Here is a 56468-nt window from a genome sequence, read left to right as displayed (position 1 = left end):
CACCTGTCTGGACGAGCTGGAACGCCTCGGCCTGTTCGAGCCGATGTTCCCCGAGGCTGCGGCCTGCTTTGCCGATCCGGACGTCGGCCCCGAGCGCCGCCAGTTCCTGGTCGAGTCGCTGCTGAATACCGACAAGCGCATCAATGAGGGCCTGGGTGTGAACCCGGCGTTCCTCTACGCGGCCATCCTCTGGGCCCCGGTGCAGGTGGCCGCGGCCAAACGGATCGCGGCCGACGAACAGGAGATTCCGGCCTGGCAGCAGGCGATGGCCGAGGTGCTGGATCGTCAGGTAAAGACGGTGTCCATTCCCAAACGCTTCAGCCTGATCGTGCGCGAGATCTGGGAACTCCAGGCGCGGCTGGAGCGCCATCGTGGTGGCCGTGCGCTGCGCCTGCTGACGCATCCGCGCTTTCGCGCCGGTTATGACTTTCTCTGCCTGCGCGCCCGCGCCGGCGATGCCGACCCCGAGCTGTGTCGCTGGTGGACCGAGATCCAGGAGCTGGACGAGGACGCACAGAAGGCCATGGCGGGTGCCCAGGGCAAGGGTGTTCCCAAAGGGGATGGCAAGGCTGGAGCCAAGAGCAAGTCACGCCGTGGCGGCCGGCGCCGGCGTCGGGGACGCAAGGGCGGCGCCGGCGCGAGCGCCGATGCGGGCGCAAACCCGGAATCGGGGGGTGGCGGCGAATGAGCAGCGTGCCTGCCCGCGGCGTGCACGCGTTCATCGGGATCGGCGCCAACCTGGGTGACCCCGAGACGCAGGTGCGGGACTCCTTTGCCCGGCTGGCGCATGAGTTGCCGCAAACGCGTCTGATCGGGCGCTCGCGGCTGTTCCGTAACCCGCCGATGGGCCCGCAGGACCAGCCCGACTACGTGAACGCCGTGGCCCGTCTGCACACCCGGCTGGAGCCGCTGGACCTGCTGGCGGAGCTGCAGGCCATCGAGTGCGCCTGCGGGCGCGAGCGGGACGGTACCCGCTGGGGGCCGCGCCTGCTGGATCTGGACCTGCTGCTGTTCGGCGAGCAGTCGCTGGATCTGCCGGGGCTGAAGGTGCCGCACGCCGGGATTGCCGAGCGCGACTTTGTGATCCTGCCGCTGCTGGAGCTGGCGCCGTCGCTGCAGATCCCGGGAGTGGGGTCGCTGGAGCGGCTGGCGCAGCGCTTCGACGGTGCGAGCCTGATCCCGATCGCGGAACCGCAGGAGGCCGTGGCGACTGCGGAGGGACGCGGATGAGCCTTGCCGATTTCGATTTCATCGCGGTAGAGGGGCCGATTGGGGTCGGCAAGTCCAGCCTGGCCAAGCGCCTGGCCGAGCACCTGCAGGCGGAGGGCATCTTCGAGGCCCCGGACGAGAACCCTTTCCTGGATCGCTTCTATCAGGAGCCGGACAAGCACGCCCTGGCGACCCAGCTGCACTTTCTGGTGCAGCGCGTGCGCCAGCTGACGCCGCTGGCGCAGAAGGGCCTGTTCGAGCAGCGCCATGTGTCCGACTACCTGATGGACAAGGACCCGCTGTTCGCCGAGTTGAACCTGCATCCGGATGAGCTGGAGATCTACCGCGAGATGTTCCGCCATCTGCGCGGGGGGCTGCCGCGCCCGGACCTGGTGGTCTACCTGCAGGCGCCGGTGGAGGTGCTGCAGGAGCGCATCCGCCGCCGGGCGCGACCGTACGAACGTCACATCGAGGCCGGTTATCTGGAGCGCTTGAACGCGGCCTATGCGGAATTCTTCTATCATTTCGAAGGACCGGCGCTCGTGATTGTGAACGCCACCGAGATCGACTGGGTGAACAACCCGGCCGACTTTGACCAGCTGGTGCAGTTCCTGGAGCCGATCCAGGGCGGGCGGCACTACTTCAACCCGTTGCCGATCTCGCTTTGAGGCTGGCAAGCCGGACTGCCCGGGAGGCATGAGCATGCGTCCGATTACCGTGAATACCCTGGCCCAGCGCAAGCATGCGGGTGAACCCATCGCTTGCCTCACGGCCTATGATGCAGCCTTCGCCGGGTTGCTGGATCGCTGTGGGGTCGACGTGATCCTGGTCGGCGATTCCCTGGGCATGGTGGTCCAGGGGCATGCGACCACCCTGCCAGTGACGCTGGAGGACATGGTCTACCATGTAGCCAACGTGGCCCGCGGCAGTGAGAACGCGCTGATCATGGCCGACATCCCGTTTCTTGGCGATGTCGATCCCGCTACCGCGCTGGTCCAGTCCGGGGCGCTCCTGCGCGCCGGGGCTCACATGGTCAAGGTGGAATGCGGCGCGATGGAGGTCCCCGTGGTCGAGCGCCTGGTCGCCGCCGGGATTCCCGTCTGTGCCCATCTGGGCCTGACCCCGCAGGCGGTGCACCGTCTCGGCGGGCACCGCGTGCAGGGGCGCGACCCGAAGGCTGCGGCGGAGCTGGAATCCCTGGCCGCCCAGCTGGAGAACGCCGGGGCCCAGGCCCTGCTGCTGGAGGGTATCCCCGAAAGCCTGGCCGATGTCATCGTGCGCAGCGCAGGGGTCCCGGTGATCGGGATTGGGGCCAGCCCGCGTTGCGATGGTCAAGTGCTTGTCTTGACCGACGTGATCGGCCTGACGCCCGAGCCTCCGCGCTTCGCGCGCGATTTCCTTGCCGAGGGCGGTTCCCTGGAGGGCGCCGTCCGCGGATACTGTGATGCGGTGCGGGCGCGAGCCTTCCCCGAATCCGGCGTGCATACCTTCAGTTAACTGCGTTTCCCAAAGGATGGATCCTGGCCCATGAGAATCCTGCGTGATCGGCCGCAACTGGTGGCCATGCATCGAGAGTGGTCCCGCAAGGGGCGCGGTACCGTGGCGCTGGTGCCCACGATGGGCAACCTCCACGAGGGCCATATGACCGTGATCCGGCATGCCCGGGCGCGGGCCCAGCGGGTGGTGGTGTCGATCTTCGTCAATCCACTGCAATTCGACCGCGCCGAGGATCTGGAGCGCTATCCGCGCACCCTCGACGAGGACGCCCGGCTGGCGACGAATGCCGGTGTGGACGCCTTGTTCTGTCCCAGTGAAGAGGACATGTACCCTGCCGACGGCCTGCCCCCGGTGCAGGTCGTGGTGCCGGTGCTTTCCGAGATCCTGGAGGGTGCCTATCGCCAGGGGCACTTTGAGGGCGTGGCCACCGTGGTGACCAAGCTGTTCAACCTGGTGCGCCCGGATCTGGCCCTGTTCGGCGAGAAGGATTACCAGCAGTTCAAGTTGATCGAGCGCATGGTGCAGGGGCTCGACATCCCCACCCGGGTGGAGGCAGTCCCGACCGTGCGCGAGCCGGATGGCCTGGCCTTCAGTTCACGCAACAGCCAGCTGTCGGAAGAGGCGCGGGCCGTGGCACCCGAGCTCAAGCGGGTGCTGGACGAGGTGGCGACCGTCTGCCGCACGGCCACCAAAGTCGACGCCGACCGCATCGCCGAGGTGGAGGCCCGCGCCAGCGAGCGTCTGTGCGAGGCCGGCTTCGAGCCCGAATACCTCTCCATCCGCCGTGCGGAAGACCTGATGGCGCCGGCAACCGATGTGCCCCTGGCCGAGCAGGATCTGGTGGTCCTGGCCGCCGTCTGGCTGGAAGGCGTCCGCCTGATCGACAACGTCCGCACCCGCACCGACTGACGCTGCTTGTTTCGGCTACTCCGAAGCACATGAAGAAATTCAAGAGTCATCCACAGAAGACGGGCAGGTTGAAGGCTGAGGGTGGTGCTGCAGGGCGCTGACAATCGGTAACGTTCTTGCGAGCCCCCGAACGCCGGGTCCTTTCTTTATTTTGCCACTCGTTCTGTCTTCCAGCCTGCCTGTAAGTCGCCCTTGAATTTCTCCGTGTCTTCGCGCGCTTCACGGTGAAAAACCATCGACTCGAGAAGGCGCGTTTGCCGTATCCGCCGGGATCGCGGATAATTTTCCGCCCTTCCGAGGTTCAAGCCGGGAATTCGCCGTATGTTTGTCACCATGCTGAAAGGCAAGCTGCATCAGGGCCGGGTCACGCATTGCGAGCTGGAATACGAGGGCTCCTGTGCCATCGACACGCGCCTGCTGGACGCCGCCGGCATCCTGCCGTTCGAGCAGATCCAGATCTACAACGTCGACAACGGCGAGCGCTTCACCACCTACGCGATCGAGGGCGAGGCCGGCTCCGGGATCATTTCGGTCAACGGCGCGGCCGCACACAAGGCCGCCGTGGGCCATCGCGTGATCATCTGTGCCTATGGCCAGATGGAGGCCGCCGAGGCCCGCGAATTCACGCCCGACCTGGTCTATCTCGACGCCGGCAACCGCATCGTGCGCACCGGTAACGGCATCCCGGTCCAGGCCGCTTAAGAACACTCTCCTTCGCGCGCGCCTCCCGCAGTTGTCGGGCCGGGGCTGCGCCGCTATCCTCGACGCCCATGAATCTCCACGAATTCCAGGCCAAGGCGCGCTTTCGCGACGCCGGCATCCCCGTCCCCGAAGGTCAGGTGATCGACGCCGTCGAGCAGGTCTCCGGGGCCTGGCAGGCGCTGGGTGCCGAGCGCGCGCTGGTCAAGGCCCAGGTGCACTCCGGCGGTCGCGGCAAGGCCGGTGGCGTGGTCATGGCGGATTCCGCCGATGCTGCGCGCGAGGCGGCGGAAAAGCTGCTGGGTTCACGCCTGGTGACCGGCCAGAGCGGCCCCGAAGGACTGCCAGTGGACCAGCTTCTGCTGGAGCCGGCGGCGGACATCGCCCGCGAGTTCTATTTCGCGATGCTGGTGGATCGTTCGCGCGAGCGCCTGGCGCTGGTGGTCTCCGCCGAGGGCGGCATGGACATCGAGACCCTGGCGGCGGAGCGCCCGGAGGCCGTGGTGACCTTGCCGATCCATCCGGCCACCGGCGTGATGCCCTTCCACGGCCGCCGGGTCGCCGCCACCCTGGGCCTGTCCGGCGACGCGGCGAAGGCGATGGCGCAGCTGGTGACCAATGCCCATGCCCTGTTTCAGCAGCTCGACGCGCAGCTCCTCGAGATCAACCCGCTGGTGCTGACCCATGAGGATCAGCTGCTGGCGATCGACGCCAAACTGACCATCGACGACTCCGCGGCCTACCGCCAGAAGGCGCTGTTCGCGGAGCGTGACGTGCGCCAGCGCGACCCTGCCGAGGAGCAGGCACACGAGCACGACCTCAACTACATCCGCCTGGACGGCTCGATCGGCTGCATGGTCAACGGCGCCGGGCTGGCAATGGCGACCATGGACCTGATCCAGCACCACGGCGGCTCGCCGGCCAACTTCCTCGATGTCGGCGGCGGTACGACGGTGGAGCGGGTCACCGCAGCGTTCAAGCTGATCCTGTCGGACCCATCGGTGAAGGCGGTGCTGGTGAATATCTTTGGCGGCATCGTGCGCTGCGACCTGATCGCCGAGGGCATTATCGCCGCGATCCGCGAGATCCAGGTTCAGGTGCCGGTGGTGGTGCGCCTGGAGGGCACCAACGCCGAGCAGGGCCGCGCCGCGCTGGCCAACTCCGGCCTGGACGTGATCCCGGCCGCCGATCTGGACGCGGCGGCGCGCGCCGTGGTGGAGGCCGTGGCATGAGCATCCTCGTCGACCGCGACACCCGGGTGATCTGCCAGGGCTTCACCGGCAAGCAGGGCAGTTTTCACTCGGAGCAGGCCATCGCCTACGGCACGCGCCTGGTCGGGGGCGTGACCCCGGGCAAGGGCGGCCAGGCCCACCTGGATCGGCCGGTGTTCGATACCGTCGCCGATGCGGTGGCGCAGACCGGCGCCACGGTCAGCATGATCTACGTCCCGGCGCCGTTTGCGGCCGACGCGATCTGCGAGGCGGCGGATGCCGGGATCGAACTGGCCGTTTGCATCACCGAGGGCATCCCGGTCCAGGACATGGTGCGGGTCAAGCAGGTACTGGCCGGCAGCCCCACGCGCCTGATCGGCCCGAATTGCCCGGGCATCATCACCCCGGAGGCCTGCAAGGTCGGGATCATGCCCGGCTATATCCACAGCCGCGGGCGCATCGGCATCATCTCGCGCTCGGGCACCCTGACCTACGAGGCGGTCAAGCAGACCTCGGACCTCGGGCTTGGTCAGAGCACCTGCGTGGGCATCGGCGGTGACCCGATCCAGGGCCTCGACTTTGTCGACTGCCTGCGCCTGTTCCGCGATGACCCGGAGACCGACGGCGTGCTGATGGTGGGCGAGATCGGCGGTGATGCCGAGGAACGCGCCGCACGCTATATCGCGGACGAATTCGACAAGCCGGTAGCCGCCTATATTGCCGGCGCCACGGCGCCCCCGGGGCGACGCATGGGTCATGCCGGCGCGATCATCGCCGGTGGCCAGGGTACCGCGGAGCAGAAGATGACGGCCCTGCGCGAGGCCGGCGCGACCGTGGCGGAGAGCCCGGCCGAGCTGGGCGCCGCGATGCAGTCCGCGCTCGCCCGCGCCTGAGTCGCCGATGACCTCGGACCAGCCTCTGCGTCTGGCCCTGGCCCAGATCAATCCGGTCGTGGGCGGGCTGGACGACAATCGCCACCAAATCCTCGAGGCCATCGAGCAGGCCCGTGCCGGTGGCGCCCGCGCGGTGGTGTTCCCCGAACTCGCGGTCACCGGTTATCCCCCCGAGGATCTGCTGCTGCGCCCGGCCTTCCTGCTGGGTGTGGAGCGCGCGGTGGTGGCGATCACCAAGGCGGTCCGGGGCATCGACGTGATCCTGGGGGCCCCTGTGCGCAGCGACGCCGGCCTGATCAACGCGGCCCTGTGGCTGCGCGACGGGGCCTGTATCGCGCGCTACGCCAAGCAGGTTCTGCCTAACTATTCGGTATTCGACGAGCAGCGCTATTTCGTTGCTGGCGATGCTCCCTGCGTGGTCGAGCTGGATGGCTGGCAGATCGGGCTGACCGTCTGCGAGGACATCTGGCAGCCGGGTCCGGCCGCCGGGGCGCAGGCTGCCGGGGCCGAGCTCCTGCTGAATCTCAACGCCTCGCCCTACCACCGCGGCAAGGCCGAGGAACGCCTGCAGGTGGTCGGGGCGCGGGTGGCCGAGACCGGCTGCCCGGTGGTCTACGTGAACCAGGTGGGCGGGCAGGACGAACTGGTGTTCGACGGCCGCTCGTTCGTGCACGACCCGGTCAACGGGGCCCGCGCCGTGCTGCCCGCCTGGGCCACCGGCCAGGGCCAGGTAGAGGCAAGTCGCAGTGCGCAGGGGCCGGTCCTGCGGTCCCGCGACGAGCACATGCATCTGTCCGCCTGCGGCATGCTTCCGACCCTGACCGACCCTGGCCCGGAACCGGACGAGGCGGACGCCCGTGACCTCTATCAGGCGCTGATGATCGGCATCCGTGACTACGTGAGCAAGAACGGCTTCCCGGGGGTATTGCTGGGCCTGTCTGGCGGCATCGACTCCGGCCTGACCGCGGCCTTGGCGGCGGATGCGCTGGGCCCGGCGGCGGTGACCGCGGTGATGATGCCCTATCGTTACACCGCCTCGATGAGCATCGAGGATGCGGAGGAGCAGGCGCGGCTTCTGGGCCTCGAATACCACGAGATCGCCATCGAGCCGATGGTGGAGAGCTTCATGGCCGGGCTGGGGGATGCTTTGGCGGCCTACCCGGCCGGGGCGGGGGATGTGACCGAACAGAACCTGCAGGCGCGCGCTCGCGGCGTGCTGCTGATGGCGCTGTCCAACCGCAGCGGCAAGCTGCTGCTGGCCACCGGCAACAAGTCCGAGATGGCGGTGGGCTATTCCACGCTGTACGGCGACATGAATGGCGGTTTCGCGCCACTGAAGGACGTCTCCAAGCAGTGGGTGTACCGCCTGGCACGCTGGCGCAACACGTGCGGCGCGGCGATCCCGCCGCGGGTGATCGAGCGCCCGCCCAGCGCCGAGCTGGCGCCGGATCAGCAGGATGCCGACTCGCTGCCCCCATACGATGTGCTGGACGCGATCCTCGAGGCCTTCGTCGAGCAGGAGCAGTCGGTCGCCGAGATCGTCGCCCAGGGCTTCGACCGCCCCACGGTGGAGCGCATCGCGCGCATGGTGTTCATCGCCGAGTACAAGCGCCGCCAGGCCGCGCCAGGGGTGCGGGTCAGTCCGCGCGCCTTCGGCCGCGACCGGCGCTACCCGATTACCTCCGGTTATCGTCCGGACTGAGTGATCCCCGACGCCGTACCCGGCCCCCGTCATTGCGAGGAGGCGAAGCCGACGCGGCAACCTCCGTCCGGAACCCTCGACGTTCGCTTTGGCCGGCGTCGCGGTCGTCCAGCGAGATCGCCACGGCGCTGCGCGCCTCGCGATGACGGTGCTTCCCGGTCGCGTCATTGCGAGGCCCCGCAGGGGCCGTCGCATAAAAGCAGCGAAGCTGCGTTGAACGGCCGCAGGCCGGCCCGAAGGGCGAGCGTAGCGAGCAACCTCCGTCCGGAACCACCGGATCCCGGCGCTCTGCCAGCTTCAGGAGGTTGCCGCGGCCCCTGCGGGGCCTCGCAATGACGAGGGCCTCGGACCGCCCTCGGGCGGATCGGCCAGCGCAGCGCCGGGGGTTTGATACACTTCCGGGTGTGAGACAAGCGCCCGCGCAGCGGGCTCAACCAAAGGGATTCGCATGAAGAAGATCGAGGCGATCATCAAGCCGTTCAAGCTGGAAGATGTCCGCGAGGCCCTGACCGAGATGGGCATTGCCGGCATGACCGCGACCGAGGTTCAGGGTTTCGGGCGCCAGAAGGGCCACACGGAACTCTACCGGGGCGCGGAATATGTGGTCGACTTCCTGCCCAAGGTGAAGCTGGAACTGGTGGTGGACGACGACCGTGTCGATCCCTGCATCGACGCGATCGTGAAGGCCTCGCGCACCGGCAAGATCGGGGACGGCAAGATCTTCGTGTCCGACATGTCGCGCGTGGTCCGCATCCGCACCGGCGAAGAGGGCAGCGAGGCCCTCTAGCAGGGCGGAGTTACGGGCATCGTCATTGCGAGGCCCCGCAGGGGCCGTGGCACAAAAGCAGCGAAGCTGCGTTGAACGGCCGCAGGCCGGCCCGAAGGGCGAGCGTAGCGAGTAACCTCCGTCCGGAACCACTGGATCCCGGCGCTCTGCGAACATCAAGAGGTTGCCACGTCGGCTTCGCCTCCTCGCAATGATGGTGCCACCCCCAAGGTGGTGCGGGGGCGCCCGCCGGGGGATGGCTTTACGGTTGCGCCGCTTTCCCCGCTTAATTCGTCAGGAAGGGGATGCGGTCCATCACGCGCCACAGGCCGCGGCGTTCCTCGCCTTCCAGTTCCACCGGTTCGCCGGCGCGCACGGCGACGGCGGCATCCGGGTAGTTCAGTTCCAGCACCGTCATGGTGTTCTCGGCGTGGTCTTCCAGGCCGAGTTCGGTGTAGGCGCGGTGCAGCACGGCCAGGGCCTTCGGCATCACCTCGGCCCCGGGATAGGTGGCCACCACGTTGCGCGCGCGCTGGGCCGCGGCGACCCAGGCGGTACGTTCCATGTAAAACTCCGCCACGCGCAGCTCGTAGGCGGCCAGTGCATTGCGGATGTAGAGCATGCGCTGGTAGGCGTCCGGGGCGTAGCGGCTGTCCGGGAACTCGCGGATCAGGCGGTCGAAGTCCTGGAAGGCCTGGTCGAAGGGTTCCGGGTCCATCTCGGCCGGGTCGCGCGGGAACAGGTTGGCGAGAAAGCCCTGCTGGCGGTTGAAGTTGATCAGCCCGCGCAGGTAGTACGCATAATCGAGGTTCGGATGCCGCGGGTTCAGCTGCACGAAGCGGTCCACGGCCGCCAGGGCGGGCTCCGGCTCGCCGGCCTTGTAGTAGGCATAGGGAATCTCGATCTGCGCCTGCTGGGCGTAGCGCCCGAACGGGTAGCGCGCCTCGAGTTTTTCGTAGTATTCGACGGCCTGATCGTAATTGCCCTCGTTCAGGGCGTTCTTGGCCTCGCCGTAGAGCTGACTGGCAGACCAGCCGAGCGTGGGGTCTTCGCGCCCGGCGCAGCCGGCGACCACGAGCGCCACGAACAGAACGACGAGCAGGCGCGACAGGTGCGGGACAGAAATCACGGCGAGGCCTCACAGATGAACCAAAGTCCAAGGATTCTACAACATCAAGCCCCAGTGGCGACGAGCGGGAGGCCGCGCAATGAGTGAACCGCGTGAGGCCCATCTGCCGGAGGAGGCGGCCGGGCAGCGCCTGGATGCCGCGCTGGCGCAGCTGTTCCCCGAGTATTCGCGCAGCCAGTTGACCCAGTGGCTGAAGGAGGGCGCGCTGCGGGTGGACGGCGCCTCGCCGCGCCCGCGCACGCCGGTTCGAGGCGGCGAGCGGGTGGAACTGATCGCGCCGGACGCCCCGGTGCTGGCGGCGCAGCCCGAGGCCATAGCGCTGGATGTCCTGTACGAGGATGCGGCGGTGCTGGTGATCAACAAGCCGGCCGGGCTGGTGGCCCACCCGGCAGCCGGGCATCGCGACGGCACACTGGTCAATGCCCTGCTGCACCACGCCCCGGAGCTGGCGCAGTTGCCGCGCGCGGGCGTGGTCCACCGCCTCGACAAGGACACCACCGGACTGATGGTGGTCGCGCGCACTCCGGAGGCGCAGACCGCCCTGGTGCGCCAGTTACAGGCGCGCAGCGTGCACCGTGAGTACCGCGCATTGGTCCAGGGTCGGGTGATCAGCGGTGCCACCATCGAGGAGCCGATCGGGCGCCACCCGGTGGATCGCAAGCGCCAGGCGGTGACCGGCGGTGGCAAGCCCGCGGTCACGCATTACCGCGTGGCCGAACGCTTCCCCGCCCATACCCTGCTGAACGTGCGTCTGGAGACCGGCCGTACCCACCAGATCCGCGTACACATGGCGCATATCCGCCACCCGATCGTGGGCGACCTGACCTACGGCGGACGCCCGCGGCCGGTCAAGGGCATGGGTGAGGCGGCCAAGGCCACGGTGGCGGCCTTCAAGCGTCAGGCCCTGCATGCGGCGCGCCTGGAGTTCGAGCACCCGACCAGCGGCGAACCCTGCGCGTTCGAGGCCCCGCTACCGGAGGACTTCGAGGGCCTGCTTGCAGCCCTGCGCGCCGATGCCCGGGAGACCGGTGATGCCTGAGACCCTGCCCCTGCTGGCGCCGTCCCCCGGCGAACTGCCGGCCGGCGTGCGCGCGGTCCAGACCACGCGGGTGGGCGGCGTCAGTGCCGGGCCCTGGGCCGCGCTGAACCTGGCGCTGCACACCGGCGATGACCCGGAACATGTGGCGGAGAATCGGCGTCGGCTGGAACAGTCTTTGGGGCTGGCCGCGCCGATCGCCTGGCCGCGCCAGGTCCACGGCACCGGCGTGACCAACGCCGACACCCTGCACGCGGCGCTGGAGGCCGGCGACGCGGCCGAGGCCGATGCGGTGGTCAGCAATCAGGCCGGGGTTGTCTGTGCGGTGCAGACCGCCGACTGCCTGCCGGTGGTGTTGGCGACCGCCGATGGCGCGGCGGTGGGGGTCGCGCATGCCGGCTGGCGCGGGCTGGCCGACGGGGTGCTGGAGGCCAGCGTGGAGGCCCTGAAGACGCTGCGCCCGGGGATGCCGATCCAGGCCTGGATGGGGGCGGCCATTGGCCCCGCGGCCTTCGAGGTGGGCCCCGAGGTCCGCGAGGCCTTTGTCGCGCACGACCCGGAGGCCGTTGCCGCGTTCTGCCCCGGCGCCGAGGGCCGCCTGCTGGCGGATTTATACCAGCTGGCCCGGCAGCGCCTGCAGCGGGCCGGGGTGGCGCAGGTCGCCGGTGGCGGACGCTGCACCTTCAGCGAGGCGGATACCTTTTTCTCCTACCGCCGCGATGGCGAGACCGGCCGCATGGGTACGCTCGTCTGGGTCGATCCCGGCCACCTGCGATAACCCCGGCGCTCGGTCCGGCGCGAGGGTTACCCATGGAGATCGCCGCGTCGCTGCGCTCCTCGCGATGACGGTGCTTTTTCCTGCCCCCGTCATTGCGAGGCCCCGCAGGGGCCGTGGCGACCTCCGCGCGCCGCCCCGACGTTCGTTCGTGACGGTGTTGGCGTTTGTCTGATGCGGGCGGTTGCGTCCGTCTATCCTTGAAGGTCGGGGGATTGTCCCCATCATTGGTGTCAGTTCACCCAGATTTGACCGAGGGGTTTCCCAATGCGAATGGATCGCCTGACGACCAAGTTCCAGTCCGCCATCGCGGATGCACAATCGCTCGCGGTAGGCCGCGATCACCAGTTCATCGAACCGGCCCACCTCCTGCTGGCCCTGCTGGACCAGGAGGGCGGTACCATCCGCCACGTGCTCGACCGCGCCGGCGCCAACGTGCGCCAGCTGCGCTCCGCGCTGGGCGAGGCGCTGGACCGCCTGCCCAGGGTGGAGGGTGCCGCGGGCGAGGTGCATGTCTCCAATGACCTGGGGCGCATGCTGAATGTCTGCGACAAGCTTGCCCAAGAGCGCAAGGACCAGTACATCCCCAGCGAGCTGTTCCTGCTCGCGGCGATCGCCGAGAAGGCCGGTGTGGGCGAGATGCTGCGCAACGCCGGCGCCAACAAGGACTCCCTGGAGAAGGCCGTGGAAGATATGCGCGGCGGTGCCCAGGTGGACGACCCGAACGCCGAGGAGAACCGCCAGGCGCTGGACAAGTACACCATCGACCTCACCGAGCGCGCCGAGCAGGGCAAGCTCGATCCGGTGATCGGGCGTGACGAGGAGATTCGCCGTTCGATCCAGGTCCTGCAGCGGCGCACCAAGAACAACCCGGTGCTGATCGGCGAGCCCGGGGTCGGCAAGACCGCGATTGTCGAGGGCCTGGCCCAGCGCATCATCAACGGCGAGGTGCCCGAGGGCCTGAAGGACAAGCGCGTGCTTGCGCTGGATCTGGGCGCCTTGCTGGCCGGGGCCAAGTACCGCGGCGATTTCGAAGAGCGGCTGAAATCCGTGCTCAAGGAGCTGTCGCAGGAAGAGGGTCGCGTGATCCTGTTCATCGACGAGATCCATACGCTGGTGGGCGCCGGCAAGGCCGAGGGCGCAATGGACGCCGGCAATATGCTCAAGCCGGCGCTGGCACGTGGCGAGCTGCACTGCATCGGCGCGACCACGCTGGACGAATACCGCCAGAACATCGAGAAGGACGCCGCGCTGGAACGCCGTTTCCAGAAGGTGGTGGTCGACGAGCCCACGCTGGAAGACACCATCGCTATCCTGCGCGGTCTGAAGGAGCGCTACGAGGTCCACCACGGGATCGAGATCACCGACCCGGCGATCGTCGCCGCGGCGCAGCTGTCGCAGCGTTACATCACCGACCGCCAGTTGCCGGACAAGGCGATCGACCTGATCGACGAGGCCAGCTCGCGGATCCGCATGGAGATCGATTCCAAGCCCGAGGTCATGGATCGCCTGGAACGGCGCCTGATTCAGCTCAAGATCGAGCGCGAGGCGTTGAAGAAGGAATCCGACGACGCCTCGAAGAAGCGGCTGGATACCCTGGAGGGCGAGATCGATCGCCTGGGGCGCGAGCTCTCCGATCTGGAAGAGGTGTGGAAGTCCGAGAAGGCCTCGGTCTCCGGCGCCGCGCAATTGAAGGAAGAGCTCGAGCGCGCACGTACCGAGCTGGAGACCGCCCGCCGTGCCGGCGACCTGTCGCGCATGTCCGAGTTGCAGTACGGGCGCATCCCGGATCTGGAGAAGTCCCTGGCCATGGCTCACGAGATGGAGAGCCAGGAGACCCAGTTGCTGCGCACCAAGGTGACCGACGAGGAGGTCGCCGAGGTGGTTGCGCGCTGGACCGGCATCCCGGTCTCCAAGATGCTGGAGGGCGAGAAGGACAAGCTGCTGCGCATGGAAGAGGCCGTGGGTGATCGCGTGGTCGGCCAGACGGAAGCCGTGCGCGCGGTGGCCAACGCCATCCGCCGTTCGCGGGCGGGCCTGTCCGATCCGAACCGGCCGAATGGCTCGTTCCTGTTCCTCGGCCCGACCGGGGTCGGCAAGACGGAGCTGACCAAGGCGCTGGCGTCATTCCTGTTCGACACCGAAGAGTCCATGGTGCGCATCGACATGTCCGAGTTCATGGAGAAGCACTCGGTGGCGCGGTTGATCGGGGCGCCCCCGGGCTATGTCGGCTACGAGGAGGGCGGCTACCTGACCGAGGCCGTGCGCCGCAAGCCGTACTCCGTGATCCTGCTGGACGAGGTCGAGAAGGCGCATCCGGATGTCTTCAACGTGCTGCTGCAGGTGCTGGATGATGGTCGTCTGACGGACGGTCATGGGCGCACCGTGGATTTCCGCAACACGGTGATCGTGATGACTTCCAACCTCGGCTCGCAGCAGATCCAGGAGATGGCCGGCGAGGCGAACTACGACGCAATGAAGGCCGCGGTGATGGAGATCGTCGGGCAGCACTTCCGCCCCGAGTTCATCAACCGCGTGGATGATGTGGTGGTGTTCCACCCGCTGGAGCGCGAGCAGATCCGGGCGATTGCCGGCATCCAGCTGCAGTTCCTGCGCAAGCGTCTGGAGGAGCGCGATCTGGGGCTCACCATCACCGACGCCGCGCTGGATCACCTGGGCGCCGCCGGTTTCGACCCGGTGTACGGCGCGCGTCCACTCAAGCGGGCCATCCAGACGCAGATGGAAAACCCGCTGGCCCAGTCGTTGCTGTCCGGCGAATTCGGCCCCGGCGATACCATCGAGGTGGACCTGGCTGGCGACCAACTTGCCTTTACCCGGGCTGCCGCTGCTGCCTGACCGGGTTGTCGCTGTTCCGATCCAACAAGGCCCGCCCCGTGCGGGCCTTTTTTGGGTCCCAGAGCAGCCGCGGGCGAAGGGGCGGGCGGCCGTATCCGGCGGTGGGGACGGTGACGGGGTCAGTCGTCGTGGCTGGCGTGGGCGTCCACCGGTTCCTCGAAGGCGATGAACAGGATGCAGTCCTCGGCCGATGTGCAATGGGTGGTATGTGCCAGCCGGGCCGGTCCGTAGGCATAGGTGCCGGGCCGGAGCACGACCGGGTCCTGGTCGTCGTAGTCGACCTGCATCTCGCCGCTGACGAGCACCATGCGTTCGGCGCTGGTGTGCCAGTGGTGGGGCGCGGTGCTGTTGCCGGGGAGGAGGAAGAAGACGTCGGCATTGGGCTGCGCCGGGTCACCTTGCAGCACGGCGAGCCGGCAGCCATCCGGCATGAAGTCCGGGCACGGGCCCCATTCGAGATCGGGGGAATCGGGTTCGTGGATGAAGGCCGGGCCCTGGTCCGCCGTCGCGACCGTCCAGGCGGCGACCAGCGTGAGGGCGGCGGCGGCCGAGGCAAGGCGGGGTATGGCCGCGGTGGGCGGGATATCGCGTTTGAACATGGTGCACCTCCTGTGGGTCATGGCTTCACCCGACGCGCTCCGGGTGGGCGTGTCGTGGTGTGGCTGACCGGGCGGGTGTCCGTCCGGAGCGGCTTTTGCCTGTAAGTCTGGCTGGTTCACGTGGGGGTGGCTTCCAAGATCTTGCGGCAGGGGGGCGGATGTTGCGGTAGGTGGGCACCAGGCAGCGCCACGATTGCCGGCTCGCTACACTCGGGGTCTGGGAGCTATCGGATAGGGATGTTCGGAATGGGTGTGTTGCGGGTGTGTGCGGTCCTGGCGGTGGTGATGGGGCTGGTGGGGTGTTCGCTGCTGGATGCGCGCGAGCAGCTGGCGCGGATGGGCGGGGCCTGTGTGATCAGCGGTACGGTAGGATCGAACGAAGGGGCGGATGGGTCGGAACGGACCGGGCCCTATGTGGTGGCGGTGTTCCGCGAGCCGGTCGCCGGCGCCGTTGTGCCCGAACCAGCGGACCACGTGGTGAGCGCGCGCGGCGGGAGCTGGTTCTTTGCCCTGGAGCCTGGTCGTTACAGCGTGCTGGCCTTCCGCGACGAGGATGGTGATCGCACGCATCCGGCCGGCGCACCGGTCCAGCACGTCGCGGGCGGCGATTCGCTGGATTGTGGTCCTGGCGGACGGCTGACCGGGATCGATATCCGCGTGAACGGGAATGATCGACTGGCGCACGCCATTCGCCTGCCGGATACACGGGGTCCTGGGGACGGCGCGGCGCCGCTGAGCCTGGGCCGGGTGACGGCCTACGGCGAGATCGCCCATCTGGAGGATCCGCGTTTCGCGAACGAGGTGGCGCGGGGCAGCCAGTGGCGCCCCCTGGATTTCGTGCTGGCGGGGTATGCCGGGGTGTACTTTCTTGAGCCATACGATCCCGCACGGACGCCCGTGCTGTTCGTGCACGGGATGAACGGCTCGCCGCGGGACTTCGCCGGGTTGCTGGAGGGGCTTGACCGAGAGCGTTACCAGCCATGGTTCTACTATTACGCCTCCGGGCTGCCGCTGCAGTCGGCCGCGGCGCATCTGGCACAGGTGGTCGAGGAGCTGGAGGTGCGCCACGGCGTCGAGTCACTGCCGGTGGTGGCACACAGCATGGGCGGGCTGATCGCGCGCGGCTTCCTGAACGAGCGCGCCCGGCGCGAGGCGGCGGCGACCGTGCCGGCGATGATCACCCTGTCCACCCCCTGGGCCGGACACGAACGCGCCCAGCGGGGTGTCGATCGTTCGCCGGTGGTCATTCCGGTATGGCGCGACATGGCCCCGGGCAGCGATTACCTGGAAGGCCTGTTCGCAGATGCCAACACGGAGGTGACCGAGCTGCACCTGCTGTTTGGCTACCAGCGCGGGGAGGGAGGCGCGCGCGCCACTGCGGACGGGGTGGTCACCCTCGCCAGCATGCTGCACCCGCCCGCGCAGCGCGAGGCGGCCTCGGTCTTCGGGGTGGCGACCACGCACGCCGGCATCCTGTCCCATCCATTGGTGCTGGAGCGAGTGGACGGGCTCTTGTCCGGCGTACAGGGGGACTGACTGGCGTCTGTGTTGGTGCGTGCCGCCGCGACGGCGCAATGGGATCGGCGTAGTCTGAAGGCATGCCTGTCGCCTGGACGTCCTCGGCAGGCCAGTCAACGGGGAGCGCGATGCAGTTGTTCGAGTGCGAGGTCTGTGGGCAGGGGGTGTACTTCGACAACACCTTCTGTACCCGCTGCGGCCACCGGCTGGGATTCCTGCCGGACCGTCTGGAGGTCTCCGCCCTGGTGCCGGCGGGGGAGGCTGTGGGCGCCCGCGGGCGCCCGATCCCCGGTGGCCTGTGGCGGGTAGCGGACGAGCCGGACGGGCTGTTTTATCGCCAGTGCCGGCACTATGCGGTGGACGCGGTGTGCAACTGGATGGTGCCCTATGAGGAAGCCGAGCCTTTCTGTCGGGCCTGCCGCCTGAATCGCACCATCCCGGACCTCAGTGTGCCGGGCAATGCGCGGCTGTGGGAGCGTCTGGAGGCCGAGAAGCGACGCCTGGTATATGGCCTGTTGCGCCTGGGCCTGCCGGTGGTGCCGCGGAAAAGCGATCCTGGGGGGATTGCGTTTGATTTCCTGGCCGATCCGGCCCCGGAGTTCCGCGAGGGCGGTGGCGTGGTCACCGGTCATTCGCACGGGCTCATTACCATCAATATCGCCGAGGCCGATCCCGCGGTGCGCGAGCGCATGCGCGAGGCGATGGCCGAACCCTATCGCACCATTCTCGGCCACTTTCGCCATGAGTCCGCGCACTACTACTGGGATCGACTGATTCGCGGTAGCCACTGGCATACCGATTTTCGCGAGCGCTTCGGCGACGAGCGCGCGGACTACGACGAGGCCCTGCGGCGCCATTACACCGGCGGTCCTCCGGCGGATTGGCAGGCCTCGTTCGTGTCCGCCTATGCCAGCTCCCACCCCTGGGAAGACTGGGCCGAGACCTGGGCTCACTATATGCACATCGTGGATACGCTGGACACGGCCTCCGCCTACAACATGGACATTGAACCCGTCGCCGGACCGTCGGCGCGGCTGGGGGCACAGGGGAATCTGCCGGCTTTTGATGCCTATGCCACGGCGGACTTCGATCTGCTTCTGGAGCATTGGCTGCCGCTGGTCAGCGCCCTGAACAGCCTCAACCGCAGTATGGGCCACTCGCATGTCTACCCCTTCGTGCTGACCGCTACCGCGATCGCCAAGCTGGCGTTCGTGCATCAGGTCATTCAGGATTTCCGCATGGGCATCCGCGTACAACCGGCGGGCGCCACCGGCCCTTGATCTGCCGGCATGGATCGGCAAAGGTCCGGTCCTGAAATACATCCATCGCGCAAGCGAAAGGACGCGAGATGTACAACGTTGCCACCCGCGGCCCGTTCAAGGGGCTGAACCCGCGTGTTGCGCCGCTGGCGCTGATCCTCGTGGTGATCATCGCCCTGCTGGGGGTTTATCGAACCGAGCAGCTGGGCGCGGTGGTGGGGGATGCGCGGGCCTTCGTGACGCCGCTGCTGGAATGGTATTACGTGGTGATCATGGCCTTCTTCCTGGTCATGGTGATCTGGCTCGGGGTGGGGCGCTACAAGGATGTGCGCCTGGGACGTGACGACGAAGTGCCCGAGTTCACCACGCTGTCGTGGCTGTCGATGCTGTTCGCCGCCGGCATGGGCGTGGGGCTGCTGTTCTGGGCGGTGGCCGAGCCGCTGTCGCATTTCGGCGGCAACCCGTTTCTGGCCGAGAATGGCGACCAGGCGGCCGCCGCGGACATGTCGATGGTGCTGACGTATTTCCACTGGGGGCTGAATGCCTGGGGTGTGTTCGCGCTGCTGGCACTGATCCTGGCCTATTTCAGCTTCCGCAAGGGTCAGCCGCTGGCGCTGCGCTCGGCCCTGCACCCGCTGATCGGCAAGTACAGCCATACCTGGCCGGGCGATCTGGTGGATCTGCTCGCCATCGTGGCCACGGTCTTCGGGATCGCAACGACCCTGGGGCTGGGTATCCAGCAGCTGGAGGCCGGGTTGGCGCATACCGTGGGCCTCTCGCTGGAAGGGGATCGCGGTCTCCTGCTGCTGACGGCGCTGCTGACGGTGACTGCGATCGTGTCGGTGGTGGCCGGGATGCAGGCCGGGGTGCAGCGGGTCAGCCAGGCCAACCTGTGGCTTAGTGTCGCTCTGCTTGGGCTACTGCTGGTATGGGGGCCGACCCAGTACTTGCTGGCCTTGGTGGTGCAGTCCAGCGGCAGCTACATGCAGAACCTGCTGGGTTTGTCGTTGTACACCCATGCCCACCACCTGGACGGGTGGCACTCCGACTGGACGGTCTTCTACTGGGGCTGGTGGCTGGCCTGGGCGCCGTTCGTCGGGCTGTTCATCGCGCGCATATCGCGCGGGCGTACCCTGCGCGAATTCGTCACGGGGGTGCTGTTGGTGCCGACCCTGATCACCTTCTTCTGGCTCGCACTGCTGGGCGGTACGGCCCTGCACGCCGAGGTCGAGGGCATCGCAAACATTGCCGATCAGGTGGCGGAAGACCTGACCATGGCAACCTTCGCCACCATGGAGACCCTGGAACCCTGGTTGATCGCGAAGAGCGGGGCCGTCCTGATTACGGTACTGATCGCGACCTACCTGCTGACCTCGGCCAATGCCGGCATCGTGGTCATCAACACCCTTCTGGCCCATGGCTCCACTGAACATCGGGCGATCCACCTGATCCTGTGGGGCGCGATGATCGGGCTGGTGACCGGCGTGCTACTGCTGGCCGGCGGGCTGGAGGTCCTGCAGAACGCAGTCATCCTGGCCGCGCTGCCGTTCTCGCTGGTGATGCTGATGATGGTGGTGGGCCTGATGCGTGCCCTGGAAGACGAGCGCTATGCCCCACGCCCGGGCGAGCATACGGTCGCACCCAGCGAGCCGTGGACAATTCCGCCGGATCGCGTCCACGAGGACTTTGACATGGACGACGACGCCCCCGAGGCTCGTGACGAAGACGACGACCCTCGTCGCTCCTGACGGTCCCAGTTTTCCACCACGAAGCACACGAAGAGGGTCAAAAGCCTTTGAACCACAGAAGGCACAGAGAAAAGAAAGGAACGCGGTAACGCCTGGCTGGCGAAGGCGCCGTTCGATTCGCCTTGCCCTTCAACCCTGATTTTCTCCGTGCCCTCTGTGGTTCAAATCGCTCTTGAACTTACCTTCTTCGAGCCTTCGCGCGCTTCGTGTTGAACACACCAGGGAGGGAAAGGCCCGCGCATCTTGCGTTCACTTTCGGGGTGGCGGGGCTTGCCGTAGCCTGTGCGCAACGATTTCACGAACCGCGAGAGGAACCCCATGAGCGATACCCTGCAGTTGTCCGGCGAGTTGATTCAGAAGGTCCAGGATCTGTTGACCGAGGTGGACCCGAAGGCGCAGCAGCCCATTGTGGCCGTGCAGTACCTGAGTGCGATTACCGGGTTCATGGTCGCGCAGATGCCGGAGTCGGTGAACGAGCGCAAGGAGTACCTCAAGCAGCTCTCCGAATTTACCGAGTCGGTGTTCGTGGACGTCGAGAGCCGCAAGCAGACCGCCCCGCCGCCACAGGAGGCCAGTGGCGTGTGGCGCCCCGGCGAGAACTGAGCGCCACGGGCCATGCCGTCGGGCGTGGCCGCAACCGGGGGCGGCGCAACCTCGGCGATCTTGTGAAGGCGGCGGTCAGTTGTTCCCGTCGCCTTTGTTTTTGTCCTTGCGCATCTGGCGCAGCATGGCTTCCTGCTCGTTGAAGCTCGGCATGCGGCGCTTGCCGCCGGCGTCGCGGGCCGGGTCGTTGCGACCGGCCAGGCCCGACTGCCCGGGCTTTTCGGCTTCCTTGAGCTGCTGGTACTCGTCCAGTTCGCGGCGGGCGTCTTCGTCGCTGGTGTAGCGGCCACGGTAGTCCTGCGGTGGCTCTTGGCCCTTGCGCAGGAAGAGCTGCTTGCGTAGCTCCTTGTTGTAGTCGGTCACCCGACGGTCGATCCACCACAGGTCCACCAGCGCCCATGACACGCCAATAATCAGCGGTAGCAACCACCAGGCGGCGGGGCCAAATCCGGCGAGCGCCAGGGTGGCCGCACTGAGTGCCAGGAAGCCGGCGCCGCCCAGCGGCTCGCGCAGGTAGAAGCGATGCAGCCCCAGCGGGAACAGGATCCACGCAGCGTAGGCCGCAGGGCGGGTGCGCATCTCGCGAGCGAGGCGGGCGTTGACCGCCTGCAGGCCGCCACCTTCCAGGTCCAGCTCCTTCCAGGCCTTGCTCATGCGGTTCTCCGTTGCGTTCGCGTGTGAGGGCCACGGTAGTCCGACCGGAGCGTACGGGCGATTGTGCGGGTGTCGCGCGGGGCTTTTGCGGACGCGGGTTCAGTCCTCTTCGCGGGTGGCGTCGCGTTCCAGCAGCCGGCGCACAGTGTCGTGCACCGGGCGGCCCTGGTAGAGCACCGCGTGCACCTCTGCGCAGATCGGCATGTCCACTTCCAGTGCCTTCGCTCGCGCCACAGCGACCCGGGCGGTCTCTACGCCCTCCACCGACTGTCCCACCCGCGCGCGGGCGGTGTCGAGATCCAGGCCTTCGCCCAGCATCCGGCCCAGACGCCGGTTGCGCGACTGGTTGTCGGTGCAGGTGAGGATCATGTCCCCCAGTCCGGAGAGGCCGGTGAGGGTGGTCGGACGGGCGCCGACCGCCGCGCCGAAGCGCTGGATCTCGGCCAGCCCGCGGGTCATCAGTGCGGCGCGCGCATTGGCCCCGAACCCGGCGCCGTCGGCAATACCGGTGGCCACCGCGAGCACGTTCTTCAGCGCGCCGCCCAGTTCCACGCCGATCACGTCCGTATTGCGGTACAGGCGCAGCGAGCGCCCGTGCAGGGCCGCAACCAGGCAGTCCATGTGGCCCTCGTCGCTGGAGGCCACGGACAGCGCGGTCGGCTGCTCCTGCGCCACCTCGGCGGCGAAGGAGGGGCCGGAGATCAGAGCGGGCGGGCGCTCGGGCCCCAGTTCCTGTTCGGCAATCTCGTGCAGCCAGGCCCCGGTTGCCGTCTCCAGGCCCTTGGTGGCCCAGGCGACCACCTGGTCGCGCGCAAGGCGCGGGGCGATCCAGCGCAGGGTTTCGCGGAAGGCGCCGGAGGGGACTGCGATCAGGACCAGGTCGCGGCCCTCGATGGTCGCCGGGTCGGCGCTGACGCGCAGGTTGTCCGGGAGGCGCAGACCGGGAAGGTAGCGGGCGTTCTCGCGCTCGCGTTCCAGTTGCCGGGCCGTGGCGTCGTTGCGCACCCACAGGGCGACGTCGGCATGCAGGCGGGCCGCATGCACCGCCAGCGCCGTGCCCCAGCAGCCGCCTCCGAGGACCGCGATACGCATCGGTTGCGCCTCGCGTCAGGCCTGTTGCGTGGGCTCGGCCTGTTCCCCGCTGGCCTGTTGCTTCTGTTCCTGCAGGTGCTGGGCATACAGCGACTCGAAGTTGACCGGCTGTAGCAGGAGTTGCGGGAAGCCGCCCTTCAGTACCAGGTCGGCCACCGTTTCGCGGGCGAACGGGAACAGCACGTTGGGGCAGTAGGCACCCAGCAGGTGGTTGCGCTGATCCTCGGCAAAGTTGCGCAGGATAAACACGCCGGCCTGCTTGATCTCCACCAGATAGGCGGTCTTGCCGTCGGATTCGGTGGTCACGGTCAGGCCCAGTTCCACCTCGAAGGCGCCGGCGGCCTCGTCGATCGGACGTGCGTTGGTGTTCAGCTGGATGTTGGTCTCGCCCTTCCACTCGCGCATGAATACCTCGGGGGATTCCGGCGCCTCGAAGGACAGGTCCTTGATGAAGACCTTCTGGATGGAGAAGTCGGGCCGGTCACTCTGTTCGGCCTGGGCCGAGCCGTTGCCGCTCTTCGGGGAATTCTTCTCTTCAGCCATGATGTTGTCTCGCAGTCGTCTGGAATCGGGGCATTGTAAGGGGGGTGAGCGGTGTTTTTCGGGGTGGCCTGGGCGATCCCGTTTGCCGCCCGTTGCCGGCGGCGGCGCATGTTATCCGGAGGCGTTGTCGGTCGGGGCTTCGAGGCCGGCCTCGCTGGCCAGGCGCGCCAATTCGCCGTTACTGTCCATCGCCTGCAGTTCGTCGAAGCCGCCGATGTGCGTATCGCCGAGAAAGATCTGCGGGACCGAGCTGCGGCCGGCGGCGCGCTGTTCCATCTCCGCGCGCAGACCGGGTTCGCGGTCGACGGCATACTCCGCGAACGGGTAGCCACGCTGGTTGAGCAGGCGCCGCGCGAGCAGGCAGAATGGACAGCGCCCGCTGGAGTAGACCTCGAACTGCATTACTTCTTCTTGATGGGCATGTTGGCCGATTGCCAGGCCTGGATGCCGCCCTGCAGGTTGACTACGTCCTCGAACCCGGCCGCGGTCAGTTGCTGCGCGGCGCTGGCGGAGCGGTTGCCGCTGCGGCAGTACACCACCACCGGCTTGTCCTTGTATTTCTCGATGTCGCCCATGCGCTTTTTCAGGCTGCCGAGCGGGATATGCTTGGCGCCGCCGATGCGCCCGGAGGCGACTTCGTTGTCCTCGCGCACATCCAGCACCAGGGCGTCGTCCTGGTTGATCACGCGCACCGCCTCGACCGGGGAGAGCGAGCGATACTTGCGGTTCAGGCGTCGCAGTTCGACGAACAGGATCATCCCGATCACCGCCAGCAGGGCGCCGGTCAGGATGGGGTGGTTGGCGAGAAATTCGGGCAGGCGTTCAAGCATTCGGGAGACCGGATCGGAGGGGTGGGTGTCAGGAACTGCAGAAAACGTCCTGCATCATACCGATCAGGCGCAGGGTCCGGGAGTCCCCCACCCGGTAGTAGACCCGGTTGGCGTCCTTGCGCGTGGCAAGGATGCCCTTGTCGCGCAGGATGCCGAGATGCTGCGAGATGTTGCTCTGCGACGTCCCGACCTGATCGACGATTTCCTGTACGCTGATTTCGCGATCGCCGAGAATGCAGAGGATCTTCAGACGCAGCGGGTGGGACATGGCCTTGAGCGAGCGCGAGGCCCGCTCGATGTCTTCGTCCTGGGACATCAAACCGTCTTCGACGTACATTTCGTCTTCAACCGTTTCGTTGCTCACGGCATGCCTCTCTTGCTCGCGAGGGAAGGCCCTCGCAACTGGGTAAGAATATAAGAACCTAAACGTACCCCGATATGCGAATTTGCGCAATCTTGAGTCATCCAAGCGGTTCACGCGCCCTTTTGTGGTGCGGTGTGTTGCTCTGTCTTCTGTTGCCGGTCAGCGCCCTGGCGCTGGAGCCGGAGGCGGAGCTGCGCGAGACGCGCGAGGCCATCCAGGACCTGGAGCGCAGCCAGGAAGAGCGTTACGCGGCCCTGCAGCAGCTGGAAGGGCTGCTCGCGGAGGCTGCTCGCGGGACCGAGGCCTCGCGCCAGGAGCTGCGCGAGCTGGCGCGGGCGCGTTCGCGTCAGGAGGTGGTGGTCGCCGACCAGGAGGACCGTGTGGACGAGGCCCGGGAGCGGCTGGAGGCAGAACGCCGCGCCGCAGCCCGCCTGGTGCGCGATCAGTGGCAGGGCGAACGCCATCCCGGACGCAGCGACGGTCAGGCCGCGGAGCACCGCCATCAGGCCGCGTTTGCCGCGCGCATCCGCGAGGCGCGCGAGCAGGCCCTGGTCGTGTTGCGCGACCGCATCGAGGCGCTGGAGACGGCGCGCGAGAACCTCGCGCGGGAGCGGGCGGTGCTGGCAGAACGGGAAGAGCAGGCCCGCGCGGCGGTCGCGGATCTGGAACGCGAGGAGGCGCACCAGCGCCAGGCGATGGCGGAGCTGGAGGCGGTGATCGAGGACGAGTCGCTGGAACTGGAGCGCCTGGCGCGCAATGCCGAGACCCTGGAGGCGGTGATCGAGGAGGTCGAGGCACGCAGCGCGGCGCGTGCCGCGGCACCCCGCGAGGCCACCCCCGAACGGCCGGACGTCGGCTTCGTGGAATTGGAGGGCGAACTCCCGCGTCCGGCCGAAGGCCGAGTGATTCGCAGTTTCAACGAGTCCCGTGGTAGCCGCCTGCGTTCACGCTGGCGCGGCGCCGTGCTGGAGGTCGATAACGGCACTGCGGTACGCGCGGTGCACTTCGGCCGGGTGGTCTACGCCGACTGGATGCAGGGTTACGGCTTCCTGGTGATCGTTGATCATGGGGAGCGCTACCTGACGCTCTACTCCAATGTAGAGGAGATCCTGGTGGCGGAAGGCGAGACCGTGGGCGCCGGCGAGCAACTGGCCGTGGCGGGCGAGGGCAGCGAGGCGATCGCGCCCGGGCTTTACTTCGAGATCCGTCACAACGGCGGGCCATTGAACCCCGAAAGCTGGTGGCCCTCTCAGTAGAGGGAAAAAGATGGAATGCGCCCATGCCCCGGCAAAAGGCCGATCGGTGGCGTGCATTCAGGCAGCCGTCACATTGCGGGTGCTACCATCTTCACACGAATCACCTCAAGTGAACGAGGAAAGGTAATGAGCAAGTCTTGTCGCACCGGATACTCCCTGATCGTCGGACTGGTTGTCGGGGTCATGCTGAGTGTTTCGGTGGCCGTCTACGCCGACCGCGACAATGGCGCGCAATCCGCTTTGCCAGTAGAAGATCTGCAGCGCTTCACTGACGTATACATGCGCATCAAGCGCAATTACGTCACCGAGGTCGAAGACAAGGATCTCCTGGACAATGCGATCCAGGGGATGCTGTCCGGCCTTGACCAGCATTCGGCCTATCTGGACGAACAGGACTTCGAGGACATGCAGGTCGGGACCTCCGGCGAGTTTGGCGGTCTGGGCATCGAGGTTGGCATGGAAGACGGCTTCGTCAAGGTCATCGCGCCGATCGATGACACCCCGGCCAGCCGTGCCGGGGTCGAGGCCGGTGACCTGATCATTCGCCTGGATGGCGAATCGGTGAAGGGTATGTCCCTGTCCGACGCGGTCGCCAAGATGCGCGGCGAGAAAGGCTCGGACATCACCTTGACCATCCTGCGTGATGGCGAGGACCGCCCGAAAGAAATCACCATCACCCGCGACGTGATCCAGGTGCAGAGCGTGCGCTCCGAGATCCTGGAGGACGGCTTCGGCTACGTACGTATCAGCAATTTCCAGCAGCGCACGGCACGCGACCTGGTGCGGGCGATCGAAGACCTGCAGGAACAGGGCGAGCTGCAGGGGCTCGTGCTGGATCTGCGCAACAACCCCGGCGGCATCCTGACGGGCGCTGTGGGCGTCTCGGACGCCTTCCTCGAAGAAGGCCTGATCGTCTACACCGAAGGTCGGCTGGAGGATTCGCAGTTCCGCTACCAGGCCTCGCCGGGGGATGTTCTCAAGGGCGCGCCGATGGTCGTCCTCGTCAATCGCGGTTCTGCCTCCGCCTCCGAGATCGTGGCGGGTGCGCTGCAGGACCACCGGCGGGCCGTGGTGATGGGTCAGAACACCTTCGGCAAGGGCTCCGTGCAGACCATCCTGCCGCTGACCCAGAACACCGGGATCAAGCTGACCACCGCGCGTTACTTCACGCCTGATGGCCGTGCCATCAACGAGGACGGGATTGACCCGGACATCCGCCTGCAGCAGCTCGTGGTGCAGCGCTCCGACAGCGAAAATGGCGGCGCCCGCATGGGCCGTGACGGTCTGCCGGAATCTGTGGATGCGGATGAAGACAATGGCGAGACGTTGGCCGAGCGCGATTACGGTATGAACGAGGCGCTGAATCTCCTGAAGGGCCTGAACTTCTACAACCGCCGCTGAGCGCGGCGGACAGGGAGGATTGATGCCGAACGTACTGGTGCCCCTGGCCGCCGGGGCCGAGGAACTGGAGGCGGTCACGATCATCGACCTGCTGCGCCGGGCGCAATTCGAGGTCACCGTGGCCGGGCTGGAGCCCGGGCCGGTGACCTGTTCGCGGGGCACCGTCATCCAGCCGGATACCACGGTTGATCAGGTGCTGGATCAGTCCTTTGACCTGATCGTCCTGCCGGGTGGCCTGCCCGGCGCCAATCACCTGCGCGACGACGCCCGGGTGCAGGGTTTGCTGCGGGCGCAGGCCGAACGCGATGGCCACTTGGCCGCGATCTGCGCTGGGCCCAAGGCGCTGGCCGAGGCCGGGCTGCTGGAGGGCCGCACCGTGACGGCCTTCACCGGCGCGCTGGACGAGGCGGGAATCCCGTCCACCGGCGCCCCGGTGGAGATCGACGGGCGCCTGATCACCGGCCGTGGCCCGGGTGCCGCGATGGACTTCGCCCTGACCCTGATCGAACAGCTCGCCGGCCGCGAGGCCCGCGACGCCGTCGAGGGCCCGCTGCTAAGACCCTGATGGTCTTAGCCACGAAGCGTACGAAGACCCGAAGGAAGACACGAAGAGGGTAGGATGTGTTGAGCGCAGCGAAACGCATCGGGGCCCGGATCATTCCGTGAGGCCGATGCGATTCGCTGCGCTCATCCTCACCCTGCCCGCTGCAAAACGATCGTGGCCTTTCTGATACGCCTCAAAAGGCCCGATGGAGGTCGTCAACACCCGCTGTTTCGTGCGCGATAGCGCGTCGTCCCCGGACGGGGCGCCAACTCTGTGGTGGAAGCTTTTGACCTTCCTCGTGCGCTTCGTGGTGGATTCGCCCTTCGTTCTTGAGCTATCCCACGGTCGCGTAGCGGGTGGCGGTGCCCAGCCAGCGTTCGATCAGGGCGGCGGCGCGCGCCGGGTCCTTCTCGATGCGTGCGGCAAGGGTGGTGGCCTCGTCGAGCAGGTCCTGGTCGCGTGACCAGTCGGCGACGCGGAAGCTGCGATCGCCAGTCTGGCGCGTGCCCAGCAGTTCGCCCGGACCGCGCAGCTTGAGATCCACCTCCGCAATCTCGAAGCCGTCGTCGGTGCGGCGCATCGCCTCGAGGCGCTCGCGTGCGGTATCGCCCAGTGGCGGACGGTAGAGCAGCACGCAGGCCGAGGCGGCGCTGCCGCGCCCGACCCGGCCGCGCAGCTGGTGCAGCTGCGACAGCCCCATGCGTTCGGCATTCTCGATGATCATCAGGCTGGCGTTGGGGACGTCGACGCCGACCTCGATCACGGTGGTCGCCACCAGCAGGTCGATCGCGCCCGCGCGGAAGTGCTCCATCACCGCATCGCGCTCGGGTCCCTTCATGCGTCCGTGGGCCAGTCCGATGGTCAGCTCCGGCAACGCCTCGCGCAGGCGTTCGGCGGTGGCCTCGGCCGATTCCGCCTCCAGTTGTTCCGATTCCTCCACCAGCGGGCAGACCCAGTAGGCCTGGGTGCCGGAGCCGCAGGCGGCGCGGATGCGTTCGATGACCTCGTCACGGCGCTCGTGGCTGATCAGCGCGGTGCGTACCGGGGTGCGCCCGGGCGGGCGTTCGTCGATGACCGAACTGGCCAGTTCCGCGTACAGGGCCATGGCCAGGGTGCGCGGGATCGGGGTGGCGGTCATGATCAGCTGATGCGGCATCCGGCCGTTGCCCTTGTCGCGCAGGGCCATGCGCTGGTGCACGCCGAAGCGGTGCTGCTCGTCGATGATTGCGAGCCCCAGATGATGAAACCGCACCTCCTCCTGGAACAGGGCGTGGGTCCCGATCGCGACCTGGCGCTGCCCGCTGGCCAGTTCCGCGAGCAGTTGGCCGCGCTCGCTGGCCGTCTGGCGCCCGCCCAGCCAGGCGATCGCGACGCCCAGTGGTTCCATCCACTGGGCAAGATTGCGCCCGTGCTGGCGGGCGAGTAGTTCGGTCGGGGCCATGAACGCCACCTGATAGCCGGCCTCTACCGCCGCCAGCGCGGCTGCGACCGCGACCAGGGTCTTGCCGGAGCCGACATCGCCCTGGACCAGACGATTCATCGGCTGCGGGCGCGCGAGGTCGGCCAGGATCTCTTCGGTAACACGCTCCTGTGCGCCGGTGGGTTCGAAGGGGAGCTGCCCGCGCAGTTGTTGCCACAGCGCCCCCGGGGGCTGGATGACCGGGGCGCTGCGTGTGTCCGCGGGCATCCGGCTCTGCTGCATGCGCGCGAGTTGGTGGGCGCAGAGCTCTTCCAGGGCCAGCCGTGTGCGCGCCGGGCTGCGGTTCTCCGGGGTGTCCAGGGCGGCCAGTGCGTCGGCCTGCGCCGGTGGGTGATGGAGCTGCTCGAGGGCGCTATGCAGGCCAGGCAGGCCCTGCCGGGGCAGTTCCGGAAGCAGGTCGGGCAGGGCCTGCATCCCCGGGAGGGCGTGCGCGACCAGCTGGCGCAGCAGCTTTTGCGACACACCCTCGGTGGTCGGGTAGATCGGGGTCAGGTGCGACTCCATCGCCGGCGGGCTATCGCCCACGGTCTGGATCTCCGGGTGCACGCACTCCAGTGCGCCGGGCATGCCGCGGGGCTCGCCGAAGGCGCGGATGCACGTGCCGGGGCTCAGGCGGCGCTGCTGGTTGGCCCCGAAGTGAAAGAACCGCAGCAGGACCTGGGCCTGGCCGTCGGCCAGGGTGACCACCAGCATGCGCCGGCGGCGGTGGACCACCTCGGAGTGGGTGACGTGCCCCTCGAACAGTGCAGCCAGCCCCGGACGCAGCGCGGCAATCGGCGTCAGGCGCGTGCGATCCTCGAAGCGCAGGGGCAGATGGAACAGCAGGTCCCCGGCCTGCTCCAGACCCAGACGCTCCAGTCTTTCCGCCACCGCCGGGCCGACACCCTTCAGCGCGGTCAGCGGGACCTGCAGCTCCACCGGTTGGGTTCGCGCAGCGCGATCAGTCGCGCGGGCACCAGGCGATGGCGTCCATTTCCACCTGGGCGCCCTTGGGCAGGGCGGCCACGCCGATCGCGGCACGTGCCGGGTAGGGCTCGTTGAAGACTTCGCTCATGATCTTGTTCACAAGCGGGAAGTGAGCCAGGTCGATCAGGAAGATGTTCAGTTTGGCGATATCGGCGGTGCTGGCTCCCGCCGCCTCCAGGACAGCCTGGAGGTTGGCGAACACCTGGCGGATCTGGTCCTCGATGCCGCCGTCGACCAGTTCCATGGTGGCCGGGTCCAGCGGGATCTGGCCGGACAGGTATAGGGTGTCGCCGGTACGCACGGCCTGCGAGTAGGGGCCGATGGCGGCCGGGGCGTTTTCGGTCTGGATGATCTCGCGCGACATGTGGACTCCTTGTACTGCCGGGTTGAATGTTGATAGGGCCGCGATTGCTGCATGCGGACCCGCCATTCTACTGATCAATCCGCACGCGTGTGCGGTTGGGGGGCTCGGCAGCCGTGCACGCGGACGGCTACACTGCGGGCCACATCCGTAACGACAAAAGGAAGCAGGCAATGACGGGATACGCACTGGCAAACGTGCTGCATGTACTGGCCGTGGTGATCTGGGTGGGCGGTATGTTCTTCGCCTACATGTTCCTGCGCCCGGTGGCCGGGCAGCAGCTCGAGGGGCCGGCGCGGCTGAAGCTCTGGGAGGGTGTGTTCGCGCGCTTCTTCCCCTGGGTCTGGGCCTCGGTCCTGGTGATCCTGGTGACCGGCTTCTACCTGATCTTCGGGGTGTTCGGCGGCATGGGTGATGTGCATCCCAGCGTGCACACCATGCTGCTGCTGGGCCTGATCATGATGGCGATCTTCGCCCATGTGTTCTTCGCCCCTTATCGGCGCATGCGCAAGGCCATTGCGGCAAACGATACCGAGGAAGGCCTGCGCCGGCTGGGGCAGATCCGCATCCTGGTCGGGATCAACACCGTCATCGGTCTGGTGACGATCGTGGTCGCTTCCGGCGGTCGCCTGCCGCTGTAGGAGGCACGCTACCTTCCTAGCCCCGGGTGCCATACCAGCCGGGGCCGAGCCGGCGGTTCCAGCAGCACGGCTGCGTTCTGGCCGAAGGCCTCCAGCCAGCGCGCCAGCAGGTCGTCGGGCAGGTCCGCGATGGCCAGGCCCGGTTCGTCCGGCCACTGGCCGCGCGGGTCGCGATTGCGGGCAGGCCATGCGCGCAGGCCGTGCTCGGCCACGGTCTGCTCCAGCCGGCGCTGGCGTTGGATGTTTTCACCCTCGGTGCTCGGGCGGCTGCCCGGGTTGCAGGCGGTGAACAGGACCAGGCGCTGCATGTCCCGCTCGGCCATCCAGGTCGTGACATCCTCCGCGGGCTGGTCGATGTACAGAACTCGGCTGCTGCCCTCGATCTCCAGGCAGTAGGCGGCGCTTAGGTAGGCCTTCTCCAGTGTCGCCAGCTGCGCTACGGGAGCGGACGACTCCGCGTGCGCGGCAGACATCCGGTCGCGGTATTTGCTTGTATTGGTGGACATCTCGCGGCACCCTCCCCGCCTGGATCGTGCGGATGTGGTCGATCAAACAGGGGGAGCGGGATGCGCGTCAAGGATGCGACAGCGGTTTGTGGTGCCTCGTCGGGTGCGGGTGCGTCCATGGACCGGCCCGTCCCCGGCTGGGATTGAGACGCGATGGCCCCGCGTCCCTTCGTGCCCGGGCTGACCGGCGCCTTTGTTGTGGTGCTGCTGCTGGTCGCGGTGGTCGCCGTCGCCAGCTGGCTTCGGGTGCAGCAGCTGCAGTACGACGTCCAGGCCCTTACCGAGGAATACGTGCAGAAGGTGGACCGCGTGCATCGCATGCGCAGCCTCGTGCGCGAGCGCATGCTGCGCGCCTCGCTGGTGATCAGTGCCGAGGACCCGGCCCTGCAGGATCGCTACCAGCGGGAGTTTCGCGAGCTGGCCGAGCGCTTCCTGGACGCCCGCGAGGGTGCGGAATTACTGGCTCGGACCCCACGCGACGCCGCGCTGCTGGCCGAACTGCGTGCGCTGACCGCGACCGGTGCCCCGATCCTGTCCGAGCTCCTCGACATTGCCCTGGCGGGTGGGCGCAACGAGGCGCTGGCGATCCTGTATGCGGACGCGATGCCGGTGCAGGAGGACGTGCTGGAGCAGATGGAGGCCATCCTCGCGGCCTTCGAACGTGATAACGAGGAGGCGGTGGCGGCCATGGCGCAGCGCCATGAACAGGCGCAGCAGGTGATGCTGGTAGCCACCGTCCTGACCATGCTGATGATTGCGCTGATGTGGGTGCGGGTGCGCCGGAGGATCTGGCGTGATCACGCCGCCTTGCACAAGGAACTGGAGGGACGCCAGCAGATCGAGGCGCGCCTGCGCGAGACGCAGGCCGGGCTGGAGGCGGCGGTGGCCCGGCGAACCGCGGCCCTGCAGGAGACCACCGAGCGCCTGGAAGAGGCCCAGCGGATTGCCGGGGCCGGTTACTGGGACTGGGATATTCGTGGTCTGCGGATGAACTGGTCCACGCATGTATTCGATCTGTTCGGGCTCGACCCGCAAACCGATACCGCGGGATTCGAGGCCTACATGCGAGCCATCCATCCCGACGACCGTACGCGGGTGCGCCGCGCTACCAACGAGGCGCTGGATCACGAGGCCTATTACCGGGTGGATCACCGGGTGGTGCGCGCGGACGGCGGGCTGCGCCATGTGCGGGTCGAGGGCGAAATCGATCGGGATGCCCAAGGCCGCGCCGTGCAGGTCCTCGGGATGGTCCGTGACATCACCCGCGACAAGGCCTCCGAGGAGCGCCTGTGGCACCAGGCCCATCATGACTCCCTGACCGGCCTGCCCAATCGCAGTCTGCTGCAGGAACACATCCAGCAGGCCCTGCGCCGGGCCCAGCGCGCCGGCACCGGCCTGGCCCTGGTGGTCTGCGATCTCGACGGCTTCAAACCCATCAACGATCGCCTGGGACACGATGCCGGCGACGTGATGCTCGTGACCGTGGCGCGGCGTCTGCGCGAGGGCGTGCGCGAGAGCGACGTGGTGGCCCGCGTGGGCGGCGACGAATTCGTGCTGCTGCTGGAGAATGTGCGTGATCCGGATGCGGTGACGAGGGTCGGACTCAAGCTGATCGAACGCTTCGAGGAGCCGGTGGAGGTGAATCGCGAGTCGGTTCGCGTCGGGCTCAGCATGGGGGCGGTGCTCTACCCCGAGGACGGGGACGATGTGGAGGCGTTGCTGCAGCGCGCCGACCGCGCGATGTACGTGGCAAAGGAGGAAGGCGGCAGCCGGATCGTGCTGTACCGGGAATGCCCCGGAGAGGAGCGCCGGCAAACGGATCTGTCCCTGCGCCGGCGCGGCGCGCTGGGTTGCGGGCTGGAAGACCCGGCCGCTCGCGACTGAATCGGCCGGCCTCGTCTACGGCCGATGCAGTCGCGCGACGAATTGTTCGTGTGTCAGCGGCGCGCTGAACAGGAAGCCCTGGAACCGGGTGCAGCCCAGGGCCAGGAGCTGCTCCCGCTGCTCCGGGTGCTCCACGCCCTCGGCGATGACGTCGAGCTCCATGTTGCGGGCAATGTCCACGATGTTCTCGATCAGGGTCCGGTCACCGCCGGCCAGCAGTTCCTTGACGAAGGATTTGTCGATCTTCAGCTCGTCCACCGGCAGGTCGCGCAGGTAGGCGAGCGAGGAATAGCCGGTCCCGAAGTCGTCCAGGGCGATGCGCATGCCGAGCCGGCGCAGCGCGCCCAGCTTGGTGATGGCGTCCGGCAGGTCGCGCAGCAGGCCGGACTCGGTGACCTCCAGGGTCAGGGCGTGGCCGTCCACCCCGTGTCGGCGCAGCCGCGCCTGGAACTGGTCGACGAAGTCCGGGCGCGCCAGTTGCCAGGGCGAGAGATTCAAGGCCAGGCGAGGTGGCTGCAGGTTCCCGGCCTGCCACTGCGACAGCTGCATCAGGGCGTGTTCCAGGACCCAGTTGCCGACCCCGTGGATCAGGCCGGTCTCCTCGGCGACCGGGATGAAGAGATCTGGCGGGACCTGGCCCATCTCCGGATGCTGCCAGCGCAGCAGGGCCTCGGCTCCGATCAGGCGCTCGGCGGCATCGAACTGCGGCTGGTAGTGCAGGTCCAGCTCGTCACGTTCGGCCGCTTGTCGTAGCCCGTCCTCGATCTGCAGGCGGGCATGCGCCTCGTCCTGCAGTGCATGGCGGTAGAACTGCACGCCGCCGCGGCCGGCACGCTTGGCCTGGTACAGGGCGATATCGGCGTGGCGCAGGGCTTCTGCCGAGCTCTCGCCGGCGTCGGGATAGCATACGCAGCCGAGACTGGCGCCGACCCCGAAGGTGCGTTCGCCGATGATGATCGGGCGCTGCAGGGCCTCCAGGATGCGCTCGGCGATTGCCTGCAGTTCCGGCTCCAGGGTCTCGCGTACCCGGGCGCAGGGGGGCAGGACAACGGCGAACTCGTCGCCACCCAGGCGCACGATCAGCGCATCCCCGGGGGCATGGCTGCGCAGGCGGTCCGCCACCGCGCCCAGCACGGTGTCGCCTACCGCATGCCCCAGGGCGTCGTTGATGGTCTTGAAGTGGTCCAGGTCGATCAGGATCAGCCCGCCATGCAGGTGGCCGGCGGTGGCCTCCTCGATGTGGCGGGTCAGGTCGTCGTGCAGGCGGGTGCGGTTGGCCAGCCCGGTCAGGGAGTCGTGGTAGGCCAGGGCATGGATGTGTTCCTCGGTGTGCAGGCGTTCCAGTTCCGCCCCCGCGCGGTCGGCCATGATCCCGAGGATCTCCATCGCCTTGTCGACATCCTCCACCGGATGTCGGTTGACCATGGCGATGTGCCCCAGCAGCGTGCCCTGGCTGTCCAGCAACGGGGCCCCCAGATAACTCTCGGCGTCCATCTCCACCAGCATCTCGTCGGCCGGAAAGCGCTGTTGTACGTCGCAGGGGTAGATACAGGTACCGATCTCCAGCACACGTTCGCAGGGGGTCTCGGCGAGGTCGTAGCGCAAGTTCTCCACGATCTGCCCCGCGGTGCACAGGGCGACGGTCTCCACCACGCCGGGTTTTTCCGGATCCTCGATGCCGATCAGGGCATAGTCGGCAGCGAACAGGTTGCTCAGCTTGAGAACCAGCTGCTGGAAGAACTCCTCGCGCGAGCGCGCCTGCAGCCCCTCGGCGATCAGGCGCAGGGCGTCCTCGCTGCGGTGCGCGGCGGTGATGTCCTCCTGCATCACGATCACGTCCTGTACCTCGCCGCGGGCATCCTGCAGTGGGTAGATGCAGCCCCGCAGCCAGCGCTCGGGGGTGATGAGCGGGGTGGTCTGGGTCGCCGGGTCGGGGTCGGCGGGTTCGGCCGACTGGTCGGGGCGGGCTGGTGGGGTGTAGGGCAGCGGGCCGATCTCGCGGTAGTGTCCGCGCAGGGCATCCTTGAGCGGTTCGTGGATGTGCCGGTCGATGGCATCCGGGCGGTCCAGAACGTTGCCGCCCGGCAGGGAGGCTTGTGCGCCGTGCATGGTTTCCCAGGCGGCGTTGCACTGGCGGATCTCGCCCTGCGGTGTGAGTACCTGGATGCCGACCGGGGATTGCTCCACCAGCGCCCGAAAACGGCTTTCCGAGTCACGCAGGCGTTCGCTGGTCTCGCGGTTCAGTACCAGGCTCATCATGACGACCATCACCACATAGCCGAACGGCGCGAGCTGGGGCATTTCCAGTGCGCCGCCCCGGGCCAGGACGCCCTGCAAGGTGAACAGGACGAAGACCCCGATCCCGCCCAGCAGGAGCAGGGTGGTGGTCTGGCGATAGCGCCGGTAGTGCCGGATCAGTGTGGTGAGGGCGAAGCCCAGGACCAGAAAGACCGCGAGCACGCCAAAGCCGAACCAGGGGCTGATGGTACCCACTGCCAGGGCCACGGTTTCGCCCCAGGGGAGTTCCAGGGGGCGGAGTTCGTCGATCACCTGGTACTGCATGCTGTAGGGCTGCAGGGTGTTGACCACCCAGGTGATGACCAGCAGTACCAGAAGACCGGAGATCAGCCAGCGGGCGGGGGTGCGCGTATGGGCCGCGACGAAGGCGGCGAACAGCACGTAGAACGGCCCCAGCAGATAGACGTTCAGGGTGAGCGCGCGGGTATAGGCCTCGACGGTGCCGGCCTGGTAGGTCTGGGCCGATCCGACGGCAAGCACCGCCATCAGGGCGCACATCGCGGCGAACAACCGGTGCTCGGTGCTCCGGGCGCTTTGCCGGCTGTGCAGCAGGTGGCTGAGCGTGGCGTAGATCGCCAGCCCCGCTGCAAGGTAGAGCGATGGCGCAAGGATCCCGTTCATCGGTTCCCTGCGCTTGCGTCCCAGTGCCGTGCCATCCCTTGCCCCCCTGTGGTGAAGCGATGCGGGTCGGTGCCCGCGCTCGGTCCCTGCCGCTACAGTACAAAAGACCACGCGCGCGCGTCCCGGTTCGCGTGAGGGTCACCGCGGGGGTGGCTAACGGTCGGTCACAGATACGGCGTGAGCAGGCGCGCGGCCCCGTCGCGCAGTTGGGTCGCGAGCGTCCGGGCACGGACCTCCTCGAGCGTCAGGGGGTGCGACTGTGCGCGCAGCGCGTCGGTCCAGTTGGCCAGTTCCTGGCCTAGTCCGGCATCCAGGCATTCCAGGTTGAACTCGAAGTTAAGGCGCAGGCTGCGCGGGTCCCAGTTGGCGGAGCCAACCAGGGCCCACTCGCGGTCTACCAGCATCAGCTTGGCGTGGTTGAACGGTGGTGGTGTGAGCCACAGCCGGCAGCCGCGCTCCAGCAGTTCGGCCTGCTGCGGGCGGCTGGCCCACTCCACCAGGCGCAGGTTGCTCCGGGCAGGGATCAGGATGTCGACTTGCACCCCGCGCAGGGCCGCGGCCTTCAGCGCCCCGGTGAGCGCCACGTCGGGCAGGAAGTACGGGGTCACGATGGTGACCTGTTCGCGGGCTTCGGCCAGCGCCGACTGCAGGGTGAAGTTCAGGACCTCGAAGTCCTCGTCCGGGCCGTCCGGCAGGCCGCGGCAGGCGCGGGCGCCGGCGGGGTCTACGGACTGCGGAAGCCAGAGCGGCCCCTCCAGGCGTTCGCCGGTGGCGAATTGCCAGTCTTCCGCGAAGACCCGCTGCAACTGGGTGCAGGCCGGACCCCGCAGCTCGAAGTGGAGGTCGTGTATGGGGTGCGGACCCGGGTTGGTGTGGCTGTGGCCGCGGCGGATATTCATGCCGCCGGTGAAGGCGCGGGCGCCGTCGATCACCAGCATCTTGCGGTGATTGCGCAGGTTGAAGGCGGCCAGGCTGCTCGGCAGGTGTACCGGCATGAAGGCGGCGGCAGGCAGGCCCACCCGGCGCAGCTGGCGCAGGGTGTTGCGACGGCTGTAGCGGGCGCCGATGGCATCGATCAGGATGCGCACCTGCACGCCCCGGTCCTGGGCCTGCTGCATGTGGGCGACGAAGCGCTCGCCTACCTGGTCATAGTCGAAGATGTACGTGGCCAGGCTGATGCTGTGACGGGACGCGTCGATCGCGGCCAGCATCTGCGCGTAGGCGCGATCGCCGTCGAACAGCGGTTCGATCGCGTTGCCACCGACCAGGCGGAACGGGCTCAGGCGGTCCCCGGAATGCAGCAGGCGCTGCCAGCGTTCCGGTGGCTCGGCCAGGCTGGTCCCGTCGGTGCTGGGGTCGGCGATCAGATAGCCCTCGCGCAGGGCGTGGGCCCGCCGGCGAATACGATTGACGCCGAACAGCCAGTAGAGCAGCGAGCCGGCCAGGGGCAGCAACACGATCAGCCCGACCCAGGCGATGACGGTCCCGGTATCGCGGCGTTGCAGCAGCGCGTGCACGACGCTCATCACCGCCAGGGCGAAGACGGCGATGGCGACGATACTGGCGGTCCAGCCTGTATCCGGCACGGACGGACTCCTTGTCGATGATGCGTTTTCCGACTGCACCCGTGGAACGCCGGGCGCGTGCCCGCTACAGTACGCGGGCCCGACCCGGCGTAAAACCCCGGCCCATCCACGTCCGCGAGACCGTCGATGACCGATATCGAGACCCCCAGCCTGTTCGCCAACAGCGGCGAGCAGCTGCCGCTGAAGGACTTCACCGAGAAGGCGTACCTGGACTACTCCATGTACGTGATCCTGGACCGTGCGCTGCCGCATATCGGCGACGGCCTGAAGCCCGTACAGCGGCGGATCATCTACGCGATGAGCGAGCTGGGGCTCTCCGCCACCGCCAAGTACAAGAAGTCCGCGCGCACCGTGGGCGACGTGCTCGGCAAGTTCCACCCGCACGGGGACTCGGCGTGCTACGAGGCGATGGTGCTGATGGCGCAGCCGTTCTCCTATCGCTATCCGTTCGTCGACGGGCAGGGCAACTGGGGTTCGCCGGATGATCCCAAGTCCTTTGCGGCGATGCGCTACACCGAGTCGCGCCTGTCGCGTTATGCGCAGCTGCTGCTTTCCGAACTGGGTCAGGGCACGGTGGACTGGGTGCCCAACTTCGATGGTGCGCTGGACGAGCCGAAGATGCTCCCGGCGCGGCTGCCGAATGTGCTGCTCAATGGCGGTTCCGGGATCGCGGTGGGTATGGCGACGGACATCCCGCCGCACAACCTGCGCGAGGTGGCCGCTGCCTGCGTGCACCTGCTGGAGCACCCGAAGGCAACGGTCGAGGAGTTGTGCGCGATCCTCCCGGCGCCGGATTTCCCCACCGAGGCCGAGATCATCTCCCCGCCGGCCGAGTTGCGAAAGGTCTACGAGACCGGCCAGGGCTCGATCCGGGCCCGGGCGCGCTACGAGCGCGAGGGCGACGACATCGTGGTGACCGCGCTGCCGCACCAGGTCTCCGGCGCCAAGCTGCTGGAGCAGATCGCCGCCCAGATCCGCGCGAAGAAGCTGCCGATGGTCGAGGACCTGCGCGACGAGTCCGACCACGAGCATCCGACGCGCCTGGTGATTACCCCGCGCTCGAACCGGGTGGACGTCGAGGGCCTGATGGCGCATCTGTTCGCGACCACGGATCTCGAGAAGACCTACCGCGTGAACATGAACGTGATCGGCCTCGATGGACGGCCGCGGGTGCGCGACCTGGCAGGGCTGCTCGGCGAGTGGCTGCAGTTCCGGATCGAGACGGTGCGCCGGCGCCTGCAATGGCGGCTGGAGAAGGTGCAGGCGCGGCTGCACGTGCTGGAAGGCCTGCTGATCGCCTATCTCAATATCGACGAGGTGATCGCGATCATCCGCGAACACGACCGGCCAAAGCCGGAATTGATGAGCCGGTTTGGCCTGAGCGATATCCAGGCCGAGGCGATCCTGGAGCTGAAACTGCGCCATCTGGCGAAGCTCGAGGAGATGAAGATCCGCGGCGAGCAGGACGAGCTCAGCCAGGAGCGCGACCAGCTGGAGAAGACGCTGGGCTCCGAGCGCCGCCTGCGCACCCTGGTCCGCCGCGAGATCGAGAAGGACGCGAAGGAGTATGGCGACGAGCGGCGCTCGCCGCTGGTCGAACGCGCGGCCGCGCAGGCGCTGGATGAATCGGCACTGGTGCCGACCGAGCCACTGACCATCGTGCTCTCGGAGAAGGGCTGGGCGCGGGCGGCCAAGGGCCACGATGTCGATCCCCGCGGGCTCAGCTACAAGGCCGGAGATGCCTTCCAGGCGGCGGTCATCGGGCGCAGCAACCAGCCGGTGGCGTTCATCGACTCCACCGGTCGCACCTACACCATTGCGGCCCACACGCTGCCGTCGGCGCGCGGCCAGGGCGAGCCGCTTTCCGGCCGGGTGAACCCGCCGGAGGGGGCGCGTTTTGTGGGCCTGGCCACCGGGGCGGAGGAAGACCGCTGGCTGCTGGGCTCGGATCACGGCTACGGCTTCATTGCCAAGCTGGGTGACCTGCTCGGCCGGCAGAAGGCAGGCAAGAACGTGCTGAGCGTACCGGCTGGCGCGGCCGTGCTGCAGCCGGCGCCGGTGCGCAACCCGCACGAGGATCACATCGCGGTGGTCACGACCCGCGGCTATCTGCTGGTGTTTCCGGCCGCGGGGCTGCCGGAACTGGCGCGCGGCAAAGGCAACAAGCTGATCGGCATCCCGTCCGCGGCGCTCAAGGATGGCTCCGAGCGGGTGCTCGGGGTGGCTGTGCTGGCGCCGCAGGACACCCTGGTCGTGCATGCGGGCAAGCGCTTCAAGGCACTGGCCCCGGCGGAATGGGCCGAGTACGTTGGCGAGCGCGCGCGTCGCGGGCGTCAGCTCCCGCGCGGCTATCAGAACGCGGACAGCCTGGAGGTGCGCCCGGCCTGAACCCGCGCGTACCTGTGTGGTCTGTGAACGCGGCGGTGCTTGAATTTGGCCGCTGCGCCCCGACTATCGGTTCATCCCGTCGAGTTTATTAATTGGAGTACAGGAAAGCTTCATGAAACGTATCGTGCTGTTTCTGGCGACCAACTTCGCCATCCTGATCGTCCTTAGCATCACTCTGCGCATCCTTGGGGTCGAGAGCATCCTGGACGACCAGGGGGTCAATCTCGACCTGACCGCGTTGCTGATTTTCGCCGCCGTGTTTGGCTTTGGTGGTTCGTTCATCTCGCTGGCCATCTCCAAGTGGATGGCGAAGAAGACGATGAAGGTCCACGTGATCGACAAGCCACGCAACGCCACCGAGCAGTGGCTGCTGGAGACGGTCACCCGTCAGGCCCGCGAGGCCGGAATCGGGATGCCGGAGGTCGGTATCTACGACTCGCCGGACCCGAACGCCTTCGCCACCGGCATGAGCAAGAACAATGCCCTGGTCGCGGTCAGCACGGGGTTGATGCAGAACATGGGGCAGGGCGAGGTCGAGGCCGTGCTGGGGCACGAGGTGGGCCACGTGGCCAATGGCGACATGGTGACCCTGGCGCTGATCCAGGGGGTGGTCAATACCTTCGTGATCTTCCTGTCGCGCGTGATCGGTCACTTTGTCGATCGCGTGATCTTCAAGAACGAGTCCGGTCACGGGCCGGCATTCTGGATCACCGCCATCGTGGCCGAGATCGTCCTCGCGATCCTGGCCTCCATCATCGTGTTCTGGTTCTCGCGTCAGCGCGAGTTCCGCGCCGACGAGGCGGGGGCTCGCTTTGCCAGCCGCGAGAAGATGATCGGGGCGCTGGAGTCGCTGGCGCGCGCCTCCGGTCGCCCGGTGGACATGCCGGACCAGATGGCCGCCTTTGGTATTCGCGGCGGCATGGCCCAGGGGCTGAAGAAGCTGTTCATGAGCCACCCGCCGATCGAGCAGCGCATCGCGGCGCTGCGCGCCAACGGCTGACCGCAAGCCTTTATGTGTACCAGGAGAGGGCCGCCCTTCGGGGCGGCCTTTTCCGTTTGCAGTGCCGGGGCGGCGGCCGGTCGGATCAGTAGTAGCGACCGCGTCCGGGTTCGCTGCCGGGGGCGGCGATGACGTCGTCGCCGACGAAGGGGTTGCTGCGGCGTTCTTCGCCGAAGGTCGACTCGGGACCATGACCGGGGACGAATCTGGTGTCGTCGCCCAGCGGCCAGAGCTTCCCGGTGATGGAGTCCAGCAGCTCGCGCCCGTTGCCGCGTGGAAAGTCGCTGCGGCCGATCGCGCCGTGGAACAGGACGTCACCGACCAGGGCGAGCCGGCCCTCGCGATCGTGGAAGACCACGTGGCCCGGGGTGTGGCCGGGACAGTGCAGGACGTGGAGGGTGGCTTGCCCGAGCTCGACGGTGTCGCCATCTTCCAACCACTGATCGGGCACCAGTGGCTGGACCTCGGAGAAGCCGAAGATCTGCGCCTGCGCCGGGAGCTGGTCCAGCCAGAAGGCATCGTCGCGGTGCGGGCCGATGATCGGCGCGCCGGTACGTTTGGCCAGTTCGGCGGCCGCGCCCACGTGGTCCAGGTGGCCATGGGTCAGCAGGATCTTTTCCAGGTGGACGCCCTGATCCCGCGCGATCCGTTCCAGGGCCGCGGCATCCGCGCCGGGATCGACCCAGGCCGCCGCCCCGCTGACGTCGCACCAGATCAGAGTGGCGTTCTGGGCAAGCGGGGTGACAGGGTGGCTCAGATGGCGAAGCATAGCGGCGGGATCCGTGAACGAATTCGAATTTTGAAGGCTGGAGGCGCTGGATTGCGCGCACCCGGGAATAGAACCGTCGAGCGGGCGTCTTACGGGGTATGCAGGTCTTCAAGGGTACGTGATATGACGATGCGGTGAATCTGCGACCCCCTGCGCATTCACCGCTTGACAAGAATATCGCCATATTAGAAGATTTGCATACGCTAATCGCTGTCCCCCCTGTCAGCGGTTGGTGGACTCCTCCATCCTCCTTTGGTGGTTTTCTTGGCGCGGGCCTCGACCCGCGCTTTTTTTTGCCTGCAATTCGCGTCATGCCGGCCGCCGTGTCTACCATGGTGGCCTTCGACGACGCTGCGAATCGCCCTTTATGACCCGACGCCTGAACAGTCTGCGCACCGCGGTGTTGTCGTTCGTGCTGCTGCCCCTGCTGCTGTTGATGGCCGCGGTGGTGGCGCTGGGTCTGCACGAATTTCAGACCCAGATGGAAAACCGGATGCAGGAGGACATCGAGCTGGTGGCGCGCTCGATCCGCCTGCCTGTGGCCGGTGCGATGCTGCAGGACGACGCGGCCGGTGTGCAGCAGTCGCTGGACTCCCTGTTCCAGATCGAGGAGGTGTTCGGGGTCTATGTCTACGATGCCGACGGCCGGATGGTGGCGGCCAGTGGCCCGCCCAGTCCGACCCTGCAGCGCCGTGGCGAGGCGCAGGTCATCAGCGAAACCGGGAGCCTCGGGGCTTTCGGCGAACATCAGGGGCGCGAGACCTTTTCGTTCTTTCTTCCGTTGTCCGATCCGGCCGGTCGCATCGTGGGGCTGTTGCAGGTGACGCGCGACGTCACACCGTTCCGGGCCTTCGTCGCGCAGCTCCAGTGGCAGGGTGGGTTGCTGATGCTGGGGATTAGCGGGCTGTTTCTGCTGGTGGTGCTGTTCGGGTACCACCGGGCGGTGGGGCGGCATGTGTCTCGGTTGATGGCCGCGATGCGCGCGATTGGCGGGGGTCAGCGTGGATTGCGGGCGCCGGAACAGGGACCGGCGGAGCTGCGCGGCCTGGCAGTCTCGATGAACCGCATGATGGAGCGTCGCGAGGCCTCGGAGGCCGAACTGGAGGCGCAACGCCTTGAGCAGGGACGGCTGGAGGAGAAGCTGCGGCACTCGGAGAAGCTGGCGGCGATCGGCCAGCTGGCGGCCGGCGTGGCACACGAACTGGGGACGCCGCTCGGGATTATCGCCGGTCGCGTGCAGCGCGCCATCCGGCACCTGCCGGAGGCGGATCCGGCGCGCACCGAGATGGAGGCGCTGAAGGCCGAGCTGGAGCGGGTGGAGACCATCGTGCGCCAGCTGCTGGACTTTGCCCGGCGCAATCCGTTGCAGGAACGCTCGCTGGGTCTCGCGCAGCTGGTTGGAGATCTGGTCGGGCGTGTGCGCGAGCGGCATGCCTCCGGCGGGGTGGAATTCCGGCTCGAAGGCCCCGAGTTGACCATCGCCGCGGACCGCCTGCGCTTGGGCCAGGCCCTGGAGAATCTGCTGGAGAATGCCGCGCAGGTCGCCGCCCGCGAGGTCCGGGTCCGCTGGTATGCCTCGTCCGACCGGGTCGAGCTGGTGGTGGCGGACGACGGCCCCACGGCCGGGCGAGGGATAGACGATGAGCAGGCCGAACGCCTGTTCGAGCCCTTCTTTACCACCAAGCCCACCGGCGAGGGGACCGGGCTCGGGCTGGCGGTGGCGCAGGTGGCGCTGGAGGACCACGGGGGTACGGTGATGCTGGATCGCAGTGTCGCGGGGGAGACCCGTTTTGTCGTGCATCTGCCGGTGTCAGCTGGCGCCCAGGAGGATTCGCTTCGATGAGCAGCAAGGCACAAGTCCCCGCAACGCCCCCGGAGTCGGTCCTGGTCGTGGAGGACGATCGCGGGCATCGCGAACTGCTGACCGAGGAGCTGACCGAGGCCGGCTACGCGGTTACGGCGGTTGCCAGTGCCGAGGATGCCGCGCGGGTGCTTGCGCAGCAGGCCTTCAGTCTGGTGGTGAGCGACCTGCGCCTGCCCGGCGCGGATGGCTTCCAGGTGCTCCAGGAGGCCCGCGCCCGGGTGCCGGCACCCGGGTTCATCATGCTCACGGGCTTTGGGACCATCGACCAGGCGGTGGCCGCGCTGAAGGCGGGGGCGGATGACTTCCTGACCAAGCCGGTGGATCTGGATCACCTGCGTCTGGCCGCCGACCGGGTGACCGAGGCGCGGCGTTTGAAGGACGAGGTGCGTCGCTTTCGTGAGGTCCTTGCGCAGGCCGATGGCTTTCACGGCATGCAGGGCCGCAGTCCGGCCATGCTGCAGTTGTTCGACCTGATTCGGCGGATCGCGGCCGCCGACGGCAGTGTCCTGATCACCGGCGAGTCCGGGACCGGCAAGGAACTGGTGGCGCGCGCGCTCCATGCGGAAAGCGAGCGGGCCGGTGGTCCGTTCGTGGCGATTAACTGCGCGGGCATCCCCGAGGCCCTGCTGGAGTCGGAGTTGCTGGGGCACGTGGCCGGTGCGTTCAGCGGGGCCAAGGGGGCTCGGCGCGGCCTGTTTACCGAGGCCGACGGCGGCACCCTGTTCCTGGACGAGATTGCCGAGATGCCGGTGGCCATGCAGAGCAAGCTGTTGCGTCTTCTGCAGGATGGTCGCGTGCGTCCGGTGGGCGCCAACGAGGAGATCGCGACCGATGTGCGTATCGTGGCGGCCACGCATCAGGATCTGCAGGCACATATTGCCGACGGTCGTTTCCGTGAGGATCTCTACTATCGCCTGGAGACCTTTCGTATCGAGATCCCGCCGCTGCGCGAGCGTGGCGATGACATCGAACGCCTGGCCCTGCAGTTCCTGCGTCAGCAGGCCCTGGCCCGCGACCTGCCCGAGCGTCGCCTGAGCCCGGAGGCCCTGCGTGCGCTGGTGCGGTATCCGTTCCCGGGGAACGTCCGCGAACTCGCGAGTCTGATGGAGCGTGCCGCCACCCTGGCGGCCGGCGAGGTCATCGAGACCCGTGATCTGCCGGAGCGCGTATTCGAGGCGCCCGCCGAGGATCCCGGCGGAACGACGGGCGACCGGGCGGAGGGGGCGACGCCGGTCCCGGGGATGGGCGACGACGGCCAGTGGCCGACCCTGGAGGAGCGCGAGCGCGACTACATTCGCAGGGTGCTGGAGCATGTGGACGGCAACAAGCAACGCGCTGCGCGGATCCTCGGCATCGGCCGCAAGACGCTGTACCGCAAACTCGGGGAATCCGACCCATCGTGACATCCTGACCCGGGTCGACCTGACCCATGTATCATTCTGACCCGGTTTACCGTTGGCGCGTTCCCCGGCCCTTTTGGGGTGATGAGAGCATAAGTCGCTGTTTAAAAGTGTTTTGTTTGTCTTTTTCCAATCTTGGCACGATGCCTGCTCCTCCTCGGGCAGCAATCGAGGAATCGGAACCGCAGTGACGGACCATTCCTCCTCACACGGTTGCAACGAAATCGGGCGTGCTGATGATCGACCTTGAGTCGTAGCCGGCTTCGCCCCGAGATCCGAACGATCCAAAGGAAAAGGAGCAACATGATGAATATGCGCAAGACGATGCTCGCGATGGCCCTGACCTCCCTGTTTGCCGTGGGTGGAGCCGCCTCCGCCCAGTACGGCGGTGCCGAAGGTGGCGCCGGTGGGGGTGACATGGGCGGTGCCCAGGGCGGCCAGCCGCCGGCTCAGGAAGGCGGTGCCGGTGGCGGTGCTCAGGGCGGCCAGCCACCTCAGGGTGGTGCCCAGGGTGGCGCCCCGATGCAGGAAGCCCCCGAGGTGGATCTGAGCGAAGAAGACATCGACACTTTCGTAACCGCCTTCGTTGCGGTGCAGGAAGTGCGCGAAGACTTCGCCGACCGCCTGCAGAGTGCCGAGGACGAAACCGAGGCCCAGTCCATGCAGCAGGAAGCACAGGACGAAATGGTCAACGCGGTTGAAGACTCGGGCATGAGCGTCGAGGAATACAACGAAGTGGCCATGGCCCTGCAGAACGACCCCGAGTTGATGCAGGAAGTCCAGGAGCGCGCTGAAGCCCAGCTGTAACGGGCAGCGCAACCCCCCGGGCATTGCGCCCGGGGGGTTGCAGGGGCCGGCCTTCGGGGCGGCCCCTTGTTTGTGTCCGGGGCATGCACGCGAATGTTCTGCACATTGATCCGTGATTCCCCCGAGGGCGGACGCCTTCGCGTCTCGGGAATTGTCCCTGTAGCTTGAATTGGGCGGAGGGAAGCGTTATTCTTGCGCGCTTTCTGAATCGCCCCGACCTCGGAGCATCGAACATCATGAGTACCATTAGCGCCAAGCCGGCCGAAGTCGAACGCGACTGGTTTCTCGTCGACGCCGACGGCAAGACCCTCGGTCGACTCGCCACGGAAATCGCACATCGCCTGCGCGGGAAGCACAAGCCCGTGTACACGCCGCATGTCGATACCGGCGACTACATCGTCGTGATCAACGCGGAGAAGATCCGCGTCTCCGGCAACAAGGCCATGGACAAGAAGTACTTCCACCATTCCGGTTACCCGGGTGGCATCAAGGAAGCCAACTTCACCCAGATGATCGAGCGTCATCCGGAGAAGGTGCTGGAGCTTGCCGTCAAGGGCATGCTGCCGCGCAACCCGCTTGGCCGGGCCATGTTCAAGAAGCTCAAGGTCTACGCCGGTACCGAACACCGGCACACGGCCCAGCAGCCGCAGCCGCTCGAAGTCTGAGCCGCCAGAATCAGCAAGGGAATCGATCCGAATGGCTATCAATCAGTATTACGGCACCGGCCGCCGCAAGACCGCCTCGGCGCGCGTCTTCCTGCGTCCCGGCACGGGCAACATCACGGTTAACGAGAAGCCGCTGGACGACTTCTTCGGCCGCAAGACCTCGCGCATGGTGGTACGCCAGCCGCTGGAGGCGACCGAGTCGACCGGCAACTTCGACGTGATCGCGACCGTTGAAGGCGGTGGCGGCAACGGCCAGGCCGGCGCGATCCGTCTGGGCATTGCCCGCGCCCTGGTGCAGTACAACGAAGACATGCGCCCGTCGCTGCGTCGTGGTGGTCACCTGACCCGCGATGCCCGCGAGGTGGAGCGCAAGAAGATCGGCCTGCGCAAGGCCCGTCGTGCAACCCAGTACTCGAAGCGCTAAAATTCGCGTCGAGTTTCGGGCTGCACCCGACCCGGTTTACTGGGGGATCGTCTAGCGGTAGGACTGCGGACTCTGACTCCGCCAACCCAGGTTCGAATCCTGGTCCCCCAGCCATTCATGGAAGAAGGCCCCCTTGTGGGGCCTTTTTTCATGAATGGCTGGAAGATTTCAGGATGAGAACCTGCAAGGTTCGACGGTGAGGCGTAGCCGAGCCGAACAGCGCCGTATGCGGCGCTGGCCCGAAGGGCGAGGCGCATAGCGCCGAGTAATCCTGGTCCCCCAGCCAAACATAGAGAAGGGCCCCCTCGTGGGGCCCTTCTCTATGTTTGTTTGAGCGTGTCCAGGGTTCGAACCTGGAAGGTTCGGCGAAGCGCGGCGAACCACTGCGCGCGCGCAGCGTGTGCAGCCCCGAAGGGGTGAGGCGGCGCAGCCGCCGAATCATCCTGGTCCTCCAGCCATGGCAACGATTCGGGCCAGAACGTTTCGGCACCGCCCCGCTGATTTGTGGACGCCGACCCTGCTTCCGGTCTCCCTGCCTTTAAATGGCCAGCCACCGCCGACCTTGGCGACCGGTCCCCGGTAGCCACAAACGCCCGGACCCCGGCATCCCGTCAACCCCGCTCCCGACTCCGCTACAATCCCTCGACAGTGATCGGGAAATGCAGGGAATTCTCCCGCCCTTTTTCCGTCCAATTCCGCAGAACCCGGCCGCACTGGGTCGGATCGATCAAAATGCCAGAGAAGAGAGGATTGACCATGTCGGTACCCGAGAATCCCTACGAGCCGGTCAGCGTGGATGTGACAGCCCACGAGGTCGAAGGGCTGGACACCTGGTACATGATCGGGATCTCCGGTATTCCGGATCCCGACAACGAGGGGCATACCTCGAATGCGGGGTTCGTCGTGACCGACGAGGGCGTGGTGGTATATGACGCCCTGGGGACGCCGCCACTTGGCTTCGAGATGATTCGCCGGATCCGCGAGGTGACCGACCAGCCGATCAAGTACGTGATTGCTGGTCATTATCACGCGGATCACATCTATGGCCTGCAGGCGTTCGCGGACCACACCGATGCCAAGATCATCGGGCAGGCGCGCGCGCGAGACTATCTGGGAGGCGCCGGTGCGGTGGCGCGGCTCGAGCAGCGCCGGGGCGTGCTGGCCCCATGGGTGGACGAGGACACCCAGATCATCCCGCCGGATGAATTCTTCGAGGACGAGTACACCATCCGTCTCGGCGGGAAGACCTTCCGGTGCGTGCACGCGGGGCCCGCACACTCGCCGGACGACATCATCATGGTGGTGGAGGAGACCGGCGTGGTGTTCGCCGGCGACATCGTGTTCGATGGCCGGATCCCGTTTCTGGGCGACGATGCGCTGGATTCGGAGAACTGGGTCAAGCGCCTGGAAGAGTTGATGGAGATGGACCTGAAGTTCCTGATTCCGGGGCATGGCGAGGCGACCGATCAGGCGGCCCGGGCGGTCAGGTTCACCCGCGACTACCTGGTGAAGCTGCGCGAGCACATGGCCGTGGCGGTCGAGAACATGGATTCCTTCGACGAGGCCTACTCCGCGATGGACTGGAGTGACTACGAAGACCTGCCGGCCTTCGAACAGACCAACCGCAGCAACGCCAACGCGGTCTATCTGGAGATGGAAGAGAAGCTCTTCTGAGATCGGCCCCAGGGGAAGCCCGGTCGGTGCGTCCGTTGCGGGTCCTTGATGTATCCCTGAATCCCACAAGCGAAAGGAATGATCGCCAATGACGCTGAATATTGAACCGGGCCTGCTCATGGCCATCCTGTCCCTGGTGGCGGGCATCCTGATCCTGATCCGGCCCCGCCTGCTGAACTACATCGTCGCGATCTATCTGATTGTTATCGGGGTGCTGGGTCTGCTGGCGTATTTTTAGGGAGATGCTCATGGGGCGCCAGCGCGGATGCGTGAATCGATCAGCGCCGCCCTGGCGACGTAAAGGTCCCCGTCACCGATAGTTTGGTGCCCAAAAGCATGGACCAACAGTGCGACTTCGTGCGCAGGGCGTGCGGACCCGTTACTCTTTGGCCACATTCTGATCGGGGGGCTACGCCTCAATGACCGCCGAACGCGTCCGAGAAATACCCTATAACTACACCTCATTCTCCGACCGCGAAATCGTTATCCGTTTCCTGGGTTCCGATACCTGGGACCTCCTCAACGAGTTGCGTGGGGAGCGTCGGACGGGTGTGTCTGCGCGCATGCTGTTCGAGGTCCTGGGCGACATGTGGGTGGTCACCCGAAACCCGTACATCCAGGATGATCTGCTGGAGGACAAGAAGCGCCGCAAGGCGTTGATTGATGCCATGCAGCATCGGCTGGGCCAGATCACGGCCCGGGCCGACGGCAACGAGAAGGCGCTCAAGCTGGGCCAGCGCGCGCAGGCGGCAGTGTCCGCCTTTGCGCAGGAGTTCGCCGATACCGCCGCGCTGCGCGATCAGGTGCGCAAGCGCATGAAGTCCCTGACGCACAAGGACAACATCCAGTTCGGCGGCCTGGCGCGGGTATCCCACGTGACGGATGCGACCGACTGGCGTGTGGAACTCCCGTTCGTGGTGCTCACCCCGGATTCCGAGGAGGAGATGGGCCCGCTGGTTGCGGCCTGCATCGACCTCGGTCTGACTGTGATCCCGCGTGGCGGTGGCACCGGCTACACCGGCAGTGCCGTCCCGCTGTCCAAGCGCTCGGCGGTCATCAACACCGAGAAGCTGGAAGGTCTGGGCGAGGTCGAGCGCCGGCCCCTGCCGGGCGTGGAGCGTGATGTCCCGGTGGTGCGCGTGGAGGCCGGTGTGGTCACCAAGCGCGTCTCCGAGCTGGCCGATCGCAACGGTCTGGTGTTCGCGGTGGATCCGACCTCGCAGGACGCCTCCACCATCGGCGGCAACGTCGCGATGAACGCCGGCGGCAAGAAGGCCGTGCTGTGGGGTACCGCGCTGGACAACCTGGCCGCCTGGACCATGGTGACCCCCGAGGCGGAGTGGATGTATGTCGAGCGCCTCGACCACAACCTCGGCAAGATCCACGACGCCGAGGTCGTGCGCTTCCGCGTGAACCGCTATCAGCCGGACGGCAAGACCCCGAAGGGCGAGCCCGAGATCCTGGAGATGCCGGGACAGAGCTTCCGCAAGCTGGGGCTGGGCAAGGACGTGACCGACAAGACCCTGATGGGCGTTCCGGGCATCCAGAAGGAAGGCTGTGACGGTCTGATTACTTCGGCCGAGTTCATCCTGCACCGGATGCCGGAGAACATCCGCACCGTGTGTCTGGAGTTCTACGGGACCGATCTGCACCAGGCCGTGCCGGCGATCGTCGAGATCAAGGATGCGGTGGACGCCGAGGACGAAGTCTTGCTGGCGGGCCTGGAGCACCTCGACGAGCGCTACGTGCGGGCGGTGAAGTACACCCCGAAGGGCGCCCGTGGTGACCTGCCGAAGATGGTCCTGGTCGCCGACATTGTGTCCGACAACGAGGATGCCCTGGGCAAGCTGGCGGCCAGGATGGTGCGTGCGGCGAACGCCCGCAATGGCGAGGGTTTCGTTGCGGTCAGTCCCGAGGCACGCAAGCGCTTCTGGGCGGATCGCGCCCGCACCGCGGCGATTGCTCACCACACCAACGCGTTCAAGATCAACGAGGACGTGGTGATCCCGCTGGAGCGCCTGGCGGAGTACACCGAGGGGATCGAGACCCTGAACGTGCGCGAGTCGCTGAACAACAAGCTCCGGATGGTCGACGAGATGCAGGAGTGCATGCGCGGTGACCATCCGGAGCTGCGCGAGTTGCTGGACGACACCGGTGGCGAGGGCCAGCAGTGGTTCGAGGCCAAGCGCGAGCGTGCGGTGGAGGTCCTGGAGACGGTGAAGAAGCGCTGGGAGGCAATCTCGGACAACTTCTTCACCCAGGCCTCGGAATGTGACGAGCTGCTGGACGAGCCCGCTCGTGCGGATCGGCGCGACCATGACAAGCTCATCAATGTGCTGCTGCGGCGCAGCCTGCGCATCTCCTACCGCGCCGAGGTCGAGCGCCCGCTGTTCGAGATCTTTGGCGGGCACCAGCTGGAGCCGGTGCGCAAGCGGCTGACCGCGATCCACGACCGGGCACTGACCAGCCGCCTGTTCATCGCCCTGCACATGCACGCGGGCGATGGCAACGTGCACACCAACATCCCGGTCAATTCCAATGACTACCAGATGATGCACCAGGCCGAGCGCCTGGTGGATGAAGTGATGCGCCTGGCACGCGAGCTCAATGGGGTGATCTCCGGCGAGCACGGGATCGGGCTGACCAAGATGCAGTATCTGGAGCCCGAACGCATCGAGTCGTTCGCGAAGTACAAGAAGGACGTCGACCCGAATGGCGTGTTCAACGCCGGCAAGCTGCTGGTGGGCTCCGGGTTGTCCAATGCCTATACGCCGTCGCTGCGCCTGGTCAAGCAGGAGGCGTTGATCCTTGAACAAAGCGAGCTGGGCGATCTCAACGACGAGATCAAGGACTGCCTGCGTTGCGGCAAGTGCAAGCCGGTGTGCAACACGCACGTCCCGCGCGCCAATCTGCTGTACTCGCCGCGCAACAAGATCCTGGCGACCGGGTTGATCGTCGAGGCGTTCCTCTACGAGGAGCAGACCCGGCGCGGGCTGTCGCTGAATCACTTCGAGGAGATGAACGACGTCGCGGATCACTGCACGATCTGCCACAAGTGCCTGAATCCGTGTCCGGTCGACATCGACTTCGGCGACGTGACCATGCACATGCGTTCGATCCTGAACAAGAAGGGCAAGCGCAAGGCGACGCCGGCGACGATGATGTCCATGGCCTTCCTCAACGCCAAGGACCCGGCCACCATCAAGGGCATCCGCAAGGGTGCGATCCAGATGGGCTATGCCGCCCAGCGCCTGGGGCATTTCGCATTCAAGAAGCTGAACCTGACCGGGGAGGGCAAGACCCCGCGCTCGACCACCGGCAAGGCACCGATGCACGAGCAGGTCGTGCACTTCGTGAAAAAGCCGATGCCCGCCGGGTTGCCGAGCCAGACCACCCGCCAGATGCTGGGGCTGGAGGATTCGCGCTACGTGCCGATCCTGCGCGACCCGGTGAAGACCGATCTGGATTCGGATGCGGTGTTCTACTTTCCCGGTTGCGGTTCCGAGCGCCTGTTCAGTCAGGTGGGCCTTGCCACCCTGGCCATGCTCTACGACGTCGGCGCGCAGACCGTGCTGCCGCCGGGCTACCTGTGCTGCGGGTATCCGCAGAATGCCGGTGGCGATTTCGAGAAGGGCCAGCAAATCAGTACCGAGAACCGGGTACTGTTCCATCGCCTCGCGACCACGCTCAACTACCTCGACATCAAGACCGTGGTGGTGTCCTGCGGCACCTGCATGGATCAGCTCCTGAAATACGAGTTCGAGCGGATCTTCCCGGGTTGCCGGTTGCTGGACATCCACGAGTACCTGATGGAGAAGGGCGTCCATCTCGAGGGGCTCGAGGGCGTGCAGTACATGTACCACGATCCCTGCCATTCGCCGATGAAGTCGCACAAGCCGACCGACGTCGCGGCCAAGCTGCTGGGTCAGGAGGTCCTGCAGTCCGACCGTTGCTGTGGCGAGGCCGGGACCTTCGCGATCAGCCGTCCGGATATCGCCACCCAGGTGCGCTTCCGCAAGCAGGAAGAGCTGCACAAGGGCATCAAGGAGCTGACCGGAGAGGAGAAGGCGAAGGACGGCAACGTGAAGATGCTGACCTCCTGCCCGGCCTGCCAGCAGGGCCTGGAGCGCTATCGCGAGGACACCGGGATGGATACCGACTACATCGTGGTGGAGATGGCTAACCGTCTGATGGGCGATGGCTGGCAGAAGGCCTTCATCGAACGGGCGCGCGAGGGCGGGATCGAGAAGGTCCTGCTGTAGGGCTGGCGAGCCGGCACAAGCGGGTGCTGCACATGGCCCGCCCGGGTTGGCTACAATCGGGGGCACCGGGCGGTCGCGACGGAATAAAGGATCGTCACGTCGCGTCGCCCCATCGGGCGTATGCAATGCCCGTCCAGGCCGCGGCAGTGTATGCGGCATGTCCACCCGTCCATGCAAGGGAGTTCGCATGACCTTTCGCTCTTTGAGTCCCCGTCTCGCCGTGATGGCCCTTTGTTTCGGGCTGGCGGCGGCCCCCGTCGTGGCCAGTGCCCAGGCCTTTGTCGAATTTCCCGGCCGCAGTCTTTACGAGCGATTCGGCGTGGATGCCGTGGACCTGTTCGATCTGCGGGGCCAGTTGTCGCGTTCCACGGTGATCGATGTCCGCCCGCGGCTGGAATACGACATCCTGCACATCGAGGGGGCCCATCATGTACCGCTGGGCGCCCCGGATTTCGAGGATCAGGTACGGGCCCTGGAAGACCAGCATGGCGGGCCCCTGGTGTTCTACTGCAACGGGCGCGAGAGCTACATGTCCTATCGCGCTGCCGCGCGGGCCAACGCGGCCGGGCTCGGCCCGACCCAGGCCTATGACGCCGGCGTCGCGGACTGGGCAGACCGCTACCCGGGGCTGGCCATGCTCCGCGGCGAGCCGATCGAGGACCCCGAGACCCAGCTCATCACGGACGAGGCCTTCGAGGCGCGGTTGCTGGATGCCGACACCTTCGCCCGTCGTGTTCGCAACGACGACAATGCGGTGGTGCTGGACGTGCGCGGCAACGAGGAGCGTGACGAGATCTCGCTGTTTGCCGGGCGCGAGATGTCGGCCCCGTTGGAGAACATCGATACGCTTAACCGCATCCTCGGCCAGGCCAACAGGGATGGTGATGCGCTGTTGATCTTCGACCAGAACGGTCAGCAGGTGCGCTGGTTGCAGTATCACCTGGAGGAACGCGGCATCGAGAACTACCACTTCCTGGAAGGCGGCCTGCAGCAGTTCTACGACGAGGTGATGACGCGCTGATTGTCCGTCACACCGCTTGCCCACGTTAAAAAGGCCGGGATCGTATGATCCCGGCCTTTTTTTCTGGAGCGGTATCAGCGACGAAACAGCGCCAGGAGGATCGTGATCCCCACGCTGACGATGATCATCGTGGTGAGTGGGAAGTAGAAGCGGGCGTTCTCGCGTTCGATCACGATGTCACCCGGGAGCCGGCCCCAGGGGATTTTTCCGAGCCACGGCCACAGCAGACCGATCAGGACGATCAGCCCGCCGATGATGATCAGCCATTTGCCCGTCGCGTTCACCGTGGCGGACTCGACCCGCTTAACCGGCGGTCATCTCCTCGACGCCCGAGGCGGAGCCCACCAGCATGACATCCGCCGAACGGCGGGCGAACAGTCCGTTGGTCACGACGCCGGCGATATGGTCCAGCTCGGATTCGAGCTCAACCGGGTTCATGATGCGCAGGTTGTGCACGTCGAGAATCACGTTGCCGTTGTCGGTCTTGAAGCCCTCGCGCAGTTCCGGGTTGCCGCCCAGCTTCGACAGGGCGCGGGCCACGTGGCTGCGCGCCATCGGGATGACCTCGACCGGTAGCGGGAAGGCGCCGAGATAGTCGACGACCTTGGTCTCGTCGACCACGCAGACGAAGGTCTTCGACGCCGCCGCGACGATCTTTTCGCGGGTCAGCGCGCCGCCGCCGCCCTTGGTCAGGTGCAGATGCCGGGTCGCCTCGTCGGCCCCGTCGACGTAGATCGGCAGCGGACCGGCGGAGTTCAGGTCCAGTACCTCGATACCGTGGCCGCGCAGGCGCTCGGCGCTGGCCTCGCTGGAGGCCACGGCGCCATCGATCTTGCCCTTGATGCCGGCCAGGGCGTCAATAAAGTAGTTCGCGGTGGAACCGGTGCCCACACCCACGATCCAGCCGCTCTCGATCCGTTCCAGCGCCGCCTCGGCGACCGCCTTTTTCATTTCGTCCTGATTCATCACCGTCTCCCGAATATTCTGTCCGTAACCCATTGAGGATACCGACTGCTCCGTCCCCGGGACAAGCGGAAGCGTTAAGGCCTCGCATGCTATCGTTTGGGCCATGAAATTCCCCTATCTCGAGAAGATCCTGACGGCGCGCGTCTACGATGTCGCGCGCGAGACGCCACTGGACCCGATGCCGAATCTGTCGGAGCGCCTTGGCTCCACGTTGTGGCTGAAGCGCGAGGATCTGCAGCCGGTGTTCTCGTTCAAGCTGCGTGGCGCCTACAACAAGATCGCCCAGCTAACCCCGGAGCAGCGCGCAAAGGGCGTGGTCGCCGCCTCCGCCGGCAACCATGCGCAGGGGGTTGCGCTGGGGGCCAGTCACCTCGGCATCAAGGCCGTGATCGTGATGCCAGTGACCACGCCGTCGATCAAGATCGACGCGGTGCGCCGGTTCGGTGGCAAGGCTGTGCTGCACGGCGACTCCTTCGACGAGGCGGCCGCCCACGCCCGCGAACTGGAACAGAAACACGGCTACACCTTCATCCATCCGTTCGACGATCCCGACGTGATCGCCGGGCAGGGCACGGTGGCGATGGAGCTATTGCGCCAGCACCCGGGTCATCTGGACGCGGTGTTCGTGTGCATCGGTGGCGGTGGCCTGGCGGCCGGCATGGCGGCCTACATCAAGCGCCTGCGTCCGGAGATCAAGGTCATCGGCGTGGAGCCGGATGATGCGCCCTCGATGTACAAGGCGCTGCAACAGAACCGCCGGGTTACCCTCAAGCAGGTCGGGATCTTTGCCGACGGTGCAGCAGTGCGTCAGGTCGGCAAGGAGACCTTCCGCCTGTGCCGCGATCTGGTCGACGAGGTCCTGCTGGTGGACACCGACTCCATTTGCGCGGCCATCAAGGACATCTTCGATGACACCCGCGTGGTGGCCGAGCCGGCCGGGGCCCTGGCGGTGGCCGGGATGAAGCAGTACATCCAGCGCGAAGGCCTGCAGGGCGCGAATCTGGCGGCGGTGCTCAGTGGCGCGAACATTAATTTCGATCGTTTGCGTCACGTGGCCGAGCGTGCCGAGATCGGCGAGCATCGCGAGGCCCTGTTTGCGGTCACCATCCCCGAGCGTCCGGGTAGCTTTCGCCAGTTTTGTCAGGCCATCGGCAAGCGCGGGGTCACCGAATTCAACTACCGCTACGCAGATGACGAGCAAGCCCAGGTCTTTGCTGGGATCAAGCTGGAAGGGGGCGATGCCGAGCGCCAGGAAATCCTGGCGGCCCTGGAGGAGGCAGGTTACGACGTTCTGGACATGACCGAGAACGAGGTGGCCAAGCTCCATCTGCGGCACATGGTCGGCGGCCACGGTGGCGAGGTCCGCAACGAACGGATCTACCGCTTCGAATTTCCGGAGCGACCCGGCGCGCTGCTGAATTTCCTGACGCACATGGGCCAGACCTGGAACATCAGCCTGTTCCACTATCGCAACCATGGCGCCGCCTATGGCCGCGTGCTGGTCGGCATGCAGATCCCCGCCGAGGATCGGGCGCGGTTCCGCGAGTTTCTGAAGGAGGTCGGGTATCCATGGCACGAGGAGACCGGGAATCCGGCCTACTCCCTCTTCCTGCGCTGACCGCGTCTCGCCCGCCTCCCGGGAGCGGCTGGCCCCGGTTCGTCATCTGCTGTTTACGGTGGCTTCGTCCGGCGGCCTGCCGAGCGCTCTCTCGCGAGCGCACCGCGAGGTACTTCTTTGCTCGTGCAAAGAAGTACCCAAGAAACACGCCCGACTGCCGCGACCCCGGCCCGC

The 56468-nt window shown here is 67.0% G+C and carries 49 protein-coding genes, 1 tRNA gene, 1 other RNA gene and 1 pseudogene (1 of these 52 running past the window's edge); 36 read left to right on the top strand and 16 right to left on the bottom strand.

The annotated features are described in order from the left end of the window. The 10 genes from pcnB to G335_RS0102290 all read left to right on the top strand — a co-directional run. Positions 1-688, top strand: partial view of a polynucleotide adenylyltransferase PcnB gene (pcnB, locus tag G335_RS0102335; protein ID WP_018168075.1) — the 3' end only. 752 nt of this gene lie to the left of the window's left edge; the window shows 688 of its 1440 coding nt (coding positions 753-1440); the start codon falls outside the window, past its left edge; the stop codon is at positions 686-688. Further along, entirely contained in the window at positions 685-1230 is a 546-nt protein-coding gene (folK, locus tag G335_RS0102330) for a 2-amino-4-hydroxy-6-hydroxymethyldihydropteridine diphosphokinase (protein WP_018175818.1), read from the top strand. Before pcnB ends, folK begins: the two co-directional genes overlap by 4 nt. Further along, the gene (locus tag G335_RS0102325) at positions 1227-1877 is read left to right on the top strand and encodes a deoxynucleoside kinase (RefSeq protein ID WP_018144144.1); all 651 of its coding nucleotides are present in this window, start codon (positions 1227-1229) and stop codon (positions 1875-1877) included. Before folK ends, G335_RS0102325 begins: the two co-directional genes overlap by 4 nt. A 34-nt stretch (positions 1878-1911) precedes the next feature. After that, positions 1912-2706, top strand: coding sequence for a 3-methyl-2-oxobutanoate hydroxymethyltransferase (gene panB, locus G335_RS0102320; RefSeq protein WP_018175817.1), 795 nt, complete (start codon positions 1912-1914; stop codon positions 2704-2706). Between the two features lie 30 nt (positions 2707-2736). Continuing rightward, on the top strand, positions 2737-3615 hold the full coding sequence (gene panC, locus G335_RS0102315) for a pantoate--beta-alanine ligase (RefSeq protein WP_018175816.1): 879 nt from the start codon (positions 2737-2739) through the stop codon (positions 3613-3615). 321 nt (positions 3616-3936) lie between these two features. Then, positions 3937-4317 carry an aspartate 1-decarboxylase gene (panD, locus tag G335_RS0102310; RefSeq protein WP_018144141.1) on the top strand — a complete coding sequence of 127 codons (381 nt, stop codon included), beginning with the start codon at positions 3937-3939 and terminating at the stop codon, positions 4315-4317. A 68-nt stretch (positions 4318-4385) separates the two neighbouring features. After that, positions 4386-5546, top strand: a complete 1161-nt coding sequence (gene sucC / locus G335_RS0102305; protein WP_018175815.1) for an ADP-forming succinate--CoA ligase subunit beta — start codon at positions 4386-4388, stop codon at positions 5544-5546. After that, the gene (sucD, locus tag G335_RS0102300; protein WP_018175814.1) at positions 5543-6418 is read left to right on the top strand and encodes a succinate--CoA ligase subunit alpha; all 876 of its coding nucleotides are present in this window, start codon (positions 5543-5545) and stop codon (positions 6416-6418) included. Before sucC ends, sucD begins: the two co-directional genes overlap by 4 nt. Before the next feature lie 7 nt (positions 6419-6425). Then, on the top strand, positions 6426-8120 hold the full coding sequence (locus tag G335_RS0102295; protein WP_018175813.1) for an NAD+ synthase: 1695 nt from the start codon (positions 6426-6428) through the stop codon (positions 8118-8120). Between the two features lie 448 nt (positions 8121-8568). Beyond that, a complete protein-coding gene (locus G335_RS0102290) occupies positions 8569-8907 on the top strand; it encodes a P-II family nitrogen regulator (RefSeq protein WP_017940393.1) in 339 nt (112 codons plus the stop codon). Between the two features lie 265 nt (positions 8908-9172). On the opposite strand, the gene G335_RS0102285 is transcribed toward G335_RS0102290, so the two are convergent. Beyond that, a complete protein-coding gene (locus tag G335_RS0102285; RefSeq protein ID WP_018168082.1) occupies positions 9173-10015 on the bottom strand; it encodes an outer membrane protein assembly factor BamD in 843 nt (280 codons plus the stop codon). Between the two features lie 79 nt (positions 10016-10094). Between G335_RS0102285 and rluD the strand changes: the two genes are divergently transcribed. From rluD to clpB, 3 genes are all read left to right on the top strand, one after another. After that, the gene (rluD, locus tag G335_RS0102280) at positions 10095-11054 is read left to right on the top strand and encodes a 23S rRNA pseudouridine(1911/1915/1917) synthase RluD (RefSeq protein WP_018175812.1); all 960 of its coding nucleotides are present in this window, start codon (positions 10095-10097) and stop codon (positions 11052-11054) included. Beyond that, a complete protein-coding gene (gene pgeF, locus G335_RS0102275; RefSeq protein WP_018175811.1) occupies positions 11047-11829 on the top strand; it encodes a peptidoglycan editing factor PgeF in 783 nt (260 codons plus the stop codon). The genes rluD and pgeF overlap by 8 nt, the downstream gene beginning before the upstream one ends. A gap of 270 nt (positions 11830-12099) precedes the next feature. Further along, on the top strand, positions 12100-14682 hold the full coding sequence (gene clpB, locus G335_RS0102270; protein WP_018175810.1) for an ATP-dependent chaperone ClpB: 2583 nt from the start codon (positions 12100-12102) through the stop codon (positions 14680-14682). A gap of 119 nt (positions 14683-14801) precedes the next feature. On the opposite strand, the gene G335_RS0102265 is transcribed toward clpB, so the two are convergent. Next, the gene (locus tag G335_RS0102265; RefSeq protein WP_018175809.1) at positions 14802-15281 is read right to left on the bottom strand and encodes a cupin domain-containing protein; all 480 of its coding nucleotides are present in this window, start codon (positions 15279-15281) and stop codon (positions 14802-14804) included. Between the two features lie 246 nt (positions 15282-15527). Between G335_RS0102265 and G335_RS0102260 the strand changes: the two genes are divergently transcribed. The 4 genes from G335_RS0102260 to G335_RS0102245 all read left to right on the top strand — a co-directional run bounded on the left by G335_RS0102260 (position 15528) and on the right by G335_RS0102245 (position 20409). Further along, positions 15528-16817: an alpha/beta hydrolase gene (locus G335_RS0102260; protein ID WP_018175808.1), complete on the top strand. Its 1290-nt coding sequence runs from the start codon at positions 15528-15530 to the stop codon at positions 16815-16817. Positions 16818-16927: 110 nt separating this feature from the next. Further along, positions 16928-18079 (top strand): putative zinc-binding metallopeptidase, encoded by a 1152-nt coding sequence (locus tag G335_RS0102255; protein ID WP_018175807.1) that lies wholly within the window; start codon positions 16928-16930, stop codon positions 18077-18079. Positions 18080-18147: 68 nt separating this feature from the next. Beyond that, the gene (locus G335_RS0102250) at positions 18148-19806 is read left to right on the top strand and encodes a BCCT family transporter (protein WP_018175806.1); all 1659 of its coding nucleotides are present in this window, start codon (positions 18148-18150) and stop codon (positions 19804-19806) included. 318 nt (positions 19807-20124) lie between these two features. Further along, positions 20125-20409 (top strand): hypothetical protein, encoded by a 285-nt coding sequence (locus G335_RS0102245; RefSeq protein WP_018144129.1) that lies wholly within the window; start codon positions 20125-20127, stop codon positions 20407-20409. A gap of 75 nt (positions 20410-20484) precedes the next feature. Here G335_RS0102245 and G335_RS0102240 read toward each other — a convergent pair whose 3' ends face one another. The 6 genes from G335_RS0102240 to G335_RS0102215 form a co-directional block, all read right to left on the bottom strand. Next, complete coding sequence (locus G335_RS0102240; protein ID WP_018175805.1) at positions 20485-21063, bottom strand: hypothetical protein; 579 nt, start codon at positions 21061-21063, stop codon at positions 20485-20487. A 99-nt stretch (positions 21064-21162) separates the two neighbouring features. After that, complete coding sequence (locus G335_RS0102235; protein WP_018175804.1) at positions 21163-22155, bottom strand: NAD(P)H-dependent glycerol-3-phosphate dehydrogenase; 993 nt, start codon at positions 22153-22155, stop codon at positions 21163-21165. Positions 22156-22170: 15 nt separating this feature from the next. After that, on the bottom strand, positions 22171-22698 hold the full coding sequence (secB, locus tag G335_RS0102230) for a protein-export chaperone SecB (RefSeq protein ID WP_018175803.1): 528 nt from the start codon (positions 22696-22698) through the stop codon (positions 22171-22173). A gap of 111 nt (positions 22699-22809) precedes the next feature. Further along, a complete protein-coding gene (gene grxC, locus G335_RS0102225; protein WP_018168094.1) occupies positions 22810-23100 on the bottom strand; it encodes a glutaredoxin 3 in 291 nt (96 codons plus the stop codon). After that, a complete protein-coding gene (locus tag G335_RS0102220) occupies positions 23100-23528 on the bottom strand; it encodes a rhodanese-like domain-containing protein (RefSeq protein ID WP_018144124.1) in 429 nt (142 codons plus the stop codon). The genes grxC and G335_RS0102220 overlap by 1 nt, the downstream gene beginning before the upstream one ends. 28 nt (positions 23529-23556) lie before the next feature. Next, positions 23557-23892 (bottom strand): helix-turn-helix transcriptional regulator, encoded by a 336-nt coding sequence (locus G335_RS0102215; RefSeq protein ID WP_026182005.1) that lies wholly within the window; start codon positions 23890-23892, stop codon positions 23557-23559. Positions 23893-23966: 74 nt separating this feature from the next. On the opposite strand from G335_RS0102215, the gene G335_RS0102210 reads away from it, so the two are divergent. From G335_RS0102210 to G335_RS0102200, 3 genes are all read left to right on the top strand, one after another. Next, positions 23967-25148: a murein hydrolase activator EnvC gene (locus tag G335_RS0102210; RefSeq protein WP_043689761.1), complete on the top strand. Its 1182-nt coding sequence runs from the start codon at positions 23967-23969 to the stop codon at positions 25146-25148. A gap of 126 nt (positions 25149-25274) precedes the next feature. Beyond that, positions 25275-26549 (top strand): S41 family peptidase, encoded by a 1275-nt coding sequence (locus G335_RS0102205; protein WP_018168096.1) that lies wholly within the window; start codon positions 25275-25277, stop codon positions 26547-26549. Positions 26550-26571: 22 nt separating this feature from the next. After that, positions 26572-27114 (top strand): DJ-1 family glyoxalase III, encoded by a 543-nt coding sequence (locus G335_RS0102200; RefSeq protein WP_018175801.1) that lies wholly within the window; start codon positions 26572-26574, stop codon positions 27112-27114. A 313-nt stretch (positions 27115-27427) separates the two neighbouring features. Here G335_RS0102200 and recG read toward each other — a convergent pair. Both recG and G335_RS0102190 read right to left on the bottom strand, forming a co-directional pair. Then, a pseudogene (gene recG, locus G335_RS0102195) lies at positions 27428-29521 on the bottom strand (ATP-dependent DNA helicase RecG); the annotation flags it as partial. Then, a complete protein-coding gene (locus G335_RS0102190) occupies positions 29514-29903 on the bottom strand; it encodes a RidA family protein (protein WP_018168099.1) in 390 nt (129 codons plus the stop codon). The gene G335_RS0102190 and the pseudogene recG, both read right to left, overlap by 8 nt. Positions 29904-30073: 170 nt before the next feature. On the opposite strand from G335_RS0102190, the gene G335_RS0102185 reads away from it, so the two are divergent. After that, positions 30074-30541: a CopD family protein gene (locus G335_RS0102185; protein ID WP_018144117.1), complete on the top strand. Its 468-nt coding sequence runs from the start codon at positions 30074-30076 to the stop codon at positions 30539-30541. An 8-nt stretch (positions 30542-30549) separates the two neighbouring features. Here G335_RS0102185 and G335_RS0102180 read toward each other — a convergent pair whose 3' ends face one another. Then, entirely contained in the window at positions 30550-31047 is a 498-nt protein-coding gene (locus G335_RS0102180) for a DUF3293 domain-containing protein (RefSeq protein ID WP_018175799.1), read from the bottom strand. A gap of 153 nt (positions 31048-31200) precedes the next feature. Here G335_RS0102180 and G335_RS0102175 point away from each other — a divergent pair, with 153 nt between their 5' ends. Continuing rightward, on the top strand, positions 31201-32931 hold the full coding sequence (locus G335_RS0102175) for a diguanylate cyclase domain-containing protein (RefSeq protein WP_018175798.1): 1731 nt from the start codon (positions 31201-31203) through the stop codon (positions 32929-32931). A 15-nt stretch (positions 32932-32946) separates the two neighbouring features. Here the strand turns inward: G335_RS0102175 and G335_RS0102170 are convergent, their stop codons facing one another. Together G335_RS0102170 and G335_RS0102165 are read right to left on the bottom strand one after the other, a co-directional pair. Beyond that, a complete protein-coding gene (locus G335_RS0102170) occupies positions 32947-35850 on the bottom strand; it encodes an EAL domain-containing protein (protein WP_018175797.1) in 2904 nt (967 codons plus the stop codon). Between the two features lie 164 nt (positions 35851-36014). Beyond that, complete coding sequence (locus G335_RS0102165; RefSeq protein ID WP_018175796.1) at positions 36015-37436, bottom strand: phospholipase D-like domain-containing protein; 1422 nt, start codon at positions 37434-37436, stop codon at positions 36015-36017. A 126-nt stretch (positions 37437-37562) separates the two neighbouring features. On the opposite strand from G335_RS0102165, the gene parC reads away from it, so the two are divergent. After that, positions 37563-39824: a DNA topoisomerase IV subunit A gene (gene parC, locus G335_RS0102160; RefSeq protein ID WP_018175795.1), complete on the top strand. Its 2262-nt coding sequence runs from the start codon at positions 37563-37565 to the stop codon at positions 39822-39824. Between the two features lie 112 nt (positions 39825-39936). Further along, positions 39937-40824, top strand: coding sequence for a protease HtpX (gene htpX, locus G335_RS0102155; protein WP_018168105.1), 888 nt, complete (start codon positions 39937-39939; stop codon positions 40822-40824). A gap of 85 nt (positions 40825-40909) precedes the next feature. On the opposite strand, the gene G335_RS0102150 is transcribed toward htpX, so the two are convergent. Continuing rightward, positions 40910-41593, bottom strand: coding sequence for an MBL fold metallo-hydrolase (locus G335_RS0102150; RefSeq protein WP_018175794.1), 684 nt, complete (start codon positions 41591-41593; stop codon positions 40910-40912). A 367-nt stretch (positions 41594-41960) separates the two neighbouring features. On the opposite strand from G335_RS0102150, the gene G335_RS0102145 reads away from it, so the two are divergent. From G335_RS0102145 to G335_RS0102100, 11 genes are all read left to right on the top strand, one after another. Beyond that, entirely contained in the window at positions 41961-43436 is a 1476-nt protein-coding gene (locus G335_RS0102145; protein WP_018175793.1) for an ATP-binding protein, read from the top strand. After that, positions 43433-44860 (top strand): sigma-54 dependent transcriptional regulator, encoded by a 1428-nt coding sequence (locus G335_RS0102140; RefSeq protein WP_018168108.1) that lies wholly within the window; start codon positions 43433-43435, stop codon positions 44858-44860. The genes G335_RS0102145 and G335_RS0102140 overlap by 4 nt, the downstream gene beginning before the upstream one ends. A gap of 303 nt (positions 44861-45163) precedes the next feature. After that, positions 45164-45664, top strand: coding sequence for a DUF4168 domain-containing protein (locus tag G335_RS0102135; RefSeq protein ID WP_018144107.1), 501 nt, complete (start codon positions 45164-45166; stop codon positions 45662-45664). Between the two features lie 236 nt (positions 45665-45900). Next, positions 45901-46329, top strand: a complete 429-nt coding sequence (gene rplM / locus G335_RS0102130; protein ID WP_018144106.1) for a 50S ribosomal protein L13 — start codon at positions 45901-45903, stop codon at positions 46327-46329. 31 nt (positions 46330-46360) lie between these two features. Then, positions 46361-46753 carry a 30S ribosomal protein S9 gene (gene rpsI / locus G335_RS0102125; RefSeq protein WP_018144105.1) on the top strand — a complete coding sequence of 131 codons (393 nt, stop codon included), beginning with the start codon at positions 46361-46363 and terminating at the stop codon, positions 46751-46753. A gap of 40 nt (positions 46754-46793) precedes the next feature. Next, a tRNA-Gln gene (locus tag G335_RS0102120) sits at positions 46794-46867 on the top strand. 36 nt (positions 46868-46903) lie between these two features. After that, a non-coding RNA gene (locus tag G335_RS13690) (RtT sRNA) lies at positions 46904-47039 on the top strand. Positions 47040-47509: 470 nt separating this feature from the next. After that, entirely contained in the window at positions 47510-48427 is a 918-nt protein-coding gene (locus G335_RS0102115; RefSeq protein WP_018144104.1) for an MBL fold metallo-hydrolase, read from the top strand. A gap of 88 nt (positions 48428-48515) precedes the next feature. Further along, complete coding sequence (locus G335_RS13685) at positions 48516-48665, top strand: DUF3096 domain-containing protein (RefSeq protein WP_018144103.1); 150 nt, start codon at positions 48516-48518, stop codon at positions 48663-48665. A 181-nt stretch (positions 48666-48846) separates the two neighbouring features. Continuing rightward, complete coding sequence (locus G335_RS0102105) at positions 48847-52689, top strand: DUF3683 domain-containing protein (RefSeq protein WP_018175792.1); 3843 nt, start codon at positions 48847-48849, stop codon at positions 52687-52689. A 187-nt stretch (positions 52690-52876) separates the two neighbouring features. Beyond that, positions 52877-53710: a rhodanese-like domain-containing protein gene (locus tag G335_RS0102100; RefSeq protein WP_018175791.1), complete on the top strand. Its 834-nt coding sequence runs from the start codon at positions 52877-52879 to the stop codon at positions 53708-53710. Positions 53711-53784: 74 nt separating this feature from the next. On the opposite strand, the gene G335_RS0102095 is transcribed toward G335_RS0102100, so the two are convergent. Together G335_RS0102095 and rpiA are read right to left on the bottom strand one after the other, a co-directional pair. Then, positions 53785-53994 (bottom strand): DUF2905 domain-containing protein, encoded by a 210-nt coding sequence (locus G335_RS0102095; RefSeq protein ID WP_018168112.1) that lies wholly within the window; start codon positions 53992-53994, stop codon positions 53785-53787. Between the two features lie 19 nt (positions 53995-54013). Then, positions 54014-54676 carry a ribose-5-phosphate isomerase RpiA gene (gene rpiA, locus G335_RS0102090; protein WP_042798429.1) on the bottom strand — a complete coding sequence of 221 codons (663 nt, stop codon included), beginning with the start codon at positions 54674-54676 and terminating at the stop codon, positions 54014-54016. Positions 54677-54779: 103 nt separating this feature from the next. On the opposite strand from rpiA, the gene ilvA reads away from it, so the two are divergent. Further along, positions 54780-56294: a threonine ammonia-lyase, biosynthetic gene (gene ilvA, locus G335_RS0102085; protein ID WP_018175789.1), complete on the top strand. Its 1515-nt coding sequence runs from the start codon at positions 54780-54782 to the stop codon at positions 56292-56294. Positions 56295-56468 lie beyond the last annotated feature (174 nt).

Source organism: Thioalkalivibrio sp. AKL8 (assembly GCF_000380525.1).
Lineage (GTDB): Bacteria > Pseudomonadota > Gammaproteobacteria > Ectothiorhodospirales > Ectothiorhodospiraceae > Thioalkalivibrio > Thioalkalivibrio versutus.
The sequence above is the reverse complement of the archived record's forward strand: the minus strand, read 5'-3'. Positions and strand labels throughout refer to the sequence as shown.

Excerpts from the sequence above, each read along its gene's own strand:
- folK (WP_018175818.1), top strand. The coding sequence starts at position 685 with ATGAGCAGCGTGCCTGCCCGCGGCGTGCACGCGTTCATCGGGATCGGC.
- G335_RS0102325 (WP_018144144.1), top strand. The coding sequence starts at position 1,227 with ATGAGCCTTGCCGATTTCGATTTCATCGCGGTAGAGGGGCCGATTGGG.
- panB (WP_018175817.1), top strand. The coding sequence starts at position 1,912 with ATGCGTCCGATTACCGTGAATACCCTGGCCCAGCGCAAGCATGCGGGT.
- panC (WP_018175816.1), top strand. The coding sequence starts at position 2,737 with ATGAGAATCCTGCGTGATCGGCCGCAACTGGTGGCCATGCATCGAGAG.
- panD (WP_018144141.1), top strand. The coding sequence starts at position 3,937 with ATGTTTGTCACCATGCTGAAAGGCAAGCTGCATCAGGGCCGGGTCACG.
- sucC (WP_018175815.1), top strand. The coding sequence starts at position 4,386 with ATGAATCTCCACGAATTCCAGGCCAAGGCGCGCTTTCGCGACGCCGGC.
- sucD (WP_018175814.1), top strand. The coding sequence starts at position 5,543 with ATGAGCATCCTCGTCGACCGCGACACCCGGGTGATCTGCCAGGGCTTC.
- G335_RS0102295 (WP_018175813.1), top strand. The coding sequence starts at position 6,426 with ATGACCTCGGACCAGCCTCTGCGTCTGGCCCTGGCCCAGATCAATCCG.
- G335_RS0102290 (WP_017940393.1), top strand. The coding sequence starts at position 8,569 with ATGAAGAAGATCGAGGCGATCATCAAGCCGTTCAAGCTGGAAGATGTC.
- rluD (WP_018175812.1), top strand. The coding sequence starts at position 10,095 with ATGAGTGAACCGCGTGAGGCCCATCTGCCGGAGGAGGCGGCCGGGCAG.
- pgeF (WP_018175811.1), top strand. The coding sequence starts at position 11,047 with ATGCCTGAGACCCTGCCCCTGCTGGCGCCGTCCCCCGGCGAACTGCCG.
- clpB (WP_018175810.1), top strand. The coding sequence starts at position 12,100 with ATGGATCGCCTGACGACCAAGTTCCAGTCCGCCATCGCGGATGCACAA.
- G335_RS0102265 (WP_018175809.1), bottom strand. The coding sequence starts at position 15,281 with ATGTTCAAACGCGATATCCCGCCCACCGCGGCCATACCCCGCCTTGCC.
- G335_RS0102260 (WP_018175808.1), top strand. The coding sequence starts at position 15,528 with ATGGGTGTGTTGCGGGTGTGTGCGGTCCTGGCGGTGGTGATGGGGCTG.
- G335_RS0102255 (WP_018175807.1), top strand. The coding sequence starts at position 16,928 with ATGCAGTTGTTCGAGTGCGAGGTCTGTGGGCAGGGGGTGTACTTCGAC.
- G335_RS0102250 (WP_018175806.1), top strand. The coding sequence starts at position 18,148 with ATGTACAACGTTGCCACCCGCGGCCCGTTCAAGGGGCTGAACCCGCGT.
- G335_RS0102245 (WP_018144129.1), top strand. The coding sequence starts at position 20,125 with ATGAGCGATACCCTGCAGTTGTCCGGCGAGTTGATTCAGAAGGTCCAG.
- G335_RS0102240 (WP_018175805.1), bottom strand. The coding sequence starts at position 21,063 with ATGAGCAAGGCCTGGAAGGAGCTGGACCTGGAAGGTGGCGGCCTGCAG.
- G335_RS0102235 (WP_018175804.1), bottom strand. The coding sequence starts at position 22,155 with ATGCGTATCGCGGTCCTCGGAGGCGGCTGCTGGGGCACGGCGCTGGCG.
- secB (WP_018175803.1), bottom strand. The coding sequence starts at position 22,698 with ATGGCTGAAGAGAAGAATTCCCCGAAGAGCGGCAACGGCTCGGCCCAG.
- grxC (WP_018168094.1), bottom strand. The coding sequence starts at position 23,100 with ATGCAGTTCGAGGTCTACTCCAGCGGGCGCTGTCCATTCTGCCTGCTC.
- G335_RS0102220 (WP_018144124.1), bottom strand. The coding sequence starts at position 23,528 with ATGCTTGAACGCCTGCCCGAATTTCTCGCCAACCACCCCATCCTGACC.
- G335_RS0102210 (WP_043689761.1), top strand. The coding sequence starts at position 23,967 with ATGCGAATTTGCGCAATCTTGAGTCATCCAAGCGGTTCACGCGCCCTT.
- G335_RS0102205 (WP_018168096.1), top strand. The coding sequence starts at position 25,275 with ATGAGCAAGTCTTGTCGCACCGGATACTCCCTGATCGTCGGACTGGTT.
- G335_RS0102200 (WP_018175801.1), top strand. The coding sequence starts at position 26,572 with ATGCCGAACGTACTGGTGCCCCTGGCCGCCGGGGCCGAGGAACTGGAG.
- G335_RS0102190 (WP_018168099.1), bottom strand. The coding sequence starts at position 29,903 with ATGTCGCGCGAGATCATCCAGACCGAAAACGCCCCGGCCGCCATCGGC.
- G335_RS0102185 (WP_018144117.1), top strand. The coding sequence starts at position 30,074 with ATGACGGGATACGCACTGGCAAACGTGCTGCATGTACTGGCCGTGGTG.
- G335_RS0102180 (WP_018175799.1), bottom strand. The coding sequence starts at position 31,047 with ATGTCCACCAATACAAGCAAATACCGCGACCGGATGTCTGCCGCGCAC.
- G335_RS0102175 (WP_018175798.1), top strand. The coding sequence starts at position 31,201 with ATGGCCCCGCGTCCCTTCGTGCCCGGGCTGACCGGCGCCTTTGTTGTG.
- G335_RS0102170 (WP_018175797.1), bottom strand. The coding sequence starts at position 35,850 with ATGAACGGGATCCTTGCGCCATCGCTCTACCTTGCAGCGGGGCTGGCG.
- parC (WP_018175795.1), top strand. The coding sequence starts at position 37,563 with ATGACCGATATCGAGACCCCCAGCCTGTTCGCCAACAGCGGCGAGCAG.
- htpX (WP_018168105.1), top strand. The coding sequence starts at position 39,937 with ATGAAACGTATCGTGCTGTTTCTGGCGACCAACTTCGCCATCCTGATC.
- G335_RS0102150 (WP_018175794.1), bottom strand. The coding sequence starts at position 41,593 with ATGCTTCGCCATCTGAGCCACCCTGTCACCCCGCTTGCCCAGAACGCC.
- G335_RS0102145 (WP_018175793.1), top strand. The coding sequence starts at position 41,961 with ATGACCCGACGCCTGAACAGTCTGCGCACCGCGGTGTTGTCGTTCGTG.
- G335_RS0102140 (WP_018168108.1), top strand. The coding sequence starts at position 43,433 with ATGAGCAGCAAGGCACAAGTCCCCGCAACGCCCCCGGAGTCGGTCCTG.
- G335_RS0102135 (WP_018144107.1), top strand. The coding sequence starts at position 45,164 with ATGAATATGCGCAAGACGATGCTCGCGATGGCCCTGACCTCCCTGTTT.
- rplM (WP_018144106.1), top strand. The coding sequence starts at position 45,901 with ATGAGTACCATTAGCGCCAAGCCGGCCGAAGTCGAACGCGACTGGTTT.
- rpsI (WP_018144105.1), top strand. The coding sequence starts at position 46,361 with ATGGCTATCAATCAGTATTACGGCACCGGCCGCCGCAAGACCGCCTCG.
- G335_RS0102115 (WP_018144104.1), top strand. The coding sequence starts at position 47,510 with ATGTCGGTACCCGAGAATCCCTACGAGCCGGTCAGCGTGGATGTGACA.
- G335_RS13685 (WP_018144103.1), top strand. The coding sequence starts at position 48,516 with ATGACGCTGAATATTGAACCGGGCCTGCTCATGGCCATCCTGTCCCTG.
- G335_RS0102105 (WP_018175792.1), top strand. The coding sequence starts at position 48,847 with ATGACCGCCGAACGCGTCCGAGAAATACCCTATAACTACACCTCATTC.
- G335_RS0102100 (WP_018175791.1), top strand. The coding sequence starts at position 52,877 with ATGACCTTTCGCTCTTTGAGTCCCCGTCTCGCCGTGATGGCCCTTTGT.
- rpiA (WP_042798429.1), bottom strand. The coding sequence starts at position 54,676 with ATGAATCAGGACGAAATGAAAAAGGCGGTCGCCGAGGCGGCGCTGGAA.
- ilvA (WP_018175789.1), top strand. The coding sequence starts at position 54,780 with ATGAAATTCCCCTATCTCGAGAAGATCCTGACGGCGCGCGTCTACGAT.